Genomic DNA, 57,671 nt, shown 5'->3' with positions numbered 1-57,671 from the left:
CTGGATTTGTGTTGCGTCACCCGTATTAACGTACATTGTTAATGAAAACTCAGCGGCCTGGTTTGGTGGCTATCAATTTGGTTTTGAGCGTCTATTACTTAATGGACTCTTTACGTTCCTGGGCCTTTTGGCCGTATCGAAGCCTGTAACCAAAGTAGAGCCTGTAGCTATATAGCTTACAATTTATCAACGTTTTTAATCATGCGATCTAACTCTTTTCTCTGCCTACTATTCGGATTGACGGCGTCATTACCCGTTGCCGCGCAATTTTGTGCTTCGCCGGAAAAGCCGCAGCTTGGGCAGGTGGTTTCGTTTACATATACACCTCCTTCAACATCATCGCTCAAAGACAGCATCATTGAAGGTCGTTACATTCGCTATGGGTCTCCTGCAGTGATGCACATCAGCCGATCCACGGCCATCAAGCTGGTACGTCAGGGAAACGACTATGTAGGGCAATTGCCTCCTGCTCAAAAGGACGTAACGGGTACCGTATTGCTCGTTAAAAATGCGCAATCTCCTCAAAAGGTAGACTTATACCCCGTTCTGATGTATGATGCAACTGGCCAGGTGGTTCCGAATGCTATTGGCGGGCAGGCATCTATTTTTACCCGTACTCATTTTCTATACGACGTTGGTAGTCGGCCCGATCCGAATCAGGTAGTGGGGCTTTACGAACGCGAACTCAGGCAACATCCAGATTTGCGTCCGTTGTACTGGTCCGATTATTTAGCTGCGGTAATCAAGCAGAGAAAACCGGGTTATGGACCGAAAGTCAAAGCCAGTATCGAAGCCTACCTGGCTTCGCGCACACCGCCAACGGCCGCCGAAATAGCAGCGGGCGCGCAGTTGTATGAAAGCATGGGTGATTTTCCCAAAGCCAGGGCGCTACGTGAGCGCCAGAAAACGGCAGATCCCGCGGGTTCACTGGCACAGAAAGATCGTTCTATGAGTATCCGCAACGAAACCGACTGGAACCGAAAAAAGACGGCGTATCAGGCCTTTCTGAAAGAATTTCCCAATTCAATACATCTGCCTGCTCTAACAGTCATGATGACGGACGGGTATTTCAAGAACAACGATCTTAAAGGATTATTAGCTTTTCTTGATCAGCCCCAGGCCATCCAAACCGACCCCCTGATGCTGAATTCAATGGCCAATCTGTTGGCCGAAGAACGACGGTCGCTGCCCGAAGCGCAGCAGTTAGCGCAACGGGGTATAAACGTATTGAAAGCGCAGCCTAAGCCTCAGGACTTTAAAGGTAATTGGGAAATCGAAAAGCAGAGTCGCCACCGGTTACTGATGGCTACGTATGCCCGAACGCTGGCTCAGCAAGGTAAAAACGACGAAGCCTACGTAGCGTATCAGGAAGCTATGAATCCCGATTTTGTGGAAGACAGTGACCCGATGACCAACGAACGGTATTTCCTCTGCGCATTACGTACCAACCATGCTGCCGATACCCGTCCGTATATTGAAGAAGCTATTCAGGTTGAACGAGCGACCACGGCTCTTAAGAATGCACTACGGAACTGGTATGCTAAACAGCCGGGCCAGAACGAGGCCAAAGCCGACGCTTATCTGGCCGATCTGGAGGCCGACATCCGTGCTGATCAACGCGATGAGCTTAGCAAACGACTGATCAATGAACCCGCTCCAGCCTTTTCTATGACTGACCTGAAAGGCCGAACAATTTCCTCGTCGGCGTTACGTGGCAAAGTGGTGGTGCTTGATTTCTGGGCTACCTGGTGCGGGCCCTGTGTCGCGTCGTTTCCGGCCATGCAACAGGCACAAAGCAAATTTCAGAACGATCCGAACGTACGGTTTCTATTCGTCAATACCCGCGAAGGTGGACCATTGCAGCGAGTGCATACCTTCATGGAAAAGAACCCTTATCCATTCGTCGTGCCCCTCGACGATCAGCAGCGAGTGTCCAGGGCCTATAAAGTACAGGGTATTCCAACCAAAGTAGTGATCGATACAAACGGACGGGTTCGGTATCGGCACGTAGGGTATTCCGGCGATCCTGAATCAACAGTCAACGAATTAGCGCTGGTCGTGGAAATGCTGAAAGAAGGAAAATGATTAGCGTGTGAGTAACGCCAGGTCGAACGCAAAGCTGGGCAGAACATCGTCTCCGGATAGTGTCTGACTAAACGAAGAAATGGTTTCGACAGGCTGTTGCGGGCGATAAATAAATACCTGCTGCGTTTTTCGGTCAATTAGCCAGCCTAAACGGCAACCGTTCTCGCGGTATTCTTCCAGCTTATCCTGAAGGTATGTTAGATCATCGCTGGCCGAATGAAGTTCAATGATGAAATCAGAGCAGACAGGAGCGAATTTTTCCTGCTGATCTTCGGAAATTGCCTCCCATCGGTCTTTCTGAATCCAGGCGACATTCGTTGAACGCGTTGCTCCATTGGGTAATTTGAAACCCGTTGATGAATCGAAGGCATAGCCTGCGTTCGTTTCTTCATTCCAGAGAAATACCCGGCTAGCTAGTGTTAGGTTAATATTACCTGTTTTTGACCCTGTAGGTGACACAATAATTATATTTCCGAATTTATCCCGTTCTAATTCAATAGGATCATTTGCCCGGCAGAACGCGAAGAATTCATCGTCCGTCATTCACCAGCTTTTCCAACACAACCGGAAATTCCAATTCCATAACCGCCCCTATTTTGGTTAACTATCCGCAAAATTCCTTATTTGCATGGAATTAACAAGTTAACTCAATGACCGTCCGCCTTGCTACTACGTCCGATCTTCCCGCTTTGTCAACTCTCCTTAAGCGCATCATCCCGCTCATGCGCGAAGCGGGAAACTACCAGTGGGACGACCATTATCCAAACGAAACGGTGTTTAGTCAGGACATTGCCAAAGAGCAACTTTGGGTGGCTGATATTGACGGCAAGCTGGCGGGCGTAGCAGCCCTAACCGAAGATCAGGAGCCCGAGTACGCGCAGGTCGGTTTTGATCTGAATCAGCAAGCTATTGTTACGCATCGATTAGCGGTTGATCCGGCCTTTCGCGGGCAGGGTGTAGCGGCTGCCTTATTGAATCAGGCTGAACAGATTGCCCTTGAGCGGGGCATTGCGTTTCTACGAATCGATACCAATTCCGAAAATCAGGCGACCCAAAAACTTTTTCCGAAGCTTGGCTACCGCTATGCCGGAGAAATTACGCTTGGCTTCCGTCCTGGGTTACGGTTTCTGGCCTACGAGAAGAGTTTGTCTTCCTGACAGGACTTCCCATACAAAACCGGACTATACGAGGTTTTGAGAATCGCAACGGCGGACCGTCCTCGCCTGTCAGTTAAACGTAATCATAATCCATCACCTTACTATGCACGCAGGAAGAAGTTATACCTTGAAGGAGTTTCTGTTATGGACCCGACGAAATATCTATTGGCTACTCGCTATTAATACGGGCGTAACGATTCTCTATACGGTAGTTGGCTTAAAATGGATCGGTATTCCCTGGGTTCCCATTGCGCTGCTAGGGACAGCTACGGCGTTTATTGTTGGGTTCCGCAACAACGCTACGTATGCCCGCGCCTGGGAAGCCCGCCAGATTTGGGGCGGGATTGTCAACAGCAGCCGGACACTGGGCATTATGGTTCGGGACTTTATACGCAGTCCGGTCTCATCAGGTACTGCTGCCAATGGTGTTCATCAGCAATTAATTTATCGGCACATAGCCTGGTTAACGGCCCTTCGGTTTCAACTGCGCGAGCCTCGGGCGTGGGAAAATCTACAGAAGGATTACAACATCGAATACAAACAGCATTACTCCATACCTGAGCAGGAAAGTAATCTGGCCGATGAACTTCGCAAACTTCTCCCCGTCCAGGAAGTCGATTATATTCTGAGTAAGAAAAATCGAGCCACGCAATTACTGGCTCAGCAATCCAAACAACTACGTGAGCTGGTTGACCAGGAGTGGATCGAAAACTACCGCTACGTAGAGTTAAAGCTGATGCTGAAGGAATTGTACGAGCATCAGGGCAAAAGCGAACGTATCAAGAATTTCCCTTACCCACGCCAATTTGCAACGATCAGTCAGATGTTCACGCGGCTATTTGTCTGGCTGGTGCCGTTTGGCTTATTGAAAGAGTTCGACAAACTGGGCGACCATATTGTCTGGTTAACTATTCCCTTTGGCGTGCTGGTTTCCTGGGTATTTATGAGCCTGGAGCAAGTTGGTGAAAGCAGCGAAAATCCGTTTGAAGGCGGAGCGAACGATACCCCCATTACGTCCATGAGCCGCAACATTGAAATTGATCTGCGCGACATGCTGGACGAAACCAATTTACCCCCAGCCATTACAGCAGTGAACAATATCCTGATGTGATTTTTATTGACAGACTTGTTGTCGTTTTCTTTTCCTACAATTCGCAAAACGATTCTCTGTCAGTTCTTCCTGCCGTTTGCTCAAGAATAATGAGCAGCAATTCATTACGTATCTACTTTAAGGGTGCTATCACATCCTAAACCACATCCTTGAGTCATGATACCGCTGCTAATCCTCGTTCGTCAGCATAGTCGACGCCTATTGCCGTTTGCATTAATGAGTTTAGTCGTTGTTGCCTGTACCGATCACACTGATCCGCAGCCACCGGTTGTGAGTTGCAAGCTTAATAACGGAATGGACCGCCCTTAGCCCTGCGAGTTTACTATTGAGAAATTGATTTTCCTGGCGAAAGACGGTAGTACTCTGGGTGAAGTAATGACCGGTAGCCCGAACGTGACGCTGCCAATTTCTAAAGCAAAGGCAAATGTTGCTAATATGAGCGGTGGGACGGCTACTTATGACGTAAAGGCAGTTGTTCGTAGGCAGAACGCACCATCATTTGCCGTTACGTCGGGCTATATTCTCAGTTATGCGTTTGTCGATTTCCCGCTACAATCCGATCCCAGACCCGTGCTTACATCGACTCAAGCGTTTCCGATGGCTATAGGATCAACCCAGGAAGTTACGTTTAGTCTTAGTTGTATCTATGCTTTATCGGGAGGTGTTCCCTCTACAATGGTTGTGCCAAGATCGTTTTTTATCGAGAATGACGTAACAACAACCAAATTTCCGTTTATCTCCAGTGTGCCGGTCGTAGATAAATCAGAAGGATCAATTAAGATAAATCCAGTTATAGTGAATTGACCCATCTTCAATTGTTCGTCGGTGATCGAGAAGGTCAGCCGCTACTTAAACACAAGCGGCTGACCTTCTTTGGGGACAAGAAATCTCGACTCAGGAATGCTCTTCTCTTTTAACGCTTTTCGCAGATCGTCAGCCGGTTCAAACAGACCGTCATCACCCTGTTGAAACGTACCAAAATGTATACCCACGGCCTGCTTTGCTCTCAAATCCAGAAAAGCCTGTACTGATCCGGCTGGCGAAACGTGAACAGGCGCCATAAACCATTCTGGACGATAGGAGCCAATGGGTAGTAACGCCAATTTGATCGGGCCATCAGCCGAATCTGAATTAGCCTGTTCGCCAATGTGTTTGAAGTGAGGGCCGTAGCCGCTATCTCCGCAGAAGTACGTTGTTCCGAAACTTGTGTGTATCAAATAGCCGCACCACAGCGTTTCATCCCGATCGCCCATGCCCCGGTTGCTGAAGTGCTGCGCCTGCGTGCAGGTAAGCCAAAGTTTGTCGTTTATTTTCAACGTATCGTTCCAGTCGAGTTCACGGCTGGTTCGTCCATCCACAGATTTAGGCAAATACGATACACCCAGGGGAGTAACGAATAATGGATTGTGGTCTTTCGCCAACTTCCTGATGGTCGGCAAATCCAGATGGTCGTAATGGTTGTGACTCAACAGCACTACGTCGATGGGCGGCAATTCCTCGAAACGTAATCCGGGTGGACGCTTCCGCTTGATCCCTAACCAGGATGTGGGGCCGACGCGCTTCGACCAGACCGGATCAGTCAGAATATTAAGCCCATTCGTCTGAATCAGAAATGTGGAGTGATTGACGAATGTCAGCACCAGGCTATCGCCTTCAACACGTGTCGCTGGTTTAGCCCCGACAAATGCATCAGGCTGCTCCGGCCACGGTCCTTTATCGCGATTAAAGAGCCATTTTAACAAACTACCCGTTTCCCGCTCGGACTGACCCGGATTAAAAAACTTTTTGCCGTTAAAGTGATCGGTGACAGGACCCTTATAGCGCGGAGCACAGCCAGATATAGTCAGTAATAAACATGACAGCAGAAGCAAAGAAAGATAAGGCATCAGCGAATAAAGGTTTCGCCAGTTAGAACAACGATAGCTGCCTCCCTGTTTCAGGGCCCGCTAAATTGCGCTCATGCTCCAGCAACCATTTCTTCCGCCAGAGTCCACCGGCATAGCCCGTCAACGAGCCATCGGAACCGATAATTCGGTGGCACGGTAGCACAATCCAGAGGGGATTTCGGCCATTGGCAGCTGCTACTGCACGAATCGCTTTTTCGTCGCCAATACGTCGGGTTAAGGTCAAATACGATAACGTAGTACCAAACGGCACCTCGAGCAAAGCGCGCCATACCGTTTGTTGGAAGGACGTACCGGCTGGGTTAATCGGAAAATCAAACGTTTGGCGTGTTCCGGCAAAGTATTCTCCCACTTGCTGAGCCGCCAGCCGAACGGGGTCGGGTACTTGGTCGTCAGGCGATATGGAGAGCGTTTCTTCACGTGTTGAAACGTCTGTACAGGAAATAGTCGACACGCCCACGTAATCGCCCGTAATACGTGTAAGCCCAAGGGGCGATTCAATGATGACTGTCGTCATTATGAGTTAAAGCCTATAAGGTTTTAACGACCTTATAGGCTTGTAAAGCGTTTAGTGCGTAGGTTTACTTCTTACCCTTCTTCGGCTTTGCTTCGACTGGTTCTTCTTTTTTGGTTTTCCCAGCTGGCTTCTGGACTTCTTCGGTTTTAGGGCCTACCGTTGCGGCTTTAGGTGGCTTGGCCTCTTTCGCCGGTGCAGGCGCTGCACTCGTTACCGAGCCGCGCACGAAGGTTCCCCACGTGAGATTGTCTTTTCCTTTCTGAAGTTTCTGAGCGCGCTCAATGGCCATGTTGGCCGCTGCTTCTACAACCCAGTCAAAATTTTCCTGGCCTACCGAATGCACGTCCGCATCGGGAGCCGGATTACAGAAATCAATCGCAATGGGGATGCCATCACGTACCGCGAATTCAACCGTATTGAAGTCATAGCCAAGACCATGATTAAGTTTCAGTACGTAGTCGGTCATGGTCGCCAGGAGTTTTTTGCCCGCGTCACCCGTGGTTTGCATTTCGGCGGCATACCGTAGGTGATGTGGATTACGTGGTTCGTACGGCATAATCCTGACGTCTTTTCCGCCAATGCAATAGCAACGGAAATAATCGGTAAAGTCGATGGCTTCCTGATAAAGCATAACCAACTGACCCGTTTCGGCATAGGCCTTAAACATCTGATCGGGGTTGTCGACTTTATACACACTTTTCCAGCCCCCGCCCGCGTGTGGTTTCATGAAGGCCGGGAAACCGATGTGTTGAAAAATACCATCCCAGTCCATGTGTTGTAGATTCCGAAACGAATTATGATTTGTATCGTCAGGCCGTTCTTTGGAGGGAAGCAGAATGGTTTTCGGAACCGGAACGCCAAGCTGAACCGCCAGCGCATTATTAAAAAACTTCTCGTCGGCACTCCACCAGAACGGGTTATTGACAACGGCAGTACCCGTCAGCGCGGCATTTTTCAGAAAGGCTTTGTAGAACGGAACATCCTGCGAAATCCGGTCAATAATAACGGCGTAATCCGTCGGAACGCTCTGTTCGACCTGGTCAATGCTAACGAACTCGGCTGGAAACGTACGCTGTTTTTCGTTGACTCGGTCGACAAATGCCTGTGGAAAGGTATTTTCCTGACCAAAAAGAATACCAATTTTTGATTGTTTGCTCATGATGGATTAATTAAATGCTGAGTAACAGGGTTCTGGTGAAATAACTGGAAACGAAACCAGGTGTTTACTCTACGCGATATTGAGGCAATATGGCAGCCTTTTTCAGGAAAACAAAAAAGCCCGGCATCCGTCGGGCTTTTGTTGTCGGATAGATCAATGAGACTATCGACCGGTTGAGAAAACGTGCGTGCGACGTACGGGCCGCGATACGACCATTTCCATTCCCAATAATCGTGAGCGCTCTGAGCGCAAAATGGTGCGGATGTGTTGTGTTGATTTCATTGGATTGGTTGTATTTGTGTGGATAGTTTATTCTAATTTTTGACTGACTACGGTCGCCTGCCTGTTTCGTTAAAATTTCGCGGCTAAACCTACCTTCAGAGCCGATACGCCATAACCTAACTCGGCAAAAGCACCTATTTTTTCACTGAACATAAACCGGGCTCCGATATGAACACCTACGTAGAGACCGCTGTTGTAGCCACCGCCGTAATCGTAGTAACTGGAGCCGTAGGAGTCTTTGTAGCCAGCATAGCGGAATCCTAACGTAGCGCCAATGTATGGATCGAACGTACTGTTCTGTGTAGGGAAGTGATACGAACCCCGAGCCCCGGCGTAAATGAAGTTGTAACCGCCTGAATAGTAACCGTAGTTGTAGTGATAATAGTCGACAGAACCACCTACGGAGAAGTTGTTTTTAGCATCTACTTCCACCGATACGCCGATGGGGAAGCCTCCGCCGTAATACGTTGCCAGGCCAACACCTGCGTTCATGTACACGTTACGTCCATTGCGGGCCGATGAAGAACGTGGGCGAGCGTAGGTAGTTCTGGTCACTGGCTGTTGCTGCGGGGGCGCCTGGCGAGTTTCTACCGGTGCCGGAGCGGGAGCTTGGGTATAGACGGGTGCGGCCTGAGTTTGCTGAGCCACGGGTGCGGCAGCTGGTTTCCGGACCTGCGTGGCGGCTGGCCGGGCGGCTGTTGCGGTTCTCGGACGAACGGCGGGCTTGGCGGCAGTTTTCCGAACGGGTTGTTGCGCCAGTGCTGTATTCATTGAGAGGGCAACAGTAAGGGCAAAAACGCCCAGTTTGGTAAAGGTTGGCATGGATAACATGGTGGTTTATGTTCTTGGTTTTTGTGAGGAACAGGACAAAGGTATAGGCGCTATCCGCCAGGGCACAGAGCCACCTGTGCGAACTGCGTAAAGCTTCGCCTGAAGTGTAGAGAGGATAGGGTGAACCGGTTCAGGAAGAGTAATCCTGTCGGGACTGAGATGGAGGAATCTGCCCTATGTATTCATTTCTTACCGCTCTTTCGGTTGTGGTCTTTGCGGGTATTTGCTTACGACTTTCTCAAATTCCTCAATAAAAAGATCGGTATTTTTTAAATCGCAATCTGAAGAGAGCGCAGAAAATCGTTGACTGGAGATACTAAGCTTGGCAGCTTCCTCTCGTTGGCAATCAGCATTGTACCCTTTTGCGCGAACGACAAAAGCTATAATGTCAGCGTTTAACCAGAATTCACCCCGTAGCACCAGTGGATCATCGGTATGTTTGGTGCAGAGTAGAGTGCGCTGTGGTGATGGAGACGTACCCTTCCCATTAGTTGTCCGTAAGAATTCGACTACCGCAGGGCTGTAATCACAGGAAAGTTTAAACAACCGGTTGTCATAGAAGAATAAAATCAGATTCGTGAGAACAAGGCCGCCTGTAGTCACTGTCGATGCTTTAAGAACACGAATGTGTGTACAGGGAAGCGCTATTGTCCCTTTGACATACGATTGATCCTGTTCCTTAAAGGTCTGACTGAGTGAATCGGGTGTCGTGATGCCAATCGTATAAGTCCCCAACCCAGTTACGTTCGACTGTGCTTTACAGAAACTGGGAAAGAAGAAAATCACTAGCAGAATTGTTCTCACTGACTTCTTCGTTAACTAAACAAGGGCAGACACATGCAAATATAAAATGGGGATCCGATACAGCGTTGAAGCCTATACCGAATCCCCATTTTATAGTAGTGAGTTCTTACTTGTACTGAAGCAGCGTCGAGGCTTCACAGGCTTTATCCGTTTTGAAACGTATCCAACGGGCCTGGAAATTCTTCGGAAATTCATAACTGACCGTTTTTCCGGGAGTGACCGTCATGGTTTTATACGGCATCCAGACGCCCGTCCCGACTGGATCGGCTTCGATGGTGAACGTAACGGGTGCCGATGATTTTTGAGAAAGCTGCAAACTTCGTTGGTCATAAAACCCGATTAAATAGGGGTCGGATGCTTCGTTGGCCTTAACCGTCGTATTCTTCCAGGGACCACCATGACCGGTTGGTTTACCCAGTTTCCAGAGATCATCAATGGCGCCCGCCCAAATCGCGGCTTTTTTATCGTCCGATACGATGATGTGCTCATTTTTTGCCGCTGCCTGCAAATCAATCCCCGTCATGACGAGCAGACCGCGATAGGAGGCATAGTCATTGATTCGTAGCGTATGCGATGCCACGGGTCTCATTTTGGCGTATCCATCGGCATTTTCGGCGGGCAGTTCATAGAACGTACCGTGGCAGTTGAGCAAGTCCCGTTCGGTAGCCACTTCCCGGCAGATCCGTAAAGCTGCCTGATTGGTGAGGTCTGTGTACGTATTATTGCCCAACGGCAGCCGCCAGCGCCGGCCTTTGTCATCAACGATCAGAACGCTCGATTCCTCAATCGTCACGACCTTTTTGGGGATCTCAAATTTATCTTTAATAAAATTCAGCGTTCCAGTGTCGTTTTTTCGGATCAACTGCATGTCGCTGCTCAGTTCATAATACCCCACATCCGAAGATTGACCATCCTTATACGTTAGCGCAGCCATGCCCAATGCTCTGCGGTCTTTACCCAGTCCATACAGTAACCCACCTGACGTAGTGGTGTTGGTAATCGTACTTAACCCGGCAAACATCGCATTGGCGGTCGTGCTACGTATGTCATTGGCTGAGTAAGAAAAGTGAGCCGATAAAGTAGCGGCCTTGTTCGATTTTACGCGAATCCATTCGCCCGGCGCATTGGCTGGGAAAGCCACGTTGGCAGAACTATTGGCGGCAACGGGTAGCGTTTGCAGCGTCGTCCAGTCACCCTTCCCCGTTTTATCAATTTCGAACGTGATCGTTACGTTGGCGTTGCCATTGTTCTGCACCCAGGCGGAGCGATTGGCCCAACCGGCAAACAAAAAGGGTTCCGACGTAGCGTTTGCATTAACTGGTTCGTTTAGCCAGACGGCGCCCTCGGCTGTGTTTGGGCCGAGCTGATCGGGCGTATTCAGGGCGGTGAACCACAGGTTTGAATTCGATTGGCCGGGCCCTTCGAGGTTGCCTTTGGCTTTCCGTTTGTTCAGAAATTCCTTTTGTGCCGAATCGTCGCAGCCAAACACGAGTCGATCATTCCAGCGGGCGTAATCGCCAATTACTTTCAGATACGCTGATCGGGGACGGATACCCGCTGTATTGCCCGCCGTGAACGTTTCGGGAAAGCGCCAGAACAAGCCATGCATGGTCATCAGATAGTCAGGTTTTCCGTCTGTACCAACGTCCCGAATTCGGGGCCATTCGGTATTCCAGCCATGCGCACCATCGTAGCTGTGGCTAGCCTTGGGAAGCCGGAAAAAATGCCAGCCAGTCGCTTTATCACGGACGCCCAGCAACACGGATTTGTGGTCCCAGCCTGTTGCCCAAATGGGGTCGGTAGCCGGATTTTTGTTGCCGTAAATACCACCGGGTCCTGTAACTTCAACGAATTGATTCCGGCGCACGACGTTCCAATTTTTTCCATTCCACTCCGACAGCGAGCCCGCATCGACATCGAACTGAACAAGGGCTTTTTCGCCCGGTTCGCCGTTGTTGGAGTACACCATGACGCCCTGACCGGAATACAGTCCCTTGCCGTGCGCACCGGGCAGCAGCGACGTAGCCTGATTGCCGGATTCGTCGGCCCCTTTTTTACTTTTGACATTGCCATCCTCATAGAGCATGGTCGGCTTCAGGGTATTGACATCTACCTCGTAAAAACCTTCTTCCATCGTACCGTAGTAAATCTTCCCGCTCGGGTCGGTCAGGTGGCGGGCGTTTCCGGTATGGCGACCCGGCATGGTGGCGTAGGGCATAACCCGTACGTTTGCCTTGCTGTCGATGGCGTAAGGTCCAATAAACAACTGGTTGCTTTCGGGGTGAATCATCCGGTTTGCGGGTGTACCGCCAATGCTTTCGGTCCGAACGATCTGGGTCAAATCCGGGGTTATTTCGTACAGCTTATCCGACGAGCCGAACGGTAAATGCGGGGCATACGTAACGACCCAGAGTTTGCCCGCCCAGGGCACAACCGCACCGGTGCCACATTCACCTTCGTTGTTGTACATGGCCAGCTGCGGATAAATCCCGCTGTAGGAACGTAGCGTTTTCGATTGGGCGATAGCCAACTGACTACCAACAATTAACCATCCTGCCAGGCAGGCAAAACGAATCTGTTTTTTCATGGCGATAAGGAAATCCTGTCAATTAAGAATGATGCATCTGACTATTCCCAGCCCGCATTCTGCGTCAGCTTTGGATTTGCCTGAATCTCTTCCAGTGGAATTGGATAATAGCGATGTTTGGCCTGCGGAGAACGGGTCGGGTATACATCATTGACTGCTTTGGGAATAACCGTCAGGAAGGTGTTCGTTCGTGTAAGATCAAACCAGCGGTCTGCTTCCGCAAACAACTCCCAGGAACGTTCCTGAAGAATAGCCGCGATAAAGGCGTCTTTGCTGAGGCCCGGCGTCAGATCGCCCAGGCCCGCCCGTTTGCGAATGGTATTCACGTAACCATACGCCGTGGCCGTTGCTCCGTTCTGGCGCGCTTCGGCTTCGGCCGCAACCAGGTAAACGTCGGCTAGTCGGATGATCGGGAAATTGCAATTATTCGCTTCCCCAATCGAATTTGGATCACGGTATTTGCGAATCAGAACGCCTTTGGGCGTAATGGGCGTAATGTCTTTTTGGGTAACGGTCTTGTTGGCAACATCGCGATAGGTTGTGTCCAGCAGTTGACGACGCTTGTCTTTCGTATCGAACGAAGTAAAGAAAGCCTGATACGCAAACCAGGAACCGTACGACACTTTGGCGTAATCGATGCCCGAACTATTCCGGGGACCGGCAATACCCATAACCGTTAGCCAGCGGCTGGGCGTTACCCGATCGGCTTCAACGGCCCACATGTTTTCGACCCGTGCCGCATCTTCTTTGTCGACGTCGAACACATCCAGTACGTTCGGCATGAGCGAATATTTGCCCGAGTTAATGACTGCCTGCGCCAGTTGCAACGATTTGGCCCAGTCCTCATTGTAGAGCGCTACTTTCGCGTAAAGGCCCTGAATGGCTTCTTTCGATGGTCGGCCTTTTACTAAACTGGCTGAGTAGGAGGGGAGTCCGGCAATGGCCTGATCCAAATCGCCGTAAATCTGTTTGTAGATATCGGCCCGTGAACTTTTGCCGACGAGAGATTCAGTTTCGCTGGTGCTGGCTTTCGTTTTCACCGGAACTTCGTTAAACGTCTTGGTGAGTGTCCAGTGATACAACCCACGTAGTGCGTAGGCTTCCGCCAGAATCTCGGTTCGGCGCTGGGCATCCATTTGAATCGCCGGGACTTTCTCAATCACCCAGTTGGCGTTCTCAATGCCTTTGTAACTGAATCGCCAGACCCCCTGCGGTCCTTCGGTTTCGTGACGGCCCGAGTTGCGCTGGGCGGTAAAATACGGGTCGTAGGTGAATAATGTAATGGTATTCCGGCCAACTACGGCCCGGGGATAAGCCTGGTCGGCCGCGAAATCAGAAACGGCTACCAGCGGAAAGCCATACAGATTGATCAGCGAGCCAGCCGCCGACTTAATGCCCGCTTCAGCGTCCGAGGCTGTTTTGTAAAAATTGGTTGTGAAAATGGATGAATACACCGATTCTTCCAGGTTGCTGCACGAAAACGTTAAGCCCGATAAGGCCAGCAGCAGGATTTGCTTTTGTCTTGTTTTCATTGGAAAAGGCGATGAAAATTAGAATGTTAGCTGTAAGCCACCCAGATACGAGCGGGCAATGGGATACGTACCGTTGTCGATAAACTGCGTCGTGGCGTTGCCGAAGTTGTTCACTTCCGGATCGTAACCGGAGTACTTTGTAAGGGTCAGCGCGTTGTTGGCACTGACATAAACCCGAAGCTGACTGATCCCTTTAATCTTAGGCAGTGTGTAACCCAGCGAAACGTTTTTCAGCCGAACAAACGAAGCATCCTCAATGTACCGATCAGATAGAGGCAGTCGACCACCCTGAAAACCGCTGGCATATTCGTTGCTAGGGTTCGTTGCCGACCACCGATTGACCAGCCCTGCCAGTACGTTCTGCTGACCCAGCGCCGTTTCGAACGTATAGCGGAACAGATTCATAAGTTTATTCCCCTGAACGCCCTGTACGAACAGATTCAGGTCGAAGCCCCGGTAGCGGAGAGACGACGAGAAACCAAAAATGTACTTGGGCTGGGCATTGCCCACGATCATCTGATCGGCGGCTGTAATGGTGCCGTCGCCGTTGAGATCTTTCACTTTTTGACCTCCCACCCGGCCATCGTAGCCAGACAAAATGGTTTCACCAGTTTGGCTGATGCCGTCAAATACGTAGGTACGGTACAGGCCCATCGGGTAGCCGACTTTAAGCAGAGCATAGGCTGAACGGGGCAGCTCGTCCAGAATACCATCGAGCGATAATACTTCGTTTTTGTTAACGGTGATATTCGCCGACGCATCCCACTGAAGGCCACGACCACTGCCCGGTATAATCCGGCCATTGACGGCTAATTCAACCCCCTTGTTCTGTATCGAACCGAAATTGCCGGTCAGGGCCGTATAGCCCGACGACATCGGTAAAACTTTCTGGAACAGAAGGTTGTCGGTGCGTTTGTTGTAATAATCGGCTACGACCGACAAACGATTGTGAAACAGACTAACGTCCAGCCCGATATCGACCTGCGTGGAGCGTTCCCATTTCAGGTCCGGATTAGGAATGGCACTGGGATTGATGCCCGTTACGGGGTTGTGGTTGTAATTGTAATTCAGGCCCGACGCGCTAACCGTAGCCAGGGATTGATACGGGTCGATTGCCCCGGCGTTTCCGGTAATGCCCCAACTGCCGCGTAGTTTCAAATCGGAAACAATCGGCACCGATTTCATGAATGGCTCTTCCACGATCCGCCAGGCACCGGCTACGGCAGGAAAAAAACCGTACTTGTTATTCTCGCCAAACTTGCTAGATCCATCGGCGCGGGCCGTCAGATCCAGAAAGTATTTGTCCTTGTAACCGTAGTTAATACGTCCCAGATACGAATCCAGCCGGGATTTGCTCTTTTCGCTTTTGATGCGCTGGTTCACCGCCAGGCCAATGGAATTGTTTTCGGTTACGTCGTTCGGGAAATTGGACGCCGTCTGGTCATAACTCTGATTCACATTGGCCTGCGTAGCCAGTACCGCCGTAACGGTGAGGGTATGATGCTCGGCCAGGCGCGTGCGATACGTAAAGATGCTTTCGTGCAGCAGCGTCCGGCCATACGAACTGGTATTCGTTGCGTTGCCTCCGCCCGAAGCCAGTTGAGACTGACTCAACAGCGACAGCGGTGAATAGAACTCGGCCAGGGTAGTTCCCAAATCGGCATTGAAGCTGGGACGATACGTTAAGCCTTTGAACAGCGAAAAGTCAACGTACACGTTGGCCAGAATCCGCTGCGTCGTTTGCCGATTAATGGGCGTAATGTAATTCAGCGGGTTTGACACTTCCTGATACTGCCCGTTCATCTGATCCTGGAACGGAAACACGCTGCCATCCGGCCGATAAGGAACCAGCGTTGGCGGAGCGGCCAGGGCTGCCCCGAGTACACCCGCCCGACTGCTGGTTACGTCTGACCCTGTACCGCCTACACTAACCCCACTGTTAATGGAATACCCGTAGTAAAGACTGGTACCAATCCGAATCCGGTCATTGATCCGATGATCGATGTTCGAGCGGAACGAGTACCGGGAAAAGTTCGAATTTTTGATGATGCCATCCTGATTGAAGTAATTTAGCGATAGCGCCAGCTGCGTTTTCGCATTCCCGCCCGATACCGAAAGCTGATGGCTCTGGATGGGTGCTTTCCGGAAAATTAGATTCTGCCAGTTGGTGCCTTCGCCCAGACTGGTAGGATCGGCGTAGATCGACCGTTTATACACTTCATTCTCAAGTTGACCAAACTGCTGGGCGTTCAGGACGTTCAATGTTTTGTTGACCTGCTGCACCCCACCGTATCCTTCATAACTAACCCGCGTACCGCCCTCTTTACCGCGTTTTGTGGTGATCAGTACCACCCCGTTGGCCCCCCGCGCTCCGTAAATGGCGGTCGATGACGCATCTTTCAGGACTTCAATCGACTCAATATCATTCGGGTTAATCTGCGACAGCGGACTCACGTCGGTAATGCCCCCGCTGTTGGAAATCTGGATACCGTCAATGACGTAGAGCGGTTCGGAGCTGCCATTGATCGAATTCGTACCCCGGATTCTGACACTGACATTACCGCCCGGCGCTCCGGAATTCTGGGTGATTTGTACCCCCGCCACCCGTGCCTGTAACCCCTGCGCTACGTTCGCTACCGGCGTTTGCAACAGATCGGCCGCTTTTACCGAAGCAATGGCCCCCGTTGTTTCAATTCGTCGTTGTGTGCCATAGCCAACGACAATAACTTCGTCCAGCGCTTTTGTGTCGGGTGCCAGTTGAACCGTGAGATTTGTTCGCGTGCCAACGGCGATTTCCTGCGATAAATAACCAACAAAACTGATCACCAGTATGGCTCCTTTTTCCGGGACGGATACCTGAAACAGGCCCTTGCTATCCGTGACCGTTCCCCGCTGCCGCCCCGTTGGATCGGCTCCTTTCAGCAGCACACTAACGCCCGGCAGCGTTACTCCTTTTTCGTCGGTGATAACGCCCGTAACGACCCGATCATCGGCCTTAACTGATTCAGCAAGTAACGGGATATTCACCGTAGAAGTCAACTCTTTTTGGTGCTTCCGCGGTAGACTATGGGCAAGAAGACTAGCCGATGCTCTTCGGCCGATTTCCTGATGAAGGAGCGGAGGGGGGTGCGCCAGCAAGGGCGACAGCCATCCCAGAAAAACAACGCAGGATAGTAAAAGTGTTTGTCGCATAAAATTCAGATATTTATAGTTTCTGTATCAATACTCCCGCGACGGACTCGAATGAAATGCGCGTATACAAAGGTAATTTTGGATTATATGGTGATTGTGAAAAGAGCCTGACCATTTTGTTAATCGGAATTATGGACAAGCCAACTATCTAAAATTCAGAGTATTAGGCGACATGATTACGGAAAATGGACAAGTAGGTAAAGCCGATTTTTTTTATCAGCTGGAGGTTTGTTGCCAGCGGGTAGGCGAAACATATGGACAGCCTGACTGGAGTCAATGGACCAATAGCGACTACGTTAGCCTGAGTCATATCCTGTTCAGGAAAACGCGGGTACGGATTAGCCCGAACACGCTGAAGCGCATTTTTGGCAAGATTAAGACCGACTCACGTTACTATCCTCAAAAAGCAACCCGGGATGTGCTGGCCAGCTACATTGGCCATCCGGACTGGGAGCATTTTGTTCAGGTACAGGACTGGTCAGAACGACAGGCCGAGCAAAAAGCCGATGAACGTAGCGTAACACTGATTCCGGTTGTTTCAGAAACTCCTGCCCACAAACGACATATTCCTCAACCCTGGCTGAAGCCCACACTGTTTGGCGGGGCGATTCTGCTCGCGATTCTTTTGTTCGTATGGATACGACCAACTGCCGAACCAATGGATGGAGTACAACTCGTCTGCCGAAATCCATTGGGTGAAAACCCGCACTCAGCCGTTTTTGAATTTCGTCGGACAAAGCCCGTTATGGACGAGACTGCTACGTATACGATTCATTTTGGGGATGGCAAGCGGGTGCAGGTAAACCCAACAGATAGTCTATACACCCATTATTACGAGCGGCCCGGTCGGTATTTTGCCATCCTGAAACGAAACGAACGCAGAGTCGATACGGCCACTGTGTATTTACAAACGAAGGGTTGGTCAGCTACCGCCGATATGATGCACGACACGACGCGGGTGTATCCGGTTGACGTTCAGAATCTCTTCGTTAACGGACGGCATCGCGTCAGTGCGCTGGAAGCGGCTCATGCGGGGGTTGATACCAATCGGACGTTTTTCATGCAGTTCATCAATAGTCATCTTACTGACATTGATGGGGATAATTTTGAACTGACTACCCATGTAAAAACCTCGCCTGACCGAGCGGGCGTTCGCTGTTCGCAGGTGGGTGTTGCCGTTTGGGGCGAGTCGTCGCAACACACCTTTGACGTAATGAAGCCCGGCTGCGTTCACTGGATTGACTTGCAGCTATCTGACGTTTCCAAAAATGGCTCCCGCGATGATTTAAGTTTTCTGGGTGCTGATCTTCGTTCGGGCGGAACCTTAACGCTGAACGTTATCGACAGGCAAGCCCGAATTTTTATCAATAACCGAAAGGTATACGAAACCCACTACACGAAGCCGCTCAAGCGCGTGTATGGGGTTAGAATTCGGTTTTCGGGCGTCGGTACGGTCAACTCGTTTGTGCTGAAAGATTTGAAAACGGGAAAGGTGTTTGACGGGAGTTTCTGATCTGATTCGAGAACGAATATACAGGCATAGACAAGTTACCTCATCGAAACCTTTGCCAGCTCAGGCTGACTCACCGTACCTTCCGCTACCGTGACGATATAGGCCCGACCGCCAGCCCGCTCAATGGCTTCTGCTACGGTTTCGGGATTATTCGGCGCATAGGCGAACATACAGCCGCCCCCGCCCGAGCCGTTGATCTTACCACCTAACGCACCCGCGGATAAGGCAGCGTCGAGCATCCGATCAATTTTGGGCGTCGAAATCCGCTGGGCATCGCGTAAGTTGGCATGGTGATCCGTCAACAATTGTCCAAGTTTAACGTCATCCAGTGGGCTGTCTGCGTTTGCCGAGGTTTGAAACAAGGCCAACGCTTCCCGTAAAATATCCCGATTCGACAGCGTTCCTTTCAGTAAGATGTAATCGTCTTTGGTTAATACGTCCTTGTAGGTTGAAATGGACGAGATTGGGGTAGTATGCAAAGAGAATTCTGGATTCAAGGTGGCCAACTGTTTCGCGATACGTAGCATGCCGTACTTTACCCGCCCCAAAATGCCAATGGTATCTTTTGGCTCCTGCGAGTTGCCTAGCACGAATGTTCCCAGTTTGGGTTGATACGTATCCAGGTGAATGGCCGGTTGTGATTCCAGATAGATAACGCCACCTACTGCCGTTGAATAGTGATCCATCATGCCGCCCGGTTCGCCAAATTCCAGTATTTCGGCTTCGTAAGCCAGTTCTGCCAGCTGCATAGGCGTTAACACCTGCGGATTCTCGGCTAATTGACTGAGTACATTAAGCCAGGTAATCAACAGTGCCGATGAACTCGAAGTACCCGCATTGATGGGAATTTCACCGCTGACCTCACCGTCAATACCACTACCAAAGTGAAATCCTTTCCGAAGCAATACGTTGATGGCGCTCCGGAAATAATCCCGATCATGGGTATACGCCAGCGGTAATTCAGTTAAGCTGAACCGCGCCTGACTACCAATATCCGGTAAATCCAATTGAACGATCGGCTGGCTGGTACGTTCGGCGGTTAGTTGAATCCGGCAGGAAATGGCTGCGGCAATGACGGGAAGCCCCAGGTAATCCTGATGCTCGCCAAACAGGCAGATACGGCCGGGGGTAGAAACGGTGATGGCTTGGTTATTCATGTCATTCTAAAAGCTATTGATTAGACGTAGCGGCTAGTTTCGGGGCAATGATCTCCCACTCATTAATGTGAGCCGGTATGTGTTCGCGCGCAACAATCGCATCAAATTGAGTAATTAAATCCGGGTGTTGAGCTGCTACGTTGGTGGTTTCCCCTTCATCGTTACTCAGGTCGTACACTTCCCAGGGACCTTTGCGATTTTTGCGGATGCCTGTCTTCACCGCTTTCCAATTTCCCAGTCGGATGGCCAGTTGCCCGCCTTTTTCGGGATATTCCCAATAAATGTAGGCATGCTTTTTCTGGCTAACCGACTGCCCCAGTAACGTCGGGAGAAAGGAAATGCCATCCGTTTTTACGGGCTGCTTATAGCTAACCAGTTCGGCCAGCGTAGCCAGCAGATCAAACTGAACCGATACGTGATCAGTCACTTGCCCGGCCTTGATTTTTCCCGGCCAGCGAGCCAGCATGGGTTCGCGGATGCCTCCTTCATACACGTCCATTTTCAGGCCCCGTAGCTTGCCGACACTATTAAAATAAGCCGCTTCGACCCCTCCGTTGAACGTAGCGCCGTTATCGCTTGAAAACATGACGATGGTGTTTTCATCAAGCTTCAGTTCTTTCAGCAGTTGCATCAGCGCGCCAACCTGCTTGTCCATGTACGTAATCATGCCCGCATACGTAGCACGCGGATAGGGCGTGGAAGCGTAACCCTTCTGACCCAGATAAGGCTGCTCGACGGTCCCCTTGTCGCCGAACTTTCCGACGTATTCCTGAACCGCGGCTTCGGGCGCCTGGAGGGATGCGTGCGGAACAGTAAAGGGCAGATAAAGAAAGAACGGACTGTTTTTGTGTTCACGCACAAACGCCTGCGCTTTCTGCGCCATTTTGTCGATGGCGTACTCCTTGCCCCGGTAATAGGCAAAGGCTTCGGGCGTAGCGGTTTCGGGGGTTAGTTTCCGGTGAACGTCGATAACCGGATTGTTCAGCTTGTCGGGTTTACCGTTCTCCCAGAGGTGTGTCGGGTAAAAGTTATGCGCCTGTTTCTGATCCAGATAGCCGTAGAAATAATCGAATCCCTGCTCATTCGGATTGCCGGTTGTGTTGGCCATGCCCAATCCCCATTTGCCGATGCAGGCCGTTGTATACCCCGACTGTTGCAACATTCTGCCAATCGTAAAGGCACCCGGATACAACGGCATCTGGCCCCCTTCGAGCGAATCGGGAAAGCCGCCCATTTCGTAGTTGCCCCGGATGTAGGAATGACCACCATGTTTGCCCGTCAGGAGCATACAGCGGGCGGGGGCGCAAACGGGCATACTCGTGTAATGCTGGGTAAAGCGCATGCCTTCGCGGGCAATCTGGTCCAGGTTTGGCGTACGGATTTTCTGCTGCCCGTAGCACCCCAGCTCGGCGTATCCCATATCATCCGCGTAGATGTAAATGATGTTGGGTTTTGTGGAGGCTCTGGGTGTGTAACTAATGAACAAATAGCTGGTTAGCAGGAGTAAGGACGTAGCTAAGGCTGGCAGGAAGAGTTTAGGCTGTCGGGACGTTTTCATACGTTCAGCGGGGTAGTTGTCGGCGATATACAATGATGGCGCGGTCGAAAGGAACAATAACCGCGCCATACATAAACCAACCTATTTATTAAAATTTGGATTTTGCTCGAGCGCCGGATTGAACTGAATCGCGGTGGAGGGAATGGGCCATAGGTAATCGCGCTGAGCGTTGAACCGACGCGTTGCCACCACGACGCCCTTAAAATTCCTGACCGTCGCGTTCATGACGATTTCCGCTGTTTTCCAGCGCCGAATATCCGCGTAATACAGTCCTTCGCCCGCCAGCTCGATCCGTCGTTCATGCCGGATTTCGTCCCGCATCTGGTCTTTTGTTAGCCCGACTGTTACGTTGGGCATACCCGTCCGTTTCCGAATCTGATTCAAGGCGTCGTAGACCGTAGCATCCGGGCCAGCGGCTTCATTCTGGGCTTCGGCATACATCAGAAGTATGTCCGCGTACCGTAGCAGAATGTAGTTGATTTCCGACTGACCATCGGTCTTGATCGTAGCAGGTACGACATTATCCTGATAGATGGTGTACTTTTTCTGAGCATAACCCGTCTGCGCAAACTGATTGTCTTTCACGACGGCACCCAGATAGGTGCTACCCGGATAGGCGTATGCCTGATAAAAACGCGGATCGCGGTTTTCGTACGGTTTCTGCGGGTTGTACAACGATGATGTCGTAATGCTTTTTCCATCGGTCATGTAAAAGCTATCGATCAAATCCTGCGTAGGAGCAGCATTGTCGTAGCGTTGCAGTGATACGTCGAAGCTGTTGGTTATTTCCGGAAACTTAAACTGTATGTCGAAAATTACCTCTGAATTGCCTTCGTTTTCCAGCGTAAATACGTTCCGGTAAACAGGAACCAGGCTATACGTTTTCAGGTCCATGACGGCTTTTGCCGCCGTAGCGGCTTCAGTCCACTTGCCCGCATACAACAGCGTCCGGGCTTTCAGGGCCAGTGCTGCTCCGCGCGTAATGCGCCCTTTATCCGTGCCGGTATACGTCAGGGGTAAATCAGGGGCGGCTGCGTCCAGATCGTTCAGGATCTGCGTCCGCACTTCATCCACCGAATTGCGCGGTAAAGTGCTTTGTTCCAGAGCAGGTTTATCAACGATCAGCGGAACGCCACCATATAACGTAATCAAATCCAGATAGCCCAGCGCGCGCAGAAATTTCGCTTCGCCAATAAGCCGTTTCCGTAACGCATCCGCCATAGTGACGCGACTGATGTTGGTCAGTACGTCGTTAGCCCGGCCAATAACGCGGTAATTCGCCGTCCAGCGGCTGGTAATGATCGCGGAATTGGCCGCGTCATGATTACCCAGGGCAATGATGTTGAACCCGTTCGTATTCACGTAATTATACGAATTGGGGGTCAGATCGTCGAAGAGCAGTGGCGTTTCTCCGCCATACAAATTACCATTGGTTAACGCGGCATACACACCCGAAACAGCGGCTATGGCCTGCGATTCGGTTTGCCAGTAGTTCTGCTCCGTATAGCGATCGGTAGGACTGACGTCTAAAAACTGTTCTTTACAACCCAGAACGCCAGTCAGTAACAGGAAGAGGGTGAGCTTTTTCATGATTGATAGCGAGCTGAGGATTAGAAACTGACGTTTAGGCCGGCGGTAATGGTCGAGGCTGATGGGTATTCGTACAGCGTACTGGTATTGATGGTCCGTTCAGGGTCTGCCAGTTTGAACGGCGACCAGGTTACCAGATTCTGCGCGTTGGCATACACCCGAACCGAACTGATTCTGGCTTTCTGCGTAAGCGCTTTGGGTAGCGTATAACCAATCTGAATGTTTTTCAGCCGCAGATACGACAGATTATACAACCAGAAGGTCGACGCCTGGAAATTCTGCGGATAGCCATTCGACGTTGTCAGTCTGGGTAACGAAGCGTTCGGGTTGTCGGGCGTCCAGGAGTCGGTTAGCCAGTTGCGCGTAACTCCCGCTCCGTTGTTGAACGGCTGTGAGTAGTTTAGTGTCGGGAACGTATTGATGCCCTGAACCCCCTGCAACAGTGCCGAGAAATCGAATCCCTTCCACTGAGCCCCTACGTTGACCGCGTAGGTGTATTTTGGGAACGTAGTACCGGTAATGATCCGGTCATTATTGTCGATTTTATTATCGCCGTTCACATCCCGGTATTTAATATCACCCGGCTGGGTGGCGGCATTCTGGACCGGCGACGCTTTCACTTCATCGACGTTCTGGAAAATACCAATCGCGTCCAGCATGTACCAGGAGTTGATGGGGTAACCTTCCTGCGAAATGGTGTTTGTTCCGTACAGGACCTGCCCGCCCAGATTCGTGATTTTATTCTGGTTATACGTTACGTTTCCACCAACATTATACTCCAGCGATCCCAGTTTGCTGCGGTAGCCCAGCGCGAGTTCGACGCCCCGATTTTCGACGTCACCAATGTTACGTACCGGTCCTGTAAGTGCGCCCACCTGGGCGGGTAACGTAACGCGTTGCAGGATGCCGGATGTTTTCTTGACGTAGTACTCAAGCTCGGCGGTGAGTCGATTATTGAAAAAGCCAGCGTCCAGACCGATATTTGAGATGGTCGTCGTTTCCCAGGAAATGGCTGGGTCACTGAGCGTATTGACGGCGGTTCCGTTCGAGACGGTATTGTTGAACGAATAATTCTGCGCGATGTCGATCGCATTCACGTAACTGAAGTTATCAATGGCCTGATTCCCCAGTTGTCCCCACGAAGCCCGTAGTTTCAGGTTCGACAGGTACGACGCGTTTTTTAGAAACGCTTCCTCGTTGATACGCCATCCAGCCGATACGGACGGAAAAATTCCCCAGCGATTTCCCTGGGCAAAGCGGGTAGAACCATCGTACCGGAAGTTCGCTTCGAGTAAATACCGCTCATCGTAATTGTAATTGGCCCGGCCAAAATAAGAAACCAATTTATAGAGCGCCGAGGTGCCCGTCACCTGTGGGTTCAGCGTTCCGGCGTTTAATTCCGTCAGGCTATTATCCAGAAATCCTTCGCGGTAGGCCGAGAAGTTGCTGTTCTTAAAGGTTTCGGCACTGAACCCCAACAGACCACTTAGGTTATGTTTCCCGAACGACTGATTCCAGGTCAGCGTGTGGAACATCGTCAGGTTCAGTTCGTTGTTTTGCAGCCGATAAGCGCTACGGGGAATGCCGCCGTAATCAATCGAATTGGTTACGTTGTTGACGGGGTCGTACTGGGGCGTAACGGGCACAAAACGAGACCGTAATTCGCTGTAATAGTTGGCTGCCAGACTGATCTTGTACCGAAAATTGGCCGGTAACTGGTATTCGGCAAAGACGTTGGCCAGCGTACGTAACGAACTGACGGTATTGCTGCCTTCGGTTGCCAGCGCCCGTGGATGCCGGAACACCTGATGCCCGCCAGTGCGTACCCACGTATCGCCATAACGGCCGTCGCTCAGGAGATCGGGCTGCGTGGGTAATGCCCGGAAGGACAGGTTCATTAAATACGCATTGCCGACAACTGGTTCGTTTCGTTCCCAGTAAGTTCCCTGCACATTAAAACCCACCTTTAACCGGTTGTTGATATCCGTCGAGATATTGGAACCGAGTGAATATTTATTTGCTTTCGATCCGATCACTATGCCCTGCTGGTTCAGGTAACCCAGTGAAAGTGAGTAGGTCGTTTTTTCGCTTCCGCCCGAGAAACGCAGGTTGTGCTCCTGAATAGGCGCTTTCCGAAACAGGACATCGAACCAGTTGGTGTTGGGATAGCGGTCCGAATCAGTCGGGTTGGCCTTGAACGCATCGATCATCGTCTGGGTGTATTCCGGCTGTTTCCCTTCGTTGACCAGTGCCCGGTTTTTCCCTTCCATATAGTCAACGGAACTGAAAACTGCATCGGGCAGGTAGGTTACCTGCTGAACACCCTGGTAAATGGAGTAATCCACGCGGGCCTTGCCTTTCTGCCCCGATTTGGTAGTGATTAGAACAACACCATTGGCAGCCCGGTTGCCATAAATAGCGGCAGAGGCCGCATCTTTCAGGACCGAAATGGTGGCAATATCGTTCGGGTTTACATCCCGCAGGCTATACGCAATCCCGTCGACCAGCACCAGTGGGTCATTATTGCCCAGTGTTCCCAATCCCCGAATCCGAATCGTTGCGCCATCGCCACCCGGTTGGGCCGTTGGCTGATTGACATAAACACCCTGAACGCCCTGCAACGCCTGCGTCGCATTGGTGAGGGGACGGTTTGAGAGGAATTTGGCATCTACGGTAGAGACGGCCCCAGTTAAATTGACCTTCTTCTGCGTACCGTAACCAATGACGACTACTTCACTCAGATTCTTGTTATCGCTAACCAGCCGAACATCAATTGTTGTCTGGGACCCCACCGTAATTTCCTGCGAGGTGTAGCCTACGTAGCTGAAAACCAGCACCGCCGAGGCGTCGGAAACGCTGAGTTGGTACCGACCATTTCCATCGGTCGTGGCTCCCCGCGATGACCCTTTAGCCACTACGTTCACACCCGGTAGACCCTGACCATTTTCAGCATCGACAACGGTACCGCTGAGTCCAACGGGTGTTTGAGCGACGGCTGTTCCTGCCCGAAGCAACAAACCGATGAGCAGGTATGAATACGGTCGGAGCCATTTACGTTGTCGAGTAAAGAGGTTCATGGATGTCTGCGGTTTGGAAGAGGGATGCTTTTGTAAATCGGACAGGTTTAGGGAAGTACAGCTACGTTGATGTTTGGAGACTGAGGTTGAGCGGGTCTTGTGAGATCAGTTTTGAGGGGCGTATACGTATCGAAGAAGCCACAATTCCGGAGGAAAAAGCGCTTGTTATCCTTCAGTCCACCCGCGTAATCCATCCGAAACGCTTTTTTTGCCGTATTGTCGCCGGTGAACTGGGCTTTCGTTAGTTCCTGCCACTGGCCGTCTCTGCTTCTGACCCATTGGTTCGAGAAGTCCACTTCCCGCTGGATGTTGCCTGTCTGGGGGGTAAAATTTTCGAGGAAGGAGTAAAGCGATTTCAGATACGTTGTCGTTTTGGGGCGTTTGAAACTGGCGATCAGTTGCCAGTTGGTGGCATCGGGTGCCCTGAAGTAAGCCGTGTAGGTCGTGTAGCCATTCTCCACTGGCTGACCACGTAATAGGAACTTATAGGTCTGACCGGCCACCCAGTTGTACCGCAAATAACTCTGCCCGCCGGAGCCTTCGTTGCCAAAATCATTGGTAACGACATCCGCGCCTTTTCTGTCCAGCAAAATCTTTTGATCGTCAGGAATCTGGCTGGGGTTATCCGTCTTGAACGGACTCCAGACCGAGAAAAGAATCCGTCGTTCCGTCGGTGAGTTGACCTGCATGCCGAAATAGCCTTCGCCAAAGCCGTTGGCCATGTAATACGACCCGATGATGTCGCTGCCCTTCGGTACTGTCACTTCATTATAAAACCATTCGGCCTCAACACCGTCGGGAATCGGATAGCGCAGATGCACCGACGGTCCGCGCCGACCCCAGTAAAAAAAGTTGCCCTCATTGTCCCGAACGAAGGCAGTGCGTTCATCGATAACTTCACCACTGATACCGAAATTCGTTACGTCGGCATACGTAGCGCCCGTTTTGCTAATGCCTTGCAAGACTATTTTTATGTAACCCGCTTTCGCAACGGACCATTGGCCTAGTGGATAATCAACAAACGTACTTCCCTGTACGTCAACCTCTTTCGATTGGCCCAACAGCGTAACACGTAGTCGACTTTTGCCGTCGGCAACGCGTAGGTTGATGGATAGATTTAGTGAACCTGCTTTGTCAAATCGGACATACGTCGTCACCGTACTCGCCGGGCTGGACCAGTTTGTCAAGCCGTCTTTCGAAATGGTTTTGTCTCTTTCTAATTCATTCGTTACCCAGCTATTTCCCCCGATAGGCACTCGAACCAGATTCGCTTCATGACCGGTATGTGTTTTATCGGGTGTACCGAAATGCATACAGGTCGTCAGAAACAGGCAGATTTGTATCCAGTTGAGGACGTTCATTTCAGAAAAGGATTGATCCAGGTTCGGCGTGGTCTGATTGATCAGTCCAACTCAATCAGACTACGCCGAACGCTATTCTATTTCAAAGAGGGTTCTGCTTCAGGTTTTTATTGAGTACGATCTCCGACTCTGGTACCAGATTGACCAACTGTTTGTCGTCGGGCAATACGGTCTGCTGGCCGTTTGTGGTGTTGTGGAAGCCCGGATAGTTGCGAACCAGACTCCGGTTGTTGCGGAAGATGTCGTACGGGCGGTGGCCTTCGAAAGCCAGTTCCAGCCGACGCTCCTGAAGCACTACGTCCAGCACGGTCGGTAACCCTTTCAGATCGGCTACGGTATACAGCTCCGTTCCTGTCAGGCCTGCCCGCTGTCGGATCAGGTTCACATCCGCAATGGCTTTGGCGTTGTCACCCATTTTGGCGTAGACTTCGGCCCGATTCAGGTACATTTCCGCCAGACGTAGTACGATAGGCGAACTCAGCGTTGGAATACCGCCCTGATTGGAAAACTTCGTGATGTATACTTTATTGATGCCATTCCGCTGTTCCTGCGCACCGGCGCTCGTCAGCTTTTTAACCAGGAAGGACCGGCGCTTGTCGTTCGGAAACTTGTTAACCAGGTCCTGATACTCCTGCGAGGCATACACTTCGCCCCAGCCAATGCCGCCCGGTGAGGTGTAGTACATCGACCCGATTGCACTGAAGCCCCGGTCGTCTTTCAGCGTGTGTTTGATGGCGAAAATAACTTCCCGATTCTGTTCATTTTCTAGAGTATAAAAATCAGGAACCTGCGTGGGCGTAGCAAGGGCAAACCGACCATCGGCAATGACCAGATCGGCGTACTTGAGCGCATTGGCGTTATCGTTCATGTACAGATATACCCGCGACAGCAGCGCGTTGGCAGCCGCCGGACTAGCGTAACTACTGGTGCGAACGGTTGTCATCAGTTTGATAGATCGCTGTAGTTCACTCACAACGAACGCATACACATCTTTAACCGTAGACCGGGTGGCGTTGTCATCCGCTTTCGAGTCGGTTTTAATGATGATGCCCAGGTTTGTTTCCGGACTCTGTGTGTACGGGCGACCAAACAGGCGAACCAGATCGAAATGAACCATGGCCCGCAGAAACAGATTTTCGCCCAGAATCTGGTCCAGTTCTTTCGATGTACCTTCTTTGACGGCTTCAATCACCTTGTTGCAGCCCACAATGACCTGATAGCCTTTTCGGTAAATCTGCAACGTATTACCCTGATCAGAAGTATGGCGGTACGTATAGGTCAGAAATAACGGATCGGTCGTGGTGCCGCTCAGGGTGACGTTATCGCCCGGATACTCGTTCATGATGTACAGATTACGGGTGTAATCCGAATCTTTAATGAACGTGTAATTGCCATCCGTAGCGGCTCGAAGGCCCTGTGCGTTTTGCAGAATGGCATCCTCGGCCAGACCGTTATAGGGTTTTTTGTCGATGCTGCATGCCCCCGCCAGGAAAAGGATACCCAGCAGTGGGAGACGGGAAAAATAGGATTTCATAGGTGGTGTTGCTTAAAAACCGAGTTGAACGCCAAAAACAAATTTTTTGCTGAACGGATACTTCGTTCCGACTTCGCCCGTTTCCGTTACGTCCGGATCGATACCCGAAAACTTCGTGACGGTGAACAGGTTATCCGCCGAGGCAGTCAGCCGTACGCTACCCAGCCGGGCTTTGCTAACCACCGCTTTCGGTAGGTCGTAGCTCAGACTGACGTTACGTAGGCGGAGGTAATTACCATTTTCGAGGAAGCGTGATGACGGGCGCTGAGCGTTTTTGTTGCCGCCGATTACGTATTTGGGGTGTGTTGCTACGTCGCCCGGTTTTTCCCAGCGGCTCCAGCCATCCTGCAAAGCCAGCAGGTTGTAGCGGTCATACGCACCATCGTTGTCGAACAGGTTCCGGTCGCCGTTGTAGAGCGTTACGCCCGTGGCATACGTGAAGAACGCGTTTAGCTCAAAACCCTTCCAGTTAAGCACCTGCCGGATGCCACCAAATGCCTTTGGATTGGCATTGCTGCCGATAAACTGAAGAGCGGCTTCGTTGTAGTTGTTCGTCGTCGTAACCGTACCATCGGTATTGATCTTTTCCCAGAGCGGGTCACCGGTTGGCGCATCGACGCCCGCCCACCGACGCATATACCAGCTGTTGAGGGGCTGATCCAGGGCAAACGGACGCATTCCATTGGCCACAAACGTACGATCCCCGTAGAGCGCCGTCAGCCGATTCCGGTTCATACCCAGATTAGCTTCGATCCGCCATTTAAGCGCCGTTTTTTGGAGAATATCGGCCGATAAAACGATTTCAATTCCCTGATTGCGCACGGCGCCGATATTTTCCGTAATGAACGAATACCCACTTGTTCCCTGCAAAGGCCGATTAAAGAGCAGGTTGTTAGTCAGGCGGTTATACAGATCGACGGTTACGTTTAGCCGGTTCCACAACGTAACGTCGACTCCGAAGTTGGCGTTGTTGGAGACTTCCCACGACAGGTTTGGGTTCTCGATTCGGGTAGGTGTTGCTGATGGGGTACCCGCGTACTGGCCCGTCAGACTGTATAAGCCCTGCGCGGCATAATCGTTGATCCCATCGGTAAGACCCGTGGGGCCATATCCATTGGTTCCGCTGGCACTGCCCGTGGTCCCGTAACTAAGCCGGAATTTTAGGTTGTTCAGGGTTGAGTTGTTGTTCAGGAACGCTTCGTTGGAGGCAATCCAGGTTACCCCCACGGCGTAGAAATTGCCGTATTTTCGATCACGCCCGAATTTCGAAGAACCGTCCCGCCGGAACGACGTAGTGACCAGATACTTTTCTTTGTAGCCGTAGTTCGCCTGGAACAGGTAAGACGAAAAGGCGTTATCCATTTTCGTGCCGTTGATACTCTCGGGCTGCGACGTAGCGTCCAGAATGGTTAGCCCCGAGAAGATTCCCTTGCCCGTTGCGCCCAGTGATGAAAATGCGTTCGTCTGATACTCGTACCCGGCTAATCCATCCAGGCTGTGGCCACCCTCAAAGCTGCGTCGGAAGCGTAACAGATTAGACGTCAGTAAGCTATAAACACGGCTGTTGTAATTCGTAAGGCGGCCCTGTACGTCGGCGGCCGCATTTCCCCGCAGGTCCTGGCTGGTCTCGGTGCCATAAAAACTGGTTTGCGCCCGGTTCGTGGTTGAGAGCGAAAGCCAGGGCAACAGGTCGTATTCGGCTTTCAGAAGCACATCTCCCGCCAGCGTGTTTTCTTTAAATGTGTTGAATTGCTGATTGTAAATGAAGTTTGCATTGTCGCGACCGTACCATTTCTTGGCTCCAGTGATTGGGTTATACGGCACGCCATTGTAATACGGATCATCGTAAGGCAGGTATGTATACGCGCCATAGAGGGAGCCGTTGCTGTCGTCGTACCCCCGCGTATACGTACCGGCGCTGTTCAGACTTACCCGAAATTTTTCGCTGAGGTTATGGCTGAAGTTGAGCCGTAAACCAAACCGGTTTAACCCCGTTCCTTTCAGAATCCCATCTTCCTGATAGTAGTTGCCGCTCAGAAAGAAACGCGTTTTATCGCTGCCACCCGCTGCGCTCAGTTCGGCCAGTGTATTCGTCGCCGGACGAAAGGCCTGATCGAACCAGTTGATGTTGGCATTGGCTTCGGGCGCAGGCAGATAATCGTTGACGTTGCTCGTAGGACGATCGCGCTGAAAAACAGCTTTTTGCAGGTCATACAGTTCCTGCCCATTCATCAGACGGAAATTACCCAGACTTAAGTAGCCAACGCCTTTGTTCAACCGGGCCGTAATCTGGGCTTTGCCGGAAGTGCCCCGTCGCGTCGTCACGACGATTACGCCATTAGACGCCCGCGCACCGTATAAAGCCGTAGAGGCTGCATCCTTCAGGACCGTAATGGACTCAATATCGCTTGGGTTGGGAATTCCACCAATAACCCCGTCCACGACGTAGAGCGGATCAGAGTTAGCCGTTAACGTACCGATCCCCCGGATAAGCACTTTGGGCGGGGTGCGAGGGTCGCCGGAGCTATTGCCGACAAACACACCGGCGGCTTTGCCCTGTAGCAACTGCCCGACGTTATTGGACGTTACGTCTTTCAGTTCTTTCGCACTAACGGCCTGCGCGGCACCCGTCAGGTTTTTCTGCGTCGTGGTCGTATAACCGAGCACCACAACCTCGTTCAGACTTTTGTTATCGCTGGACAGTTTTACGTCGATGGTCGTCTGGTTGCCCACCGTGATTTCCTGTGACGTATACCCCACCGAGCTGAAAACCAGGATTGTCGCTGGCGTAATGCCTGTTAGTTGATAGCGTCCGTTGCCGTCGGTCGTGGTTCCCCGCGACGATCCTTTGCTTACCACGTTGACCCCTGGTAGACCTTGGCCACTTTCCGGATCAGCCACGGTTCCGCTAACGGTGCCTGCGGTTTGCGCAAAGGTAGCCACGGTCAGCAAAGCCAGTCCGAGCCCGAAAAGCCAGCGCGCCGACTGGCAATACCTCGTTTGTAATCGTGTAAAGGTGTTATTCATAGAAGTAAGTGGTTGTATAAGAGAGCTGGAATTAATAGGGAGGTGGGCTTACGGTGTTTTTTCATTCTCGCCGGGTTTTAACGGCAGCGGCCGACCGTCCGGCGAGAATGAAAACTTTTAGCGAATCAATACACTTCGTTCAGGCCAAAGATGGGCTTGTTGGTCTTCCATTTTCCGCGGGTGAAATCCGGAATATCGACGGCTTTGCTTCCTTTGGCGATGCTTTCTTCCGATAATGGACTGATGGCACTCCAGGCCGCTGCGTCGTACACGTCGATTGGGGGAGCTACCTGATTTTTGATCGATTCGATGAAACCACGTAGTACGAAGAAGTCGATGCCACCGTGCCCCGCGTTCTGAGCCGTTTGCGCGTGCTGTTTCCAGAGTGGGTGGTCGTATTTGTCCTGATAGGGCGCAAAGGGTTCCCACTGGTGCGGCTTAGGGCTGACACCTTCCAGGTAAATCGTATCGCCGTCGTCCATCCAGATGCCCTGCGTACCCTGCGCCCGGAACCCCAGCGAGTAAGGACGGGGGGAGTTGGTGTCGTGAATGATAACAATATTCTCGCCATTGGCGCATTCGACCATGGTTGTTACGACGTCGCCCAATTTAAAATTCACTTTCGCGTTGGGGTGATTGGCCCCACCTTTGTCCACGACGTACTTGTGCAGGCCGCGGCTTTTGGTCGCCATCGACGTTAGCCGCACGAACTGATTGCCCCGGTTGATATTGAGCCAGTGCGCTACGGGTCCCAGTCCGTGGGTAGGGTAAAGGTCGCCGTTGCGATCGACAGAGTGCTGTGTCCGCCAGTGCGCTTCCGAGAAACCTTTCTCGCCAAATTCGGCACCAACGCCACGGGCTGTGCCGTCGTTGAATTTAATGTTACGCAGGTCGTGCTCATACCCGCAGTGTGCGTAGGTCATCTCGCCAAACATCCCTTGCCGTACCATGTTGAGAATCGCCATGACGTCGCGCCGGTAGCAGACGTTTTCCAGAATCATGCAGTGCGATTTGGTTTTCTCATACGTATCGACCAAATCCCACGACTCTTTTAACGTAACGGTTGCCGAAACTTCCACACCCGTATATTTGCCCGCTTTCATAGAGGCAACCGCCATTGGCGTATGCCATTCCCAGGGAGTAGCAATCACGACGCCATCGATGTCGTCGCGTTTGAGCATGTCCAGATACGCGTTGTCGCCTTTCGTGTAAGCGGGTGGAATTTTTCGCCCCGCTTTCTCGATCATGGCGTTGGATTTGGCGATAGAGTCGGGCGAAATATCGCAGAGCGCCGTAATTTCCACATCGGGCCGGTAGAGGGCCTGCTGAAGATGATTGCGTCCGCGCAGGCCAACGCCAATAAAGCCTAACCGCACTTTTGATAGTGCCGGTGGCTGATTGCCCGCCTGCGCTACGTTACAGAGAGAAGGCATAAACGGTACAGCAGCACTGGTTAAGGCTGCCGTTCGAATAAAGGAGCGACGAGAGGTGAGAGACATGAGTAGATCGGGATTTTTCGGAATGGAAAAGTCTGATTTTGTTGACTTTAGCCTTAAAAGAATGATTGAAATTAGTCGAACTGGTCGCTATAATAAAGAGGCTGGAACAAGCGGAATCAGTAATTGTGCCCCAATTGGCCTGCGCAAACGTTTGTCATACCCTGTGCAAACGTTTGTCTAAAACAGAAAATAATTTCGAGTTTATGGCCTAATTGGCTATTTTGTAGAAGCGATATAGCCAACTGATGAAAGAAGCGATTACAATTAAGGAAATTGCCCGTCGATTAAAGATCTCGCCATCTACCGTTTCACGAGCTCTTCAGGACAATCCACGGATTGGACAGAAGACGCGCGAAGCTGTACGTGAACTGGCTGCTCAATTACGGTATGCGCCCAGTCAAACGGCCAGAAACCTCCGTAGTGGGAAAACGGGCGTGTTTGCGATGGTTTTGCCCGAAATTCGGGAGAATTTTTTTTCGGAAGTTGTGAATGGCGTCGAAGAGCTGGCATTTAGTCATCACTATACCGTTGCGCTGTATCAGTCGCACGATTTGTTTGATCGGGAACAGCAAATACTTTCCATGCTAGCGCGTAATCAGGTCGATGGCGTGATGTTGTCGGTTGCAAAAGAATCCCAGCAGTTCGGGCATATTCAGGATTTGATTGATCGGGGTATTCCGGTGGTTTTGTTCGATCGGATACCGCCCAAAATTGAGACCCATCAGGTGGGCTGTGATATGGAGAAAGGGGCGTATGAGGCTACAAAGTGGCTGGCCAGTCGTGGTTTCGGACGTATCGCCCTATTGAATGGACCCCATGCGCTGGTAGCCAGTGAAGATCGGTATCGGGGGTATATAAAAGCTCTGCTGGAGGAAAAGCTGCCCGTGGAAAGCGCCCTGGTGAAACGAGTCGATTTGACTACGGATGATACTTCTCAAAAAATGACGCAGTTGTTGACTACCGCCAATCGACCCGATGCGGTGCTGGCCTTTAATGATTACGTAGCGCTGGACGCTATGCAGGTTTGCCGAAAAAATGGCCTGCGAATCAATGAAGACATTTCGTTTGTCAGTTTCGCCAATCTGCCCCTGACGGCGTATATGGACCATTCACCCCTGGCCTCGGTTGAGCAGCACCCCTACCAGATTGGCCGAAAAGCCGTTGAGATTCTGCTGTCAATTGTTGAATCTACACCAGATGATCAGGACAATGGTTTTCAGCGGATTATGCTGGATCCCGAATTAGTCATACGAATGCGGCAGGGTGATTCATCGAACGATTCACGTTGAAATAAGGTTATGAATCGCCTGTTTCGGGATGCGTAACTAAGCCCGAAGCAAACTTAACTTAACGAAATTGCCAGATGGATTTACAAATCGACGGTAAGGTTGCCTTTGTCAGTGGCTCAACGGCTGGCATTGGCTATGCCACTGCAAAACGGCTTTTAAACGAAGGCGTGCAGGTTATTATCAACGGACGGACGCAGGAGGGGGTTGATAAGGCCGTAGCCGAATTAAAAGCATCGGGTAGCAATCAAAACGTATCGGGCATTGCGGCCGACTTTTCAAAGCAGCATGAGGTGCAGCAATTAATCGATCAGTTGCCGAACATTGATATCCTGATCAATAACGCCGGAATCTTCGAACCCAAGCCCTTTCAGGATATTCCCGATGAAGACTGGTTTCGGTTCTTTGAGGTAAACGTATTGAGTGGTATTCGACTCGCCCGGCACTGCTTCCCTAAGATGATGGCTCAGAATTGGGGGCGAATTATCTTTGTTTCCAGCGAATCGGCGGTGTTTATTCCTAGTGAGATGATCCATTATGGCATGACAAAAACGGCCCAGTTAGCCGTGAGTCGGGGGCTGGCCGAACTGACAACGGGAACAAACGTAACGGTCAATGCTATCCTGCCCGGACCAACCAAATCAAAAGGTGTTGGCGGTTTTATCGACGATCTTGCGAAGGCCGGTAATAAGTCGGTGGGTGAGGTTGAAGAGGATTTTTTCAGAACCATGCGCCCAACCTCACTTATCCAGCGCTTTGCATCCGTCGATGAAATAGCCGACACAATTGCGTACTACGTTAGTTCGCTGGCGTCGGCTACGAATGGAGCCGCCATACGCGTAGAAGGAGGATTAGTCCGGTCGATCCTATAAAAAGTCAGTGTGCCTGATTGTTAACGCTATAAAAAAAGCGGCCCCGGTGAAGACGGTTTGTACTAATTCGGTTTTAAGAAACCTCACAGGGCAGGTTCTGAACCTGCCCTCACGAAGGCAAACTACGTCTTAGCTCACTTCCTCACTCACCTTAATGACGCCAAGTTCCTGCCCAACTTTGGTGAACGCTTCCACCGCTTGTTTCAACTGGTCCATTTCGTGCCCGGCCGAGATTTGTACCCGAATCCGCGCTTTGCCAGTCGGGACAACGGGGTAAAAGAACCCAATCACGTAAATGCCTTCTTCCAGAAGCCGTGCTGCAAATTCCTGCGCTAACGGCGCGTCATACAGCATGATTGGCACGATCGGGTGCTCACCGGGCAGAATATCGAAGCCCGCGGCTGTCATGGCTTCGCGGAAGTAACGGGTGTTCGCTTCCAGCTTATCACGTAACACCGTGGACGCTTGTAAAATGTCCAGTACTTTCAACGAAGCACCCACAATGGCGGGCGCTAACGTATTGGAAAACAAGTACGGACGTGAACGCTGACGTAACAGTTCAACGATTTCTTTGCGAGCCGCCGTGAAGCCACCCGAAGCCCCACCGAGCGCCTTGCCGTACGTACCCGTGATGATGTCGATACGTCCCAGTACGTTCCGGTATTCGGGGGTTCCGCGACCAGTTTTACCTAAAAAACCGCTGGCGTGGCACTCATCCACCATCACCATCGCGCCGTACTGATCGGCTAAATCGCAGATCTTGTCCAGTTGAGCAATGGTGCCATCCATCGAGAAAGCGCCATCCGTAACGATTAACGTCCGACGGGCCGACGAGGCTGCCTGTAACTGAGTTTCCAGATCGGCCATGTCGTTGTGTTTATACCGGAATCGTTTTGCTTTACACAACCGAATCCCGTCGATGATCGAAGCATGGTTTAGCTCGTCCGAAATGATGGCATCTTCTTCGCCCAGAAGGGGTTCAAAGACACCGCCGTTGGCGTCAAACGCAGCTGCATATAGAATACAATCTTCGGCTCCAACGAACTCAGCCGTACGTCGCTCCAGCTCCTTGTGAATGTCCTGCGTGCCGCAAATGAATCGCACCGACGACATGCCAAAGCCGTGACTGTCCAGCGTCTGGTGAGCCGCTTCGATCACATCGGGATGTGAGGATAAACCCAGGTAATTGTTGGCGCAAAAGTTCAGTACCTCACGACCATCGCGAACGGCGATAACGGAGGACTGAGGAGAAACAATTATCCGTTCGGACTTGTACAGTCCTGCTTCTTTGATGCTGTTCAGCTCTTGCTGAAGTTGGTCTTTGATGGTTCCGTACATGAGATTTATAGGGTTGAGACCAGCGGTCGATAAACCGTCGTCAGGTTCGTAATCATTTCGTGCGTCAGGCGGGGTAGGTCAAACGCCGGTTTCCAGCCCCAATCCTGCCGGGCAACCGAATCATCGATCGTTTTGGGCCAGGATTCCGCGATAGCCTGCCGAAAGTCAGGTTTGTACTGCGTAACGAAGTTCGGGAAATAGGTCTGGATGGCAGCGGTTAGTTCGGCTGGGGTAAAACTCACTCCGGCCAGATTGTACGAAGTCCGCACACTGATCTGCGATTCCGGTGCTTCCATTAATTCCAGGGTTGCCCGGAGCACATCATCCATGTAGATCATGGGTAGGCGCGTATCGGCCGCAAGAAAACACTCGAATGAGCGTCCCTGAACAGCCTCGTGGAAAATAGAAACGGCGTAATCGGTTGTGCCACCCCCCGGCATGGATTGGTAGCTGATCACGCCCGGATACCGTAGCGAGCGAACATCCAGACCGTACCGTTTGTGGTAATAGAGCGACCAGTTTTCAGTGGCAACTTTACTGATGCCATACACCGTAGCGGGGTCCAATGGGGTTGTTTGTGGAGTGTCGTATTTCGGCGCGTGTTCGCCAAAGGCGGCAATCGAGCTGGGCACAAATACTTTTCGAATACCATGCAGTCGCGACACTTCCAGTACGTTCAGCAGCGTCTGCATGTTCAGGTTCCAGGCCCAGATCGGATCACTTTCGCCCTTCGCCGACAGGATGGCCGCCAGATGGTAAATCTGAGTTACCCGATGCCGACGCACTACGTCTGTTAGCCTATCGGGTTTTGTCGCGTCCAATACCTCAAAAATACCGGTGTCAGACGATGGCTTTCGCAGGTCAGCGGCAATGACGTGATCAATCCCAAACTGGTCCTGCAATTGCGGAAGCAGAGCGGTGCCAATCTGCCCATTAGCGCCAATGACTAAAATGGTTTCTCGCGGCATAATCAACGAATGAGAACGTATAGAAACGATAAATGAACTCCCGAAAAGTTTATTAAGGCTGTCCAGGTATTTCCGGTACAAAATTAATTTATCAGATAATAAATAGGTAAAAACAAAATAAATCCGTGAATTTTGTTGAATAATTGATACTCGACCAATAAAATTTCTTTGACGAGTTTGGTGAAAAGACACTTTGTAGAAAAATTTTCGGCATGGATGGTATAGATGATATTGACAAACAACTGCTTCGCTTACTACAGCAGGATGCCAAACTGACAACGAAGGAACTGGCTTCGCAACTTGGTTTAACGTTATCGCCTGTTTATGAACGTATCAAACGTTTGGAGGGACTCGGATTTATCAAGCAATACGTAGCGGTGCTGGATAAGGGTCTGCTTGGCCAGCCCATAACCACGTTTTGTCAGGTGTCGATGCGTTACCACGACAAAGCATTTATCGACAAGTTTGAAGAGGAGGTGCAAAAGCTGGAAGAGGTGCAGGAATGCTACCACATGGCCGGGCAAGTGGATTTTTTGCTGAAAATTCACGTCGGTAGCCTGAACGACTACCATGATTTCGTTAAGTACAAACTTTCCCAAATCGAGAATATCGGCGTATTGAACAGTACGTTCGTGTTAAAAGAGATCAAGCATAATCTGGGCTACTATATTCCTTAGGGTGTGCTTGAAGTAAGCGAAACTACAAACGCGAGCTCGGCGTAGTCTCCAGATTACCGCACCAGTCCGGCATGCTCAAGGGGTCATACCGGGGACGTAGCATACTTCAACTTGAAGTTGTTGCTTAGATTTTCGGTTTTTTTGACTTTTATGGCTTCGTCTATATATCTGGCGCTACGTATGCTCTTATGAAAAAACTGGTTGTATTGTTTTGTAGCCTCATCGTTAGTCTAACGGCGAACGCGCAACGTCAAAAACTCAATCCCAAGACAGACCAAACCGGATCGAAGCCGAACGCGGCCCGGCCGGGCCGCGTTCGGCCGAATATCATTCTGATTATGGCCGACGATATGGGCTATTCGGATTTAGGCTGCTACGGTTCTGAAATACCAACCCCAAACCTCGATAAACTCGCCAGTCAGGGAGTACGATTTACGCAATTCTACAATGCCGCTCGCTGTTGCCCAACGCGGGCGTCTTTATTGACAGGATTGTTTCAGCACCAGGCAGGGATCGGTCACATGACCAAAGAACCGGCCAATCGGATTGATTATGATTACGGGGTTTACGGCTATCGCGGAGAGATCAATCGCAACAGTGTTACGCTGGCCGAGGTGCTGAAGTCGGCCGGTTATCATACCTACATGGCGGGTAAGTGGCATCTGGGTCATGCCACTCCAGATGTACGGCCACGTCAGCGGGGCTTCGACCGATTTTACGGATTATTATCAGGCGCCAGTAGTTATCTCGACCCCATCCAGCCACGCGGTATCTGGCTCGACAACGAACCACAGGAACGCGTGCCCCAGCCGTTTTATACCACCGACGCATTTACCGATCAGGCGCTGACGTTTTTGAAAGACCAGAACGATCAGCAACCGTTTTTTCTGTACCTGGCTTTTACCTCACCACACTGGCCACTGCACGCGTTGGAAAAAGACATCGAACAGTTTCGGGGCAAATACCGCCAAGGCTGGGATGCGCTGCGGGAGCAACGTTTTCGGAAACAGGTGAAGGAAGGGATCGTATCAGAGAAGGGAGGAATTTCGGCCCGTCCGGAAATCTATCCGGCCTGGACTGAGCAGGATACCGCAAAACAGCGCGAAATGGATTACCGCATGGCTGTTTATGCCGCTCAGGTTTATCGCATGGACCAGAATATCGGCAAGCTTGTCGATTACCTGACGAAGGCCGGGAAGCTGGACAATACGTTATTGGTGTTTTTGTCTGATAATGGTGCCTGTCAGGAAGGCGGTATTTTGGGGGGAGGACAAATCAGCGATATCAACGACCCGGCTAAAGCAGGCGCTATTTCCTACGGGGCTGTATGGGCTAATGCCTCCAATACTCCGTTCAAAGGATTTAAACATGTTTCCTACGAGGGGGGCATTGCTACGCCATTAATCATTCATTATCCGGCAGGTACCACGGGACAGAAAGGTCGATTGTCGAATGCGCCGGGTTATCTGATCGACATAATGCCCACGTTTATCGAGGCCAGTGGCGCTATGTATCCGGCCGAAGCCAACGGACAGAAAATTCACCCGATTGAAGGCAAAAGTCTGCTGCCGGTGCTGACGCGGGGAACCCGCCAACCCCACGACTATATGTACTGGGAACATGAGAACATGGGGGCTATTCGATCCGGTAACTGGAAAGCGGTTGGCGTGATTGGAAAGCCCTGGGAGCTGTATAATCTGGAAACGGACCGTATCGAAAAAAATAATGTCGCCAGCGACCATCCCGATCTGATGAAGAAACTCGATCAGCAGTGGAACGATTGGGCGAAGAGCCACTACGTTTTTCCCAAAGGCACGATGAAAGACGATTTCTCCAAAGAGTGGAATTTTTTTAAGACAACGAATTAGGATAAATAGAACCGGACTGGTTCCATCAACTGAGCAAATAATGGTATGAAAAAAGGATTGTTCATCCTGTCACTTTTCCTGATGGCGCTGGCCTCCATTCTGTTCTTAGGGAGTTTCGAAAAAAAGCTACCAGCTACGTCGTCCGCCAAAGCCGCCAACAAACCGAACATCATTGTGATCATGGCGGATGACATGGGTTTTTCGGATTTAGGTTGCTACGGGGGCGAAATCCATACGCCAAATATCGACTATCTGGCCAACAACGGAATTCGCTATACGCAGTTCTATAACACCTCGCGCTGCTGTCCGACGCGGGCGGCTTTGTTGACCGGTCTGTACAACCAGCAGGCGGGTATCGGAAAAATGACCGATGCTGAAGACGAACCTGGTTACCGGGGGCACCTGACGGAAAATACCGTTACGCTGGCTGAGGTGTTGAAATCGGCAGGGTATCAGACGGCGATGGCGGGGAAGTGGCACGTATCGAATACTAACGTTCAGAAAAATCCGCAGGAGCAGCTAGCCTGGCTGAATCACCAGAAAGATTTCGGGGATTTTGCGCCATTGAGTCAGTATCCCACCAATCGCGGATTCGATAAGTATTTTGGCAATATCTGGGGTGTGGTCGATTTTTTTGATCCGTTTAGTTTGGTGAGCGGCACGAAGCCAATCAAAAACGTACCGAAGAACTATTACCATACTGACGCCATCAACGATACAGCCGTTGCTTACATCAAATCCTATGCAAAAACGTCGGCACCGTTTTTCCTATACGTAGCGCAGACAGCTCCCCACTGGCCGCTTCAGGCACTACCCAAAGACATCGCCAACTACAAGGACACGTATAAATCTGGCTGGGATGCGATTCGGAAAGCGCGTTATGAGAAAATGACTAAAATGGGGCTGATTGATCCGGCGAAAACTAAACTGGCTGAGCGCTGGCAGTCAGATCTGAGCTGGGACGCTAACCCCGATAAAGAATGGGATGCACAGGCCATGGCGGTGCATGCGGCTATGATCGATCGGATGGATCAGGGTATCGGCCGTATCATCAAAACGCTACGTGAAACGGGTCAACTGGAGAATACGCTGATCCTGTTCTTGTCCGACAATGGTGCGAGTCCGGAAAACTGCGCGGCTTACGGACCGGGTTTCGATCGACCCAGCGAAACCCGGGATGGTCGTAAAATTACGTACGATCTGAAGAAACAGGTTATGCCCGGTCCGCAAACGACGTATGCATCAATTGGGCAACGGTGGGCCAATGTCGCCAATACACCCTATCAATTCTGGAAAGCCGAATCCTACGAAGGCGGTATTCATACACCATTGGTTGCCTTTTGGCCAGCCGGAATCAAAGCGAAAAAAGGCACCTATAGCGAGCAGGTAGGCCATGTTATGGATTTCATGTCTACGTTTGTCGAGATGGCTGGTGCTACGTATCCCAAGACCTACAATGGCCATGCGATCACGCCGACAACCGGAGTCAGCCTGATGCCATCCTTCCAGGGGAAAGCGTCGCCTGGTCATGAAAAGCTGTTCAATGAGCATTTTGGTGCACGCTACGTACGCTCGGGCGATTGGAAACTGGTTTCGGCTAGTAAGGATACGACGTGGCACTTATTCAATCTGGCAACGGACCGAACCGAAACGCAGGACGTAGCGACGCAACATCCCGATACGGTAAGCCGTCTGAAAAACCTGTGGCAACAGTGGGCCAGTACACATCAGGTATTCCCTAAGCCTGGTAAGAAGAATTGATCCATTCGCTTCAGATGATTCTGTACTAACCAGAGCGTATAAGAGTTGATTAATGATTGCTTTATGGGTAGTATAAGTTTTCTTTTGCTGTTAATTTTTAAATTATTAAATAATGTGATTAACTAACAAGTATAAAAGTTTCATCGTGGGCTTTATTCGGGAATAATGTACTTAAGAGTATATTATGAATTATAAAATCCACATATATATACGTATTAAGTATTCATGGATTCGCAATCACAAAATAGAGGAGAGTACGGAAATAAGAAGCGTAAACAGTTAATGGCATTGCAAGATCCAACGTTTACGCGATGGTTAGCGCTGTATCGTAGTCAGGTTTACGAAATTTATTATCCCGCTCAGCGTATCCAAAAAAGTGAAATCAGTAGTTTGCTGGACCAATTAATATAGTGATATAACCAGCTTTTTCAGTAATTATCAATCTTCCTGTCTTCATGATTGCTGGCGATATTGCCTGTAATTCATTCTTTCCTGTCATACAAGTAGACGCGCTGACCAGGTAAGCAAACGACCTCTTCGTAATTCTTTTCTTCCACTGCATTCAGATGGAAAACGTGTCCGGCAGCCCGAATAAAGGGATGTTCGTTAATTCCACTATCGTCTGAACCTCACTCTCGCTGCAAAAGAGCACGTAGACGTAAAGGTGCAGTTATATTTTCAGGCGTATTTCCTTTTGTCACAGTCTGCTACTAGTACTTGACCAATTTAATGGTTTGCGAAAAAGGTACCACGGGTTTTAACCCGTTTTTTGGGCCAATTCCCGAACGGGTTAAAACCCGTGGTACCGGTGATACGAATTACAGTGGAGCAGTACTAGCCGATAGAGTATCGTGTTAAATAATTTTTAAATACTCCATTCATCAGGCTACGCAGTGATAATAAATGTGACCTTTGCCAACAGTAATCCAATCTACCACTATGATTAAAATGTACCTTTTTTCGTCCCCACTTGTCAATAGGTGGCGGGCTGTGATTTGTTTTTTGCTGACTATTAGCTCGTTAGTAGTTCAGGCAAAAAATCCAGCACACGTATCGCGAACAACAGATATGTCCGATGGGAAAGACGTTGCTGACGTCACCATTACTGGTCGCGTAACGGATGGAACGACCAACGAAGCACTAGCGGGTTGTAGCGTTGTGCTGAAAGGCACCTCGCGCGGCACAACCACCGATGCCAATGGCAGTTACCGTATCGTCGTGCCCAATGCAAACGCGACGCTGGTATTTGGGTTCATTGGTTTCGTCTCGCAGGAAATTGCCGTAGGCTCTCAAACCACCATCAACGTAGCACTGAAAGCATCGGCCTCTGATCTGAATCAGGTCGTGGTTATTGGCTACGGTAGCACCACCAAACGCGATATGACCGGCTCGGTCAAGTCAATTAAAAGCGGAGAATTCAACCGGGGGATCATCAACTCACCGGAGCAACTGATTCAGGGAAAAGTGGCTGGCGTGAACGTAACGTCGGCTAGTGGTGAGCCCGGCAGTGCGCAGAGCATCACCATCCGTGGACCGGGTGGAGTACGTACCGGCAGTACGCCCCTGTTCGTACTCGACGGGATTCCACTCGACAACTCCAGCACGGGTGGATCGACCAATCCGTTAACGTTTCTGAACCCGCAGGATATCGAGTCCGTCGACGTATTGAAAGATGCATCGGCAACGGCCATTTACGGAGCGCGGGGTGCCAACGGTGTGGTCCTGATAACGACCAAAAAAGGTAAGTCCGGAAGCGCTTCATTCACGCTCTCGTCGAACCTGGGGATTTCGAAAATGGCCCGGCCGCTGCCTGTATTTTCGGCGGATGAGTTTCGGCGGCAGGTAACAGCACTGGGTGGTGTTTTAGACGATAAAGGGGCTGCAACCGACTGGCAGAAAGAGATCAGCCAAACGGCTTATACCCAGAATCACAATCTATCCTTCAGCGGGGGAGCGGAAAAACTGACGTATTACGGCTCGTTCGGAATCCAGGACCAGCAGGGTGTTCTGAAAAATAGTTCGCTCAAGCGGTATACAGGTCGCGTTAACGTATCGCAACGGTTCCTGGACGATCGGCTCACCGTCGACGTAAACCTGACGGCTTCGCAAACAGCCAACCAGCGGCCAGGGGGCGATCTAGGCGGAGGAGCGGTCTCCATTGTCGGCAGCGCCATTTCGGCTAACCCAACCTTTCCGGCTTACGATGCGAACGGGAACCCGGCTCAGTATCAGGGTGCTACAAACCCACTGACAACGCTCGCGCTGGAGAAAGACGTAACGACCATTAATCGGGTGGTGGGTAGCATCTCGCCTTCGTTTAAAATTCTGCCGAATCTGGTCTATAAGCTCAACCTGGGCATCGATAATTCCAGCTCAGTACGTGATTTGCAGTCGCTCGCCAACGCGGTGCCGCAGCAGGACGGACGATTGGCCAGTACGTACAGAACGAACCGGAATACACTGATTGAGAACTATTTTACGTATACCTGGACAAAAACCAGCCATAATATGACCGCCTTAGTGGGTCATTCGTACCAGAAGTTTTTCGTTCAGACCCGCGACTGGAGTATCAATAAATTCCCGATTACGCCCGTTGAACCCATTTACAATCCCGGACTGGGCCAGGACCTGTCGCTGGCCAACAACCGGCCAACTGGCTCTGCGTTTGAAAATGAACTTCAATCGTTTTTCGGTCGGGTCAATTATCAGTTCAACGACAAATACCTGCTGACAGCAACGGTGCGGGCCGACGGTTCGTCGAAGTTCGGGACGAACAATAAATACGGGGTCTTCCCGTCAATCTCGGCGGGCTGGCGATTGTCTGACGAAGCCTTTCTGAAGTCAGGACCGTTCAGTGATCTGAAACTACGGGCGGGCTGGGGCCAGACGGGTAACCAGGAAATTCCGGCTAAGATTACGCAGGCGCTTTACACGGCGCAGGTGTCGGGCACAACGAGTTACCCGCTCGACAACACGACCAGTTATCCGGCTGGGATTTCGTACACGCGTCTGGCCAACCCCGACATTCAGTGGGAGGTATCATCGCAGGCAGATGTTGGATTGGATTTTGCCCTGTTCAAAGGCGCACTCTCGGGTTCGGTGGATTATTTCAACAAAGTATCTAACAAGATTCTGCTGGAAGTTATACCGGCCGATCCCATCCAGCCCGCCAGTACGTACTGGACCAACGTACCGAACATGAGCATTGCCAACCAGGGTGTTGAGATTGACCTGAATTATCGGTACGCCAGCCTGAGCGGCTTCCGCTTCGACATCGGTGGAAATATGACGTTTATCAAGAACGTCGTTCGGAATTCGCCTTACTCGGTCATTACGTCGGGATCGGCGCAAGGATCGGGGCTGACGTCGGCTACGGTGAATGGCTACATCAACGATCAACCCATTGGTACGTTCTTTCTGAAAGATTTTACCGGTTTTGACGATAAGGGCATCAGTACGTACCGTGATACGGACGGCGACGGCATCGTGACGGACAAAGACCGGATTGCGGCTGGTAGTGCGCTACCGACCAAGCAGTACAACATCAATACGAGTCTGGCCTACAAAGGCTTCGATCTGGCGATTAATTTTAACGGCGTAGCGGGTAATAAGGTCTATGACAACACGGCCAACTCCAATTTCTACAAGCTGCGGTTGTCGAAAGGATTGAATACGACGCCCGAAGCCATCAAATACTCGAACGAGTCGATTAACAACTCAGCACCCGTGTCGACGCGCTTCCTGAAAGACGGCGCTTTTTTCCGGCTAAACAATCTGGCGTTGGGGTATAATCTGAGTCCAAAACTGATCGGCATGAATCGCTGGATCAATGCCATCCGGATTTCGGTAACGGGCCAGAACCTATTCGTGATCACCAAATACGATGGTTACGATCCGGAGGTCAACAACGATCGGACAGTCAACGGCATTTCGTCGTACGGAATCGACTACCTCAGCTATCCCAAAGCCCGTTCGGTCATTTTCGGCCTCAACCTTACTTTCTAACACCGACAGCCATGAAAAAAATAATCCTCTCTCTACTAGCCCTAGTCAGTCTGGCCGGTACGTATAGTTGCACAAAGCTCGAAGAAAACGTACTCGACGAAGCATCCGTATCGGGTCTGTCCGACAAACAATTGGCGGATGGTAACTTGGCACCGGTTTATGCGCAACTGCCCAATATTTTTCTGCATACCAATTACTTCAATCTTCAGGAAATCTCGACCGATGAGGCCATTCTGCCTTACCGGGGAGGCACCGACTGGGGTGATAATGGCATCTATCTGGCGATGCATCAGCATACAACGACCAGTACGGACCCAAATCTGCTCAGCACCTGGAACTATCTGGTGCAGAGTCTGTCACGTTCTGTTTCGGCCATCAATGCGTTGCCTTTGCTCAAAGATCCGAGCGCGAAAGTGTATCTGGCCGAAGCGCGGGGTATGCGGGCGTACTACTCGATGGTGATGCTCGATCTGTTTGGTATCGTGTTTGTCAAAGAAGACCCACAGGCCACTTCGGCTATTCTACGCGGAGAAGCCGCTTACAACTACATACTGAAGGAGTTAATCGCCGTAGAACCAGATTTGTTGCCCACCGTTGGCCCCGGTCGATTGAGTAAAGGCGCGGCCTGGGGACTGTTGGCTCGTTTGTATCTTAATGGAGCCGTTTACCGCGATCGTTACGCTGCCCAATTTACGTTCCAGTCGGCTGATATGGACAAAGTGATTGAGTACTGCGACAAGATCATCAGCTCCGGTCAGTACCAGTTGTCGCGGGATTATTTCTCGCTTTTCAATCAGACCAACCACGATAATAAGGAACTGATCTTTGCGGTCGATCAACGGGCCGAACTGAACGGCAATAACCGGATGGCGTATTTTTCCCTATCGGGTGATCAGTTTCCAATTCCGGCGTATCCGGCGGCTAATGGTACCGATGGGCCGGGGATAACTCCCGATTATTACCGAACCTGGGTCAGTGCCTACGGTTCGCAGGACCCGTCCGTCGATCCGCGTTTTTACAAACAAAATCTGTCGATCTACTCCAATCCCGGCGATTCGTGCGTGGCTGAAGCGGATTTTAACGTCAATCGGGGGATTTTGCGAGGGCAACAATACGGTCTGCTTCGGGTGAATGGAGCATTCGTGAAATGCCCTGATGGTAAGTTCAAGGTCGGTAGGCTCTTTAACGTAACGCGCAACCGCCCAACGTTACCCGTCAATTTTACGGAGCAGATCAACTTTACCGTGGCGGGCAGCGACTATAACACAGGCTATCGGGTTGAGAAATATGAGTTCAGCAAGAAGTCGACCAGCGGCCGGAACTTGGGCGACGCTGATATTGTGATCGTGCGACTTGCTGACATCTATCTGATGCGGGCAGAAGCCAAATTACGGAAGAGTAACGATGCCGCTGGAGCCTTGGCCGACGTGAATACCGTTCGTGCATCGCGCACACTCACGACGCCACCCCCCGCGCTAACAGCCATGAACCTGGATTTGTTGTGGCGGGAGCGGGGCTTCGAGTTCTATTGGGAAATGCTACGTCGGACTGACATGATTCGGTTTGGTAAATACGAAGGAACCTGGACTGAGAAGAGCGATAACAACGTCCGTAAACGTATCTTCCCAATTCCGCAGACCGCAGTCGACGGGGCGTCGAACATACCGGGGTATCTGGTGCAGAATGAAGGGTATTGAGTAGAATACGTTTGTGTTACAGTATTTGACCCCAGCGGGGTCAAACAATATGATACGTTTTAATTTTGCCTTTAGATAACGCCCATAGAGATATTTACTCTTTTAAGAAGTTCATGGTAAAAATTATTCTGATTGTCCTTACGAGCTTATTTATGATGACCCACGGCATGGCGCAATCTGCTTCGTCATCGAAGGATACGATCCGTTATCAGAATCCGGTTATTGCGGGCGATTTTGCTGATCCGTCAGTTATCCGCGTTGGTGATACGTATTACGCGGCCGGTACGTCGTCGGAATGGGGACCGGCTTATCCAATGTATACGTCAAAGGATCTGGTGAATTGGGCGTACATCGGACCAGTTTTTAAGAAGCTTCCCGCTTGGACCATGGGCAGTTACTGGGCGCCCGAGTTATTTTATCGGAAAGGTATGTATTATGTCTACTATACTGCCCGCCGAAAATCGGATAAGCATTCGTTTATCGGCGTAGCGACGACGCAGGATCTTCGGAAAGGATTCACCGATCACGGCTTGTTGCTCGAATGGACCACAGAAGCGATTGACCCGTTCATTGTTGACGAAGGCGGAAAACTAGTTATTACGTGGAAAGCCTACGGTCTCGATAAGGGTAAAACCATTGAAATTCTCGGGGCTGAATTGTCGCCGGATGGCCTTAAGGTGACGGGCAAATCGTTCTCTTTACTGAAAGCAGACCGCGACAACTGGGAAGCGGGTGGTACCGAAGGGCAGGCTATTTTCAGGCGTGGCCGGTATTACTACATGACCTATTCCGGGAATGCCTGCTGTGGGGCTAATTGCAATTATCAGGTTGGTTTGGCCCGTGCCGAAAAATTACAGGGACCGTGGGAGAAATTCGCCGGGAATCCGGTGCTGGTCAGTAATGATGCGTGGAAATGCCCCGGTCATGGAACCGTCGTTACGACGCCCGACAACCGCTACTTTTATCTGCACCATGCTTACAGTGGTACTGACTTTACGTTTACCGGACGTCAGGGCGTGCTTAGCGAGCTGGTCTGGAATGAAAAGACCCAATGGCCTACGTTCCGCTATGGAACCGCAACCCCTGTGCGGGCTGAATCACCCGCGGGCAGCTCGCAAAAAAAGGAAGATAACGTAGTGGTTGACTTTAACAAAGCAAAGCAAACCATTCCCTGGGTGTGGGATGTGAGCCAGCCTGAGCCTGTTTTTACTGTTCAGAATGGTCAGCTTCAATTCGCGAATACGGCCTCTACGCCAACGGGGAGTTTTCTGGGATTAGTAATAAAAAACGGTACGTATACCTTATCGACTGACGTTAGCCCGAAGGCGAATCTGCTCCAAAGCATCTGCCTGTACGGAGATGCTAATAACGCTCTGGGATTGGGTGTTCAAAAAGGCTCGCTTGAGCTATGGGAAGTAAAGGATGGAACACGTACCGTGCTAAAGACACAACCCTTGGCTGAAAACGCATCTGTCGTTAAACTCCAACTGCGGAGTCGTCTGGGACGTTTATATGAATTCGGCTGGCAAACCAACGAAGGCGCTTATCAACCCCTAACAGAAACACCCCTTGATGGTTCCTTTTTGCCGCGTTGGGACCGGGCTCCACGCGTCGGTATTGCGGTTTCAGGACAGAAAGACGCTACGAGTCTGATCCGTTCCATTTCCATGAAGTACAACTGATCCGTTATGAGTGGAGCAAGCCTCTATGCTCTAGATTTTCCATAGCTGATCAGGATACATGTCTTTATGTATTTATCCGCCATCGAACCAGCTTCACGGCTATTTTTCCCGCATTGGTCAAAAATATCATCGACAGACTGAGACCCGAATTTACCTTTGGCGATCATCTCCGATGCATAATCATGATCCATTCTACACTTGGTTTATTTCACTTCATTTCTGCTTTGTTGGCTATGCTTAGCGGAGCTGTTGTCATCACTAAACCCAAAGGCGGGCTGTTCCACCGACGCATTGGCTACATCTACGTGAGTAGCATGCTACTGCTTAACCTGACTGCTTTTCAGATTTATCACCTATTCGGCCGGTTTGGTCCGTTCCATGCATTAGCCATCGTGAGTCTGTTCTGCCTGATCGGGGGCATTGTCCCCGCACTACTTCGACAACGTATCAAGAATTGGATTCACTGGCATTATTACTTCATGAACTGGTCGATTGTGGGCTTGTACGCTGCTTTCTGGGCCGAGCTTTTCACCCGCACCCTCCCAATAAACCAATTCTGGCCCATTGTTCTGGTTGCCAGTAGTATTACCAGCTGGATTGGGGCCTATTTTATTCGCAAACACGCTCCTCGTTTACTAGCACTACGTAAATAGAACTAGTTCTTCTAAACAATTAAATTCGGTTGCTGTTTATGATATAAATAAAATATACCGTTATGAAAATTGCTGTAGAGAAAGGACAGGATAAAACATTGCTGGCAGATGGCCGCCAACACGTAACGATTACCGATATTGAAGAGGGAGCCAGCGAATACAAAGAGATACCGTTTTTTGCGGTTCGCTTCGAGAACGACGAAGGCTACGTATCCCACCGCTTCTATCAGTCTCCGGCGGGTATGCCAGCGATTATCAGCTTATTTGACGAAGCGGGTATACCGGTTCAGGAAGGCAAAGAGCTTGATACCAAGCAACTAATAGGTAAAGAACTGACCATTGAAGTTGGTGAACGTTCTTATACTGACCCACAAAGTCACAACGAACGGACCCTGAAACAGGCAATTAATTTCCTGGTCAGCTGAGAACAAATTACGGCTAGTATGCTCCTACAAGATGACAAAGCATCGCTAGGGCGTACTAGCCGTATTTCATAGTACAAGTAAAAGATCAGGCAATACCATACTCGCTCATTAATTGACTGAACTGCTGCCAGCCAGCCATATCTGTTTTAATAACGACTCGTTCCTGGGCTAAGTTTTCTGCAGGAATGTCGCGGATTTGAACAACCGTATTGGGCACTTGATTGAGCCGAAATTGTAAATGTCTGGCAAGAGGAGCCGAGAGAGAAAAGTTACCGATGATTCGCATAATTCATTCAATTTGTTGTTTTTAATAAGCCTAACTAATTATTGCGTAAAGTGTTTGGTACTAAGTATTTATGATATAATTTACATCATTAACTTTGATCTTTTAACGTATTGGCAAGGCAGGTCACACCAATAAATCCTTAACGTTTCCTATTTGCTGAAAAGGAGGTTTAGGAACCCGATAAGCGACGGAGTGGCTTCCAGAATCGGATTGAGTCATCATGGATCTCTCGCTTAAGTCCATAGCCGTGTTTCCCCAGAAATTTTCCCAGTGTTCGTTTATCCGTACCAGCAGTGGTATAGCTAACCGATTGAGGATCTACGTGACCTCTAATCCAGTAAGCGCCTTCCCGACGGGCAAAGGCTTCTACTTCCTGTAATAACTGATCCCCAAAACCCTGTTGTTGCTGGGCTTGATCGCTAATAACCAGATCGTTCAGGAAAAAATAAGGCTGGCCTTCATACCATACTACGTATTGCCTAAACTCACCCATCGCATAGCCGATAGGTTGATTCTCGTCGTCGAGCAGGGACAATTGATACGCCTGAGGAGCTGAAGAAAGCTGAGTTAGTTCGACGGTATATGCCATAGTTTAACGGATTTTATATTGCAAATAAAACATAAAATCCGTTAAAACATAGTATTGATGTATTAGTAAGATTAAATTTAATTAGATCGCTCTGGAAATCCAGTCGGCTGACTAATTACCACACACGACTGGCGATTACGTTAATGAAGGCGTTTACCAGTAAGGCAATGCCAAAAGAGAAGGCAACCGAAAACTCGCGTAACAGGAAAACCTGTAGAAAGAGAAACGTAGTGAAACCCAGCAACCCCATCACGAGTCCGCGTAGTGTGGTGATAGTCGCATTACTTCCTTGCTGCGTATGCGAAAAAATGGCCAGTACAGACGTCATGATCGGAAATGGCGTTAAAATGCCACTCCATTTGGGGCCAAGAATGCTGGCCAGACCGGTGATGATAAGTACAAACACAGTTGCAACCCCCATCCGGATCGGAATATCGAACGGAATACGTCGGGCAATAATTGCCTGGCTCGTTGGGAGTGGGAAAAACCGTAATGCCAACAGGGTAAAGGCTATCACAAGCATATAACTCACATATAGATTCAACTGTAAAGAATTGATGACTACAGCGGCAACGGCATACAAGCTATACGAGAGCAGCAGGGTAGGCAGCCAGGTTAGTTTTTTGGATAGTGTCGAATAGCTTAGGCAAAAAATAATTAAGGCCAGAATCCCCGTCATTACGCCCTGAATCGATTCAATAGCAAAAGGCTTGCCCTGTTCAAGAATGAAAAACAGCAGAATAGGTCCGGCGGTCCAGGGCATACTCCCAATTAATCCACCTATTTTATTGCCCCACTTTCGAGCAACCAGCGTGACCAGTGCAATGACGCCCGGAATAAGTGTAAGTTTTATGAAAAGAAGATTCATTCGTTTTCCTGCTTGTATTGGATACCTAAATGAGCTGTGGATTAGTTCATCTTAGTAGACCTACAGTCAACGAATACTACAATAGCTTTCCTTCAATCAGCATGACTCGTTCAATAGACTGATCTTTTAGCGGTACGTATTGCAACCGTTGCGGATCGTCTCGGTAAGCCTCAAAATCCTCCCGACTGCGAAAGCTGACGAGGTGAATCTCGTAAGGATTGCCAAAAGTCGTAGCAACTACCGACGATTTGGGCGGTCTCACCCGGTAGATCAACTCCCCGTGATGCTGTTGAAGCAACGGCAGAACCTGGTCTTCAAACGAGTGAAATACATCCTCCCGGCCCGGTTTTACAAATAAGATTTGGGTGTAATAGATCATGGCTTCGCCTGGTTCTGGTATCGGAAAAATTACGTAGCAGTACCCAAACATGTGGTCTTCCACAAATATACGGTTAGAGCAATTCGCGTACTTGTAACTGTTCCAATACCCGCGGTTTGTAATACCGACCAATAGGCAGCATTTGACCCGGTACGTTGATGCGGGATTCCGTCATCGAAATTATTTTCGCTTTAGCCACGATAAACGATCGATGAATGCGCAGGAATTGCTCGCCAGGGAGTAGCTCCTCGTAATACCCTAATGTTTGGCGGGTAACAATCTGCTGGGTAGATGTAGTGATCTTTACGTAATCCCGCAAACTCTCCAGTGAAATGATTTCCCGAAGCGAAACCCGGATTAACTGACGATCTTCTTTGACGAAAAGGAAAGGCTCTTCTGCGGCTAGCGGAGAGGTTAGTGGAACCGCTGGCTTGTACGTAAATACTTTTCCGACGGCCTTCATGAAGCGATCGAAGAGAATGTGCTTGATGAGATAAGCCAGCACATCGAGTTCATAACCATCCAGCGCGTACTCCCGGTAAGCCGTGGTAAGAATGGTTTTGGGTGGGTTGGGTAACCGATTGCCGGTACGTCGTTCATCACTTCCGGCTTGCTTTTTTCCACTTTAAAAATCAGTTCGCTCGGGCTTAGATAAGTTGAATCCTGGACCGTATTCGGCGCACATTTGGCTACCATATTGCCGGCCCTGAACGACATCATCTGAATCTGATCAGAACGTGTTACCTGAATGCGTAGCTTTGAGAGAAGGAAACGCTTAGTTGTAAAGAATAACTCGATTCGTTAATGAATCTAACCCGGTTACTCATTCTTCATGCCGTCGTTACGTTCGCGGCTGGTGTTGTGCTGATTGTTACGCCCGGTTTAATTCCCGGTTCGGTAAACATTCACTTGAATCCAGAGGCCAATCTCCTGTGTTATCTGCTTGGTGCTTGCGAGGTGAGCCTGGCAGTGTTGTCTTACTACGGCACGAAACTCAGGAATGTCGAGGCTATACAGCTTATTTGCCTGACGTTCATTGTGCTTCATAGCTTGACGGCGGCTGTCGAAATTTACGCCTTTAGTCAGGGAGCAAGCGCAAAAATTTGGGGGAACATAGCGCTACGTATCGTGGTGAGCGGGTTATTTATTTATTACGGCATCGCGAAAAAATCAAAAGTCTTGTAACCCCTCTGCCAAAAAGTTCGTTTCCAGTAAAGTCAGCTTTACTGATAATTGCACGTAATCAATAGGTTCAGAAATAATCAGTTTATTTTAGCGATCATATTCGCTTAGCGTACTCAACGAGTAGGCGTACAGCACTACGCATTAAATGAAAAGAAAAATAGCTTTTGTCGTTCAGCGATACGGCGTTGAGGTGAATGGTGGCGCTGAATACCTGTGTCGTATTCTGGCCGAGCAACTAACCAGAACGAACACCTACGAGGTCGACGTATTGACGAGTTGTGCCCTGGAATATGTTACCTGGGCTAACTGGTATCCGGCCGAGACTACCGATATAAACGGCGTGCGGGTGCATCGGTTTACGGTTGCGCACGAACGTCAGGAAGGTGATTGGCCCAATTTGGTGGAGCGTAAAATCAAAAAATGGTCGCGTCCCGAAGAATGGCAAGGATTGGGTCGGTTACGAATGTGGGGGCGAGCGTTGGTGGGGAAGAGCGTTCGGCGCTACAGTCAGATATGGGCGCAAAATCAGGGTCCTTATACCCCTGACCTGATTACCTATCTGAAGCGTAACCATAAACAGTATGATGCGCTAATCTTTATAACGTACTTGTATTTTCCTACAGTTGCCGGACTGAACGTAGCGCCTAAAAAGTCGATTTTTATCCCTACAGCGCACGACGAAATCCCTATCTACCTGCCCGTGTTTCGGGAGGTATTCCAAAAGCCCAAAGCGATTCTATTTCTCACCGCGGCCGAAAAGCGCTTCGTCCATCAGTTGTTTCGTAACGAAGCAATTTACAACGACATCCTTGGTATAGGTATTGAATCGAACCAGGCGACTGCCGGTGTTTCTGTCGCTCAACTGTTAGGTACCGATTCACCTTATCTGATTTATATCGGTCGGATCGATTTGGCGAAGGGCTGCGATGACTTGTTCAACTACTTTATTCGCTATAAGGAAAACAAGCCCGGCCCCCTAAAGTTGGTGCTGGTTGGTCAGACATTCATGCCATTGCCCGAACACCCTGATATAATTCCGGTAGGATTTGTGGAGGAAGCCGTTAAAGTCAGTCTGTTAAAAAGCGCTAAACTATTGATTATCCCCTCCCTACAGGAAAGCTTATCAATGGTTACGTTAGAAAGCTTCGCCTATGGCATTCCCGTCATTGCCAATCGGGGTAGCGAAGTTATAAAAGACCATATTGAATTAAGTCAGGCAGGACTTTTATACGCAGACTACGCTGGTTTTGAACAGGCAGTTGATCAGCTTTTGGTCCAGGATTCAAGTGAAATGGGCCGGAAAGGAAAGCTGTATGTGGACCAAAATTACACTTGGGATAAAGTGCTGGCCAGGTTTGCCAAAGCCGTCGACTACGTAGCGACTCGGTAAGCGGATTATTGAAGTAGCTCGTGCATTTTATTCAGCCGTTTGTAAACGCTGCCTTCGTTGCTGAGTAGCTCGTAGTGGTTACCACGTTCAATGATTTTTCCGCCTTCCATAATCAGAATCTCATCGGCTTCTTTGATGGTACTCAGCCGGTGCGCAATGACCAGCGTAGTACGGCCTTCCATCAGATTGTCAAGGGCTTGCTGTACTGATTTTTCCGATTCGATGTCCAGGGCCGACGTCGCTTCGTCCAGAATCAGAATGGATGGTTTTTTGAACACCGCACGGGCAATACTCAGCCGTTGCCGCTGACCGCCACTCAGGCGAATACCCCGGTCGCCAATGTTCGTGTTGTAGCCATTCTCGGTTTCCATGATAAAATCATGGGCATTCGCCACTTTGGCCGCTTCGATAACGTCCTCCATGCGGGCATTGGGTTTGCCTAGCGCGATGTTATTGAAAATCGTGTCGTTGAACAGAATGATCTCCTGCGTCACGAAACTCATCTGCTCTCGCAGTGATTCCATGGTAAAATCCCGAACGTCGACTCCATCAATTTTAACATTACCGCGGGTGGCTTCGTAGAACCGGGGAATCAGATCGGCAATGGTCGATTTTCCTACGCCTGACGGTCCGACGAGGGCTATTTTCTTGCCTTTATCGATCCGAAAGTTGATGTTTTTCAGGACGGGTTTATCGCCATACTGGAAGTTTACGTTTTCAAAGACGATGTCCCGACGGAAGGGGGGCATCCCTTTCGCATCCGGCTTATCTTCAATTTCAACAGGTTTGTCCAGCAATTCGAGAATCCGTTCGCCAGCGGCCCGTCCCTGCTGAATATTCGTTAGGGCGACGACAATGGCTTTGGCCGGACGTATCACCTGCGAAAAGATAGCAATAAACGCGATAAACGAACTAGCCTGTAAATTACTCTGACTACTTAATACCAGACTACCCCCATACACCAGAATACAGGCCACCACAAAAACGCCTGACGCTTCGGAAAAAGCCGGAGCCAGTTCCTTGCGCTTAAACCCATCCAGACTGGCCTTCCGATGGAAATCATTCTCTTTGCTGAACTGATTGATCACAAACGACGTAGCATTGAACGATCGAATGATCCGCATACCCAGCAACGTTTCGTCCATCAATGTCAGCATTCGCCCCATCGAGGCCTGTACGTCCTGGGCTTCCTTCTTCAGTTTTTTAGTAACGGCCGCTATACCAACGGCAGAGATCGGGATAATGATCAGCGTGAAGAGTGTCAGTTTCACCGAAATAGCGAAAAGGGCGACGAAATAGCCGATAAATACGTAGGGTTCTTTGAAGATAACTTCGAGCGCATTGCCCGCGACCCCCTCAATGGCATACACATCGCCGTTGAGTCGGGACAGCAGATCGCCTTTGTGTTCCTTCGTGAAATAGCCGAGATGTAGCCGGTTAATTTTGTCGAACAGCGCTTCCCGCAGCCGTTTGACCAGTAACGTTCGGGCTTTGAGCAGACATTGCTGGGCCAAAAACCGGAACGAGTTTGTCAAAATTACGGCCACTACAATCATTCCTGCCAGGAAATACAGGGCGTGAATGGGGTTGGTCGTTTTGAAATGATAAATCAGATGGTAGAAGACATCTTTAAAATAATCGGGCGATAGCCGGAAGGCGGGCATCGATCCATATTTGGCGGCAACCGCCGTGTTCATCGGATCGAACAGAAAGTTGAGCAGTGGAATGATCAACGCAAATTGAAATACGTTGAAAAAAACACTGATAATGGTAAAGATGAAAAAAGGAGTAATAAATTTTCCGTAGGGCCTGGCATATGCCATCAGCCGCCTATAAATCTTCATTCGTTGGATTTAACGTGAACAGATCGTTCTGAACTCAGCCGAATCCGAAGTCATTCCAGAGTCGTTAAGTTAATGACCGATATACTTCAATGTATTTTCTGGCCGAGTCGTTCCAATTAAAGGTAGCACTATGATTTTTCATAGCTTCCTTCAACTGACTGCCTGCGTTTCTATAATGGTTCATTCCCGCCATAAAATCGCCGTGCATGTTGTCCAGGTCATGAAAATAAAAGGCCAGATCCTTTCCTATTTCGGGCAAAGCGGTATGTTTTGATAGAAACACGGGTTTACCAACAGACATTGCTTCGGTAACCGGAAGACCAAAACCTTCGGCTAAAGAAGGCATCACGACCGCCTGACAATTATGATAATACCAGGATTTCTCTCCTTCCGTTACTTCCGACACCAAATGCATTCGGTC

45 protein-coding genes (2 of these 45 cut by a window edge) are annotated in these 57,671 nt (G+C 50.3%); 19 read left to right on the top strand and 26 right to left on the bottom strand.

Annotated features, from left to right (window positions below; all coding sequences use genetic code 11):
- Together IC230_RS28365 and IC230_RS28360 are read left to right on the top strand one after the other, a co-directional pair.
- Positions 1-175, top strand: the final stretch of a protein-coding gene (locus IC230_RS28365) for a sodium:solute symporter (protein WP_191042444.1). 1,289 nt of this gene lie to the left of the window's left edge; 175 of the gene's 1,464 nt are visible here — the last part of the coding sequence; its start codon lies off the left edge, out of view; its stop codon occupies positions 173-175.
- Positions 176-201: 26 nt separating this feature from the next.
- Positions 202-2,085, top strand: a complete 1,884-nt coding sequence (locus tag IC230_RS28360; RefSeq protein ID WP_191042443.1) for a redoxin family protein — start codon at positions 202-204, stop codon at positions 2,083-2,085.
- Here IC230_RS28360 and IC230_RS28355 read toward each other — a convergent pair whose 3' ends face one another.
- Complete coding sequence (locus IC230_RS28355; protein WP_191042442.1) at positions 2,086-2,628, bottom strand: Uma2 family endonuclease; 543 nt, start codon at positions 2,626-2,628, stop codon at positions 2,086-2,088.
- Positions 2,629-2,735: 107 nt separating this feature from the next.
- On the opposite strand from IC230_RS28355, the gene IC230_RS28350 reads away from it, so the two are divergent.
- The 4 genes from IC230_RS28350 (at position 2,736) to IC230_RS28335 (ending at position 5,157) form a co-directional block, all read left to right on the top strand.
- Positions 2,736-3,242 (top strand): GNAT family N-acetyltransferase, encoded by a 507-nt coding sequence (locus tag IC230_RS28350; protein WP_191042441.1) that lies wholly within the window; start codon positions 2,736-2,738, stop codon positions 3,240-3,242.
- Positions 3,243-3,345: 103 nt separating this feature from the next.
- Positions 3,346-4,353: a bestrophin family protein gene (locus IC230_RS28345; RefSeq protein WP_191042440.1), complete on the top strand. Its 1,008-nt coding sequence runs from the start codon at positions 3,346-3,348 to the stop codon at positions 4,351-4,353.
- A 156-nt stretch (positions 4,354-4,509) separates the two neighbouring features.
- Positions 4,510-4,662: a hypothetical protein gene (locus IC230_RS28340; protein WP_191042439.1), complete on the top strand. Its 153-nt coding sequence runs from the start codon at positions 4,510-4,512 to the stop codon at positions 4,660-4,662.
- Between the two features lie 24 nt (positions 4,663-4,686).
- Positions 4,687-5,157: a hypothetical protein gene (locus IC230_RS28335; protein ID WP_191042438.1), complete on the top strand. Its 471-nt coding sequence runs from the start codon at positions 4,687-4,689 to the stop codon at positions 5,155-5,157.
- A gap of 41 nt (positions 5,158-5,198) precedes the next feature.
- Here the strand turns inward: IC230_RS28335 and IC230_RS28330 are convergent, their stop codons facing one another.
- The 8 genes from IC230_RS28330 to IC230_RS28295 form a co-directional block, all read right to left on the bottom strand.
- Entirely contained in the window at positions 5,199-6,239 is a 1,041-nt protein-coding gene (locus IC230_RS28330; protein ID WP_191042437.1) for an MBL fold metallo-hydrolase, read from the bottom strand.
- Between the two features lie 22 nt (positions 6,240-6,261).
- Positions 6,262-6,774 carry a methylated-DNA--[protein]-cysteine S-methyltransferase gene (locus tag IC230_RS28325; RefSeq protein WP_191042436.1) on the bottom strand — a complete coding sequence of 171 codons (513 nt, stop codon included), beginning with the start codon at positions 6,772-6,774 and terminating at the stop codon, positions 6,262-6,264.
- A 64-nt stretch (positions 6,775-6,838) separates the two neighbouring features.
- Positions 6,839-7,933 carry an ATP-grasp domain-containing protein gene (locus IC230_RS28320; protein WP_191042435.1) on the bottom strand — a complete coding sequence of 365 codons (1,095 nt, stop codon included), beginning with the start codon at positions 7,931-7,933 and terminating at the stop codon, positions 6,839-6,841.
- 351 nt (positions 7,934-8,284) lie between these two features.
- Positions 8,285-9,037, bottom strand: a complete 753-nt coding sequence (locus IC230_RS28315; RefSeq protein ID WP_191042434.1) for a hypothetical protein — start codon at positions 9,035-9,037, stop codon at positions 8,285-8,287.
- Between the two features lie 198 nt (positions 9,038-9,235).
- Complete coding sequence (locus IC230_RS28310; protein ID WP_191042433.1) at positions 9,236-9,850, bottom strand: hypothetical protein; 615 nt, start codon at positions 9,848-9,850, stop codon at positions 9,236-9,238.
- Positions 9,851-9,956: 106 nt separating this feature from the next.
- Positions 9,957-12,437: a hypothetical protein gene (locus IC230_RS28305; RefSeq protein ID WP_191042432.1), complete on the bottom strand. Its 2,481-nt coding sequence runs from the start codon at positions 12,435-12,437 to the stop codon at positions 9,957-9,959.
- A gap of 41 nt (positions 12,438-12,478) precedes the next feature.
- Entirely contained in the window at positions 12,479-13,969 is a 1,491-nt protein-coding gene (locus IC230_RS28300) for a RagB/SusD family nutrient uptake outer membrane protein (protein ID WP_191042431.1), read from the bottom strand.
- Positions 13,970-13,987: 18 nt separating this feature from the next.
- Complete coding sequence (locus tag IC230_RS28295) at positions 13,988-17,161, bottom strand: SusC/RagA family TonB-linked outer membrane protein (RefSeq protein WP_223860902.1); 3,174 nt, start codon at positions 17,159-17,161, stop codon at positions 13,988-13,990.
- Positions 17,162-17,333: 172 nt separating this feature from the next.
- Here IC230_RS28295 and IC230_RS28290 point away from each other — a divergent pair, with 172 nt between their 5' ends.
- Positions 17,334-18,674: a hypothetical protein gene (locus IC230_RS28290; protein ID WP_191042430.1), complete on the top strand. Its 1,341-nt coding sequence runs from the start codon at positions 17,334-17,336 to the stop codon at positions 18,672-18,674.
- A 35-nt stretch (positions 18,675-18,709) separates the two neighbouring features.
- Here the strand turns inward: IC230_RS28290 and IC230_RS28285 are convergent, their stop codons facing one another.
- From IC230_RS28285 to IC230_RS28250, 8 genes are all read right to left on the bottom strand, one after another.
- Positions 18,710-19,831, bottom strand: coding sequence for a GHMP family kinase ATP-binding protein (locus tag IC230_RS28285; protein ID WP_191042429.1), 1,122 nt, complete (start codon positions 19,829-19,831; stop codon positions 18,710-18,712).
- A 13-nt stretch (positions 19,832-19,844) separates the two neighbouring features.
- On the bottom strand, positions 19,845-21,389 hold the full coding sequence (locus IC230_RS28280; RefSeq protein WP_191042428.1) for an arylsulfatase: 1,545 nt from the start codon (positions 21,387-21,389) through the stop codon (positions 19,845-19,847).
- Between the two features lie 81 nt (positions 21,390-21,470).
- On the bottom strand, positions 21,471-22,979 hold the full coding sequence (locus IC230_RS28275) for a RagB/SusD family nutrient uptake outer membrane protein (protein WP_191042427.1): 1,509 nt from the start codon (positions 22,977-22,979) through the stop codon (positions 21,471-21,473).
- Between the two features lie 20 nt (positions 22,980-22,999).
- The gene (locus IC230_RS28270) at positions 23,000-26,056 is read right to left on the bottom strand and encodes a SusC/RagA family TonB-linked outer membrane protein (RefSeq protein WP_191042426.1); all 3,057 of its coding nucleotides are present in this window, start codon (positions 26,054-26,056) and stop codon (positions 23,000-23,002) included.
- A 47-nt stretch (positions 26,057-26,103) separates the two neighbouring features.
- Positions 26,104-27,417, bottom strand: a complete 1,314-nt coding sequence (locus IC230_RS28265; protein WP_191042425.1) for a DUF3472 domain-containing protein — start codon at positions 27,415-27,417, stop codon at positions 26,104-26,106.
- Positions 27,418-27,499: 82 nt separating this feature from the next.
- Complete coding sequence (locus IC230_RS28260) at positions 27,500-28,951, bottom strand: RagB/SusD family nutrient uptake outer membrane protein (protein ID WP_191042424.1); 1,452 nt, start codon at positions 28,949-28,951, stop codon at positions 27,500-27,502.
- 12 nt (positions 28,952-28,963) lie between these two features.
- Positions 28,964-31,978 (bottom strand): SusC/RagA family TonB-linked outer membrane protein, encoded by a 3,015-nt coding sequence (locus IC230_RS28255; RefSeq protein ID WP_191042423.1) that lies wholly within the window; start codon positions 31,976-31,978, stop codon positions 28,964-28,966.
- Between the two features lie 125 nt (positions 31,979-32,103).
- Positions 32,104-33,477, bottom strand: coding sequence for a Gfo/Idh/MocA family protein (locus IC230_RS28250; protein WP_191042422.1), 1,374 nt, complete (start codon positions 33,475-33,477; stop codon positions 32,104-32,106).
- 245 nt (positions 33,478-33,722) lie between these two features.
- Here IC230_RS28250 and IC230_RS28245 point away from each other — a divergent pair, with 245 nt between their 5' ends.
- A complete protein-coding gene (locus IC230_RS28245) occupies positions 33,723-34,766 on the top strand; it encodes a LacI family DNA-binding transcriptional regulator (protein WP_191042421.1) in 1,044 nt (347 codons plus the stop codon).
- A gap of 74 nt (positions 34,767-34,840) precedes the next feature.
- Positions 34,841-35,635, top strand: a complete 795-nt coding sequence (locus IC230_RS28240) for an SDR family NAD(P)-dependent oxidoreductase (protein ID WP_191042420.1) — start codon at positions 34,841-34,843, stop codon at positions 35,633-35,635.
- A gap of 129 nt (positions 35,636-35,764) precedes the next feature.
- Here the strand turns inward: IC230_RS28240 and kbl are convergent, their stop codons facing one another.
- Together kbl and IC230_RS28230 are read right to left on the bottom strand one after the other, a co-directional pair.
- Positions 35,765-36,973 (bottom strand): glycine C-acetyltransferase, encoded by a 1,209-nt coding sequence (gene kbl / locus IC230_RS28235; RefSeq protein WP_191042419.1) that lies wholly within the window; start codon positions 36,971-36,973, stop codon positions 35,765-35,767.
- Positions 36,974-36,978: 5 nt separating this feature from the next.
- Positions 36,979-37,941: an NAD-dependent epimerase/dehydratase family protein gene (locus tag IC230_RS28230; RefSeq protein WP_191042418.1), complete on the bottom strand. Its 963-nt coding sequence runs from the start codon at positions 37,939-37,941 to the stop codon at positions 36,979-36,981.
- A gap of 212 nt (positions 37,942-38,153) precedes the next feature.
- Here IC230_RS28230 and IC230_RS28225 point away from each other — a divergent pair, with 212 nt between their 5' ends.
- The 8 genes from IC230_RS28225 (at position 38,154) to IC230_RS28190 (ending at position 50,709) form a co-directional block, all read left to right on the top strand.
- On the top strand, positions 38,154-38,618 hold the full coding sequence (locus IC230_RS28225; RefSeq protein ID WP_191042417.1) for an Lrp/AsnC family transcriptional regulator: 465 nt from the start codon (positions 38,154-38,156) through the stop codon (positions 38,616-38,618).
- A gap of 188 nt (positions 38,619-38,806) precedes the next feature.
- Positions 38,807-40,486, top strand: a complete 1,680-nt coding sequence (locus IC230_RS28220) for an arylsulfatase (RefSeq protein WP_191042416.1) — start codon at positions 38,807-38,809, stop codon at positions 40,484-40,486.
- 45 nt (positions 40,487-40,531) lie between these two features.
- A complete protein-coding gene (locus tag IC230_RS28215) occupies positions 40,532-42,247 on the top strand; it encodes an arylsulfatase (protein ID WP_191042415.1) in 1,716 nt (571 codons plus the stop codon).
- 1,068 nt (positions 42,248-43,315) lie between these two features.
- On the top strand, positions 43,316-46,252 hold the full coding sequence (locus IC230_RS28210) for a SusC/RagA family TonB-linked outer membrane protein (RefSeq protein ID WP_223860908.1): 2,937 nt from the start codon (positions 43,316-43,318) through the stop codon (positions 46,250-46,252).
- A gap of 11 nt (positions 46,253-46,263) precedes the next feature.
- A complete protein-coding gene (locus tag IC230_RS28205) occupies positions 46,264-47,949 on the top strand; it encodes a RagB/SusD family nutrient uptake outer membrane protein (RefSeq protein ID WP_191042414.1) in 1,686 nt (561 codons plus the stop codon).
- Between the two features lie 113 nt (positions 47,950-48,062).
- Positions 48,063-49,631: a glycoside hydrolase family 43 protein gene (locus IC230_RS28200; protein ID WP_191042413.1), complete on the top strand. Its 1,569-nt coding sequence runs from the start codon at positions 48,063-48,065 to the stop codon at positions 49,629-49,631.
- A 182-nt stretch (positions 49,632-49,813) separates the two neighbouring features.
- On the top strand, positions 49,814-50,284 hold the full coding sequence (locus tag IC230_RS28195; protein WP_191042412.1) for a DUF2306 domain-containing protein: 471 nt from the start codon (positions 49,814-49,816) through the stop codon (positions 50,282-50,284).
- A 62-nt stretch (positions 50,285-50,346) separates the two neighbouring features.
- Complete coding sequence (locus tag IC230_RS28190) at positions 50,347-50,709, top strand: hypothetical protein (protein WP_191042411.1); 363 nt, start codon at positions 50,347-50,349, stop codon at positions 50,707-50,709.
- Between the two features lie 85 nt (positions 50,710-50,794).
- On the opposite strand, the gene IC230_RS28185 is transcribed toward IC230_RS28190, so the two are convergent.
- From IC230_RS28185 to IC230_RS28165, 5 genes are all read right to left on the bottom strand, one after another.
- Complete coding sequence (locus IC230_RS28185; RefSeq protein WP_191042410.1) at positions 50,795-50,995, bottom strand: hypothetical protein; 201 nt, start codon at positions 50,993-50,995, stop codon at positions 50,795-50,797.
- A 169-nt stretch (positions 50,996-51,164) separates the two neighbouring features.
- Positions 51,165-51,584 (bottom strand): GNAT family N-acetyltransferase, encoded by a 420-nt coding sequence (locus tag IC230_RS28180; protein WP_191042409.1) that lies wholly within the window; start codon positions 51,582-51,584, stop codon positions 51,165-51,167.
- A 115-nt stretch (positions 51,585-51,699) separates the two neighbouring features.
- A complete protein-coding gene (locus IC230_RS28175) occupies positions 51,700-52,452 on the bottom strand; it encodes a hypothetical protein (RefSeq protein ID WP_191042408.1) in 753 nt (250 codons plus the stop codon).
- Between the two features lie 76 nt (positions 52,453-52,528).
- The gene (locus IC230_RS28170) at positions 52,529-52,831 is read right to left on the bottom strand and encodes a DUF1330 domain-containing protein (RefSeq protein ID WP_191042407.1); all 303 of its coding nucleotides are present in this window, start codon (positions 52,829-52,831) and stop codon (positions 52,529-52,531) included.
- Between the two features lie 73 nt (positions 52,832-52,904).
- Complete coding sequence (locus IC230_RS28165; protein WP_191042406.1) at positions 52,905-53,336, bottom strand: LytR/AlgR family response regulator transcription factor; 432 nt, start codon at positions 53,334-53,336, stop codon at positions 52,905-52,907.
- A 299-nt stretch (positions 53,337-53,635) separates the two neighbouring features.
- On the opposite strand from IC230_RS28165, the gene IC230_RS28160 reads away from it, so the two are divergent.
- Positions 53,636-54,016 (top strand): hypothetical protein, encoded by a 381-nt coding sequence (locus IC230_RS28160; protein ID WP_191042405.1) that lies wholly within the window; start codon positions 53,636-53,638, stop codon positions 54,014-54,016.
- 145 nt (positions 54,017-54,161) lie between these two features.
- Positions 54,162-55,406 carry a glycosyltransferase family 4 protein gene (locus tag IC230_RS28155; RefSeq protein ID WP_191042404.1) on the top strand — a complete coding sequence of 415 codons (1,245 nt, stop codon included), beginning with the start codon at positions 54,162-54,164 and terminating at the stop codon, positions 55,404-55,406.
- Positions 55,407-55,411: 5 nt separating this feature from the next.
- Here IC230_RS28155 and IC230_RS28150 read toward each other — a convergent pair whose 3' ends face one another.
- Complete coding sequence (locus tag IC230_RS28150) at positions 55,412-57,250, bottom strand: ABC transporter ATP-binding protein (protein WP_191042403.1); 1,839 nt, start codon at positions 57,248-57,250, stop codon at positions 55,412-55,414.
- Between the two features lie 64 nt (positions 57,251-57,314).
- A protein-coding gene (locus tag IC230_RS28145; RefSeq protein WP_191042402.1) for a glycosyltransferase family 4 protein crosses the window boundary here: on the bottom strand, positions 57,315-57,671 show its end. The gene runs 696 nt beyond the window's last position; only the last 357 of its 1,053 coding nucleotides appear in the window; the start codon falls outside the window, past its right edge; the stop codon is at positions 57,315-57,317.

This window comes from Spirosoma validum (assembly GCF_014699035.1).
GTDB lineage: Bacteria > Bacteroidota > Bacteroidia > Cytophagales > Spirosomataceae > Spirosoma > Spirosoma validum.
This window is presented reverse-complemented; position numbering and strand designations above follow the sequence as displayed.

Bases quoted from the DNA above. Each gene is read 5' to 3' on its own strand.
- IC230_RS28360 (WP_191042443.1), top strand. From the start codon at position 202: ATGCGATCTAACTCTTTTCTCTGCCTACTATTCGGATTGACGGCGTCA.
- IC230_RS28355 (WP_191042442.1), bottom strand. From the start codon at position 2,628: ATGACGGACGATGAATTCTTCGCGTTCTGCCGGGCAAATGATCCTATT.
- IC230_RS28350 (WP_191042441.1), top strand. From the start codon at position 2,736: ATGACCGTCCGCCTTGCTACTACGTCCGATCTTCCCGCTTTGTCAACT.
- IC230_RS28345 (WP_191042440.1), top strand. From the start codon at position 3,346: ATGCACGCAGGAAGAAGTTATACCTTGAAGGAGTTTCTGTTATGGACC.
- IC230_RS28340 (WP_191042439.1), top strand. From the start codon at position 4,510: ATGATACCGCTGCTAATCCTCGTTCGTCAGCATAGTCGACGCCTATTG.
- IC230_RS28330 (WP_191042437.1), bottom strand. From the start codon at position 6,239: ATGCCTTATCTTTCTTTGCTTCTGCTGTCATGTTTATTACTGACTATA.
- IC230_RS28325 (WP_191042436.1), bottom strand. From the start codon at position 6,774: ATGACGACAGTCATCATTGAATCGCCCCTTGGGCTTACACGTATTACG.
- IC230_RS28320 (WP_191042435.1), bottom strand. From the start codon at position 7,933: ATGAGCAAACAATCAAAAATTGGTATTCTTTTTGGTCAGGAAAATACC.
- IC230_RS28315 (WP_191042434.1), bottom strand. From the start codon at position 9,037: ATGCCAACCTTTACCAAACTGGGCGTTTTTGCCCTTACTGTTGCCCTC.
- IC230_RS28305 (WP_191042432.1), bottom strand. From the start codon at position 12,437: ATGAAAAAACAGATTCGTTTTGCCTGCCTGGCAGGATGGTTAATTGTT.
- IC230_RS28300 (WP_191042431.1), bottom strand. From the start codon at position 13,969: ATGAAAACAAGACAAAAGCAAATCCTGCTGCTGGCCTTATCGGGCTTA.
- IC230_RS28295 (WP_223860902.1), bottom strand. From the start codon at position 17,161: ATGCGACAAACACTTTTACTATCCTGCGTTGTTTTTCTGGGATGGCTG.
- IC230_RS28290 (WP_191042430.1), top strand. From the start codon at position 17,334: ATGATTACGGAAAATGGACAAGTAGGTAAAGCCGATTTTTTTTATCAG.
- IC230_RS28285 (WP_191042429.1), bottom strand. From the start codon at position 19,831: ATGAATAACCAAGCCATCACCGTTTCTACCCCCGGCCGTATCTGCCTG.
- IC230_RS28280 (WP_191042428.1), bottom strand. From the start codon at position 21,389: ATGAAAACGTCCCGACAGCCTAAACTCTTCCTGCCAGCCTTAGCTACG.
- IC230_RS28275 (WP_191042427.1), bottom strand. From the start codon at position 22,979: ATGAAAAAGCTCACCCTCTTCCTGTTACTGACTGGCGTTCTGGGTTGT.
- IC230_RS28270 (WP_191042426.1), bottom strand. From the start codon at position 26,056: ATGAACCTCTTTACTCGACAACGTAAATGGCTCCGACCGTATTCATAC.
- IC230_RS28265 (WP_191042425.1), bottom strand. From the start codon at position 27,417: ATGAACGTCCTCAACTGGATACAAATCTGCCTGTTTCTGACGACCTGT.
- IC230_RS28260 (WP_191042424.1), bottom strand. From the start codon at position 28,951: ATGAAATCCTATTTTTCCCGTCTCCCACTGCTGGGTATCCTTTTCCTG.
- IC230_RS28255 (WP_191042423.1), bottom strand. From the start codon at position 31,978: ATGAATAACACCTTTACACGATTACAAACGAGGTATTGCCAGTCGGCG.
- IC230_RS28250 (WP_191042422.1), bottom strand. From the start codon at position 33,477: ATGTCTCTCACCTCTCGTCGCTCCTTTATTCGAACGGCAGCCTTAACC.
- IC230_RS28245 (WP_191042421.1), top strand. From the start codon at position 33,723: ATGAAAGAAGCGATTACAATTAAGGAAATTGCCCGTCGATTAAAGATC.
- IC230_RS28240 (WP_191042420.1), top strand. From the start codon at position 34,841: ATGGATTTACAAATCGACGGTAAGGTTGCCTTTGTCAGTGGCTCAACG.
- kbl (WP_191042419.1), bottom strand. From the start codon at position 36,973: ATGTACGGAACCATCAAAGACCAACTTCAGCAAGAGCTGAACAGCATC.
- IC230_RS28230 (WP_191042418.1), bottom strand. From the start codon at position 37,941: ATGCCGCGAGAAACCATTTTAGTCATTGGCGCTAATGGGCAGATTGGC.
- IC230_RS28225 (WP_191042417.1), top strand. From the start codon at position 38,154: ATGGATGGTATAGATGATATTGACAAACAACTGCTTCGCTTACTACAG.
- IC230_RS28220 (WP_191042416.1), top strand. From the start codon at position 38,807: ATGAAAAAACTGGTTGTATTGTTTTGTAGCCTCATCGTTAGTCTAACG.
- IC230_RS28215 (WP_191042415.1), top strand. From the start codon at position 40,532: ATGAAAAAAGGATTGTTCATCCTGTCACTTTTCCTGATGGCGCTGGCC.
- IC230_RS28210 (WP_223860908.1), top strand. From the start codon at position 43,316: ATGTCCGATGGGAAAGACGTTGCTGACGTCACCATTACTGGTCGCGTA.
- IC230_RS28205 (WP_191042414.1), top strand. From the start codon at position 46,264: ATGAAAAAAATAATCCTCTCTCTACTAGCCCTAGTCAGTCTGGCCGGT.
- IC230_RS28200 (WP_191042413.1), top strand. From the start codon at position 48,063: ATGGTAAAAATTATTCTGATTGTCCTTACGAGCTTATTTATGATGACC.
- IC230_RS28195 (WP_191042412.1), top strand. From the start codon at position 49,814: ATGATCCATTCTACACTTGGTTTATTTCACTTCATTTCTGCTTTGTTG.
- IC230_RS28190 (WP_191042411.1), top strand. From the start codon at position 50,347: ATGAAAATTGCTGTAGAGAAAGGACAGGATAAAACATTGCTGGCAGAT.
- IC230_RS28185 (WP_191042410.1), bottom strand. From the start codon at position 50,995: ATGCGAATCATCGGTAACTTTTCTCTCTCGGCTCCTCTTGCCAGACAT.
- IC230_RS28180 (WP_191042409.1), bottom strand. From the start codon at position 51,584: ATGGCATATACCGTCGAACTAACTCAGCTTTCTTCAGCTCCTCAGGCG.
- IC230_RS28175 (WP_191042408.1), bottom strand. From the start codon at position 52,452: ATGAATCTTCTTTTCATAAAACTTACACTTATTCCGGGCGTCATTGCA.
- IC230_RS28170 (WP_191042407.1), bottom strand. From the start codon at position 52,831: ATGATCTATTACACCCAAATCTTATTTGTAAAACCGGGCCGGGAGGAT.
- IC230_RS28160 (WP_191042405.1), top strand. From the start codon at position 53,636: ATGAATCTAACCCGGTTACTCATTCTTCATGCCGTCGTTACGTTCGCG.
- IC230_RS28155 (WP_191042404.1), top strand. From the start codon at position 54,162: ATGAAAAGAAAAATAGCTTTTGTCGTTCAGCGATACGGCGTTGAGGTG.
- IC230_RS28150 (WP_191042403.1), bottom strand. From the start codon at position 57,250: ATGAAGATTTATAGGCGGCTGATGGCATATGCCAGGCCCTACGGAAAA.